The organism is Lysinibacillus sp. NPDC094177, from assembly GCF_050279145.1.
In the GTDB taxonomy this organism is placed as follows: Bacteria; Bacillota; Bacilli; order Bacillales_A; family Planococcaceae; genus Lysinibacillus.
The window spans coordinates 217,977-275,647 of record NZ_JBNNTW010000001.1; the positions used below are offsets into that span (position 1 = coordinate 217,977).

At 37.1% G+C, this 57,671-nt stretch carries 52 protein-coding genes, 1 pseudogene and 1 riboswitch (2 of these 54 cut by a window edge); of the genes and pseudogenes, 10 read left to right on the plus strand and 43 right to left on the minus strand.

The features are described 5' to 3' along the window. From ACQKNC_RS01040 to ACQKNC_RS01050, 3 genes are all read right to left on the minus strand, one after another. A protein-coding gene (locus ACQKNC_RS01040; RefSeq protein ID WP_427423497.1) for a LysE family transporter crosses the window boundary here: on the minus strand, positions 1-112 show its 5' portion. The gene continues 521 nt to the left of window position 1, outside the view; only the first 112 of its 633 coding nucleotides appear in the window; the start codon lies at positions 110-112; the stop codon falls past the left edge of the window. Between the two features lie 1,182 nt (positions 113-1,294). Next, positions 1,295-1,858 (minus strand): lytic transglycosylase, encoded by a 564-nt coding sequence (locus ACQKNC_RS01045; protein ID WP_427423050.1) that lies wholly within the window; start codon positions 1,856-1,858, stop codon positions 1,295-1,297. A 77-nt stretch (positions 1,859-1,935) separates the two neighbouring features. Next, complete coding sequence (locus tag ACQKNC_RS01050; protein ID WP_427423051.1) at positions 1,936-2,544, minus strand: polysaccharide deacetylase family protein; 609 nt, start codon at positions 2,542-2,544, stop codon at positions 1,936-1,938. 223 nt (positions 2,545-2,767) lie between these two features. Between ACQKNC_RS01050 and ACQKNC_RS01055 the strand changes: the two genes are divergently transcribed. From ACQKNC_RS01055 to ACQKNC_RS01070, 4 genes are read left to right on the plus strand one after another with little or no spacing between them, the layout of a single operon-like run. Further along, positions 2,768-3,754, plus strand: a complete 987-nt coding sequence (locus ACQKNC_RS01055) for a polysaccharide deacetylase family protein (RefSeq protein ID WP_427423052.1) — start codon at positions 2,768-2,770, stop codon at positions 3,752-3,754. Positions 3,755-3,801: 47 nt separating this feature from the next. Beyond that, positions 3,802-5,769, plus strand: a complete 1,968-nt coding sequence (locus ACQKNC_RS01060; RefSeq protein WP_427423053.1) for a polysaccharide deacetylase family protein — start codon at positions 3,802-3,804, stop codon at positions 5,767-5,769. A 22-nt stretch (positions 5,770-5,791) separates the two neighbouring features. Next, positions 5,792-6,979 (plus strand): glycosyltransferase family protein, encoded by a 1,188-nt coding sequence (locus ACQKNC_RS01065; RefSeq protein WP_427423054.1) that lies wholly within the window; start codon positions 5,792-5,794, stop codon positions 6,977-6,979. A 42-nt stretch (positions 6,980-7,021) separates the two neighbouring features. After that, a complete protein-coding gene (locus tag ACQKNC_RS01070; RefSeq protein WP_427423055.1) occupies positions 7,022-8,212 on the plus strand; it encodes a glycosyltransferase family protein in 1,191 nt (396 codons plus the stop codon). Positions 8,213-8,519: 307 nt separating this feature from the next. On the opposite strand, the gene ACQKNC_RS01075 is transcribed toward ACQKNC_RS01070, so the two are convergent. Beyond that, positions 8,520-9,260, minus strand: a complete 741-nt coding sequence (locus tag ACQKNC_RS01075; RefSeq protein ID WP_427423056.1) for a tetratricopeptide repeat protein — start codon at positions 9,258-9,260, stop codon at positions 8,520-8,522. Positions 9,261-9,803: 543 nt separating this feature from the next. Here ACQKNC_RS01075 and ACQKNC_RS01080 point away from each other — a divergent pair. The 3 genes from ACQKNC_RS01080 (at position 9,804) to nspC (ending at position 12,622) form a co-directional block, all read left to right on the plus strand. Then, positions 9,804-10,010 (plus strand): hypothetical protein, encoded by a 207-nt coding sequence (locus tag ACQKNC_RS01080; protein ID WP_427423057.1) that lies wholly within the window; start codon positions 9,804-9,806, stop codon positions 10,008-10,010. 246 nt (positions 10,011-10,256) lie between these two features. Next, positions 10,257-11,486: a saccharopine dehydrogenase family protein gene (locus ACQKNC_RS01085; protein WP_427423058.1), complete on the plus strand. Its 1,230-nt coding sequence runs from the start codon at positions 10,257-10,259 to the stop codon at positions 11,484-11,486. Next, on the plus strand, positions 11,483-12,622 hold the full coding sequence (nspC, locus tag ACQKNC_RS01090; protein WP_427423059.1) for a carboxynorspermidine decarboxylase: 1,140 nt from the start codon (positions 11,483-11,485) through the stop codon (positions 12,620-12,622). Before ACQKNC_RS01085 ends, nspC begins: the two co-directional genes overlap by 4 nt. Before the next feature lie 44 nt (positions 12,623-12,666). On the opposite strand, the gene ACQKNC_RS01095 is transcribed toward nspC, so the two are convergent. The 7 genes from ACQKNC_RS01095 to mce form a co-directional block, all read right to left on the minus strand. Beyond that, positions 12,667-13,554: an amidase gene (locus tag ACQKNC_RS01095; protein WP_427423060.1), complete on the minus strand. Its 888-nt coding sequence runs from the start codon at positions 13,552-13,554 to the stop codon at positions 12,667-12,669. A gap of 43 nt (positions 13,555-13,597) precedes the next feature. Beyond that, a riboswitch (cyclic di-GMP riboswitch) is annotated at positions 13,598-13,686 on the minus strand. A gap of 237 nt (positions 13,687-13,923) precedes the next feature. Continuing rightward, positions 13,924-14,130, minus strand: coding sequence for a DUF6366 family protein (locus ACQKNC_RS01100; RefSeq protein WP_049664249.1), 207 nt, complete (start codon positions 14,128-14,130; stop codon positions 13,924-13,926). A gap of 221 nt (positions 14,131-14,351) precedes the next feature. Further along, positions 14,352-14,840 carry a chemotaxis protein CheW gene (locus ACQKNC_RS01105; protein WP_427423061.1) on the minus strand — a complete coding sequence of 163 codons (489 nt, stop codon included), beginning with the start codon at positions 14,838-14,840 and terminating at the stop codon, positions 14,352-14,354. A gap of 25 nt (positions 14,841-14,865) precedes the next feature. After that, positions 14,866-15,981, minus strand: coding sequence for a M20/M25/M40 family metallo-hydrolase (locus tag ACQKNC_RS01110; protein WP_427423062.1), 1,116 nt, complete (start codon positions 15,979-15,981; stop codon positions 14,866-14,868). A gap of 582 nt (positions 15,982-16,563) precedes the next feature. Next, the gene (locus ACQKNC_RS01115) at positions 16,564-17,529 is read right to left on the minus strand and encodes a hypothetical protein (RefSeq protein ID WP_427423063.1); all 966 of its coding nucleotides are present in this window, start codon (positions 17,527-17,529) and stop codon (positions 16,564-16,566) included. Positions 17,530-17,680: 151 nt separating this feature from the next. After that, positions 17,681-19,228 (minus strand): acyl-CoA carboxylase subunit beta, encoded by a 1,548-nt coding sequence (locus tag ACQKNC_RS01120; protein ID WP_427423064.1) that lies wholly within the window; start codon positions 19,226-19,228, stop codon positions 17,681-17,683. A gap of 5 nt (positions 19,229-19,233) precedes the next feature. Continuing rightward, positions 19,234-19,647, minus strand: coding sequence for a methylmalonyl-CoA epimerase (mce, locus tag ACQKNC_RS01125; RefSeq protein WP_249073668.1), 414 nt, complete (start codon positions 19,645-19,647; stop codon positions 19,234-19,236). A 125-nt stretch (positions 19,648-19,772) separates the two neighbouring features. Between mce and prli42 the strand changes: the two genes are divergently transcribed. Further along, a complete protein-coding gene (gene prli42 / locus ACQKNC_RS01130) occupies positions 19,773-19,868 on the plus strand; it encodes a stressosome-associated protein Prli42 (protein WP_283164667.1) in 96 nt (31 codons plus the stop codon). 20 nt (positions 19,869-19,888) lie between these two features. Here prli42 and ACQKNC_RS01135 read toward each other — a convergent pair whose 3' ends face one another. From ACQKNC_RS01135 to ACQKNC_RS01180, 10 genes are all read right to left on the minus strand, one after another. Beyond that, positions 19,889-20,866 carry an aromatic acid exporter family protein gene (locus ACQKNC_RS01135; protein ID WP_427423065.1) on the minus strand — a complete coding sequence of 326 codons (978 nt, stop codon included), beginning with the start codon at positions 20,864-20,866 and terminating at the stop codon, positions 19,889-19,891. A 225-nt stretch (positions 20,867-21,091) separates the two neighbouring features. Further along, positions 21,092-21,532 carry a BrxA/BrxB family bacilliredoxin gene (locus ACQKNC_RS01140; protein ID WP_285397113.1) on the minus strand — a complete coding sequence of 147 codons (441 nt, stop codon included), beginning with the start codon at positions 21,530-21,532 and terminating at the stop codon, positions 21,092-21,094. A 299-nt stretch (positions 21,533-21,831) separates the two neighbouring features. Then, the gene (gene meaB / locus ACQKNC_RS01145; RefSeq protein ID WP_427423066.1) at positions 21,832-22,929 is read right to left on the minus strand and encodes a methylmalonyl Co-A mutase-associated GTPase MeaB; all 1,098 of its coding nucleotides are present in this window, start codon (positions 22,927-22,929) and stop codon (positions 21,832-21,834) included. Continuing rightward, on the minus strand, positions 22,929-25,082 hold the full coding sequence (gene scpA, locus ACQKNC_RS01150) for a methylmalonyl-CoA mutase (RefSeq protein WP_427423067.1): 2,154 nt from the start codon (positions 25,080-25,082) through the stop codon (positions 22,929-22,931). Before scpA ends, meaB begins: the two co-directional genes overlap by 1 nt. Further along, positions 25,079-26,782: a methylmalonyl-CoA mutase family protein gene (locus ACQKNC_RS01155; RefSeq protein ID WP_427423068.1), complete on the minus strand. Its 1,704-nt coding sequence runs from the start codon at positions 26,780-26,782 to the stop codon at positions 25,079-25,081. The genes scpA and ACQKNC_RS01155 overlap by 4 nt, the downstream gene beginning before the upstream one ends. A 120-nt stretch (positions 26,783-26,902) precedes the next feature. Beyond that, the gene (locus ACQKNC_RS01160) at positions 26,903-28,243 is read right to left on the minus strand and encodes a dihydrolipoamide acetyltransferase family protein (RefSeq protein ID WP_427423498.1); all 1,341 of its coding nucleotides are present in this window, start codon (positions 28,241-28,243) and stop codon (positions 26,903-26,905) included. A gap of 53 nt (positions 28,244-28,296) precedes the next feature. After that, complete coding sequence (locus tag ACQKNC_RS01165) at positions 28,297-29,280, minus strand: alpha-ketoacid dehydrogenase subunit beta (protein WP_427423069.1); 984 nt, start codon at positions 29,278-29,280, stop codon at positions 28,297-28,299. Further along, positions 29,280-30,296 carry a thiamine pyrophosphate-dependent dehydrogenase E1 component subunit alpha gene (locus ACQKNC_RS01170; protein WP_427423070.1) on the minus strand — a complete coding sequence of 339 codons (1,017 nt, stop codon included), beginning with the start codon at positions 30,294-30,296 and terminating at the stop codon, positions 29,280-29,282. The genes ACQKNC_RS01165 and ACQKNC_RS01170 overlap by 1 nt, the downstream gene beginning before the upstream one ends. A gap of 286 nt (positions 30,297-30,582) precedes the next feature. Further along, positions 30,583-32,010, minus strand: coding sequence for a dihydrolipoyl dehydrogenase (gene lpdA, locus ACQKNC_RS01175; RefSeq protein WP_427423071.1), 1,428 nt, complete (start codon positions 32,008-32,010; stop codon positions 30,583-30,585). 166 nt (positions 32,011-32,176) lie between these two features. Then, complete coding sequence (locus ACQKNC_RS01180) at positions 32,177-33,271, minus strand: Leu/Phe/Val dehydrogenase (protein WP_427423499.1); 1,095 nt, start codon at positions 33,269-33,271, stop codon at positions 32,177-32,179. A gap of 299 nt (positions 33,272-33,570) precedes the next feature. Between ACQKNC_RS01180 and ACQKNC_RS01185 the strand changes: the two genes are divergently transcribed. After that, positions 33,571-33,807 (plus strand): DUF2627 domain-containing protein, encoded by a 237-nt coding sequence (locus tag ACQKNC_RS01185; RefSeq protein WP_427423072.1) that lies wholly within the window; start codon positions 33,571-33,573, stop codon positions 33,805-33,807. Positions 33,808-33,876: 69 nt separating this feature from the next. Here ACQKNC_RS01185 and ACQKNC_RS01190 read toward each other — a convergent pair whose 3' ends face one another. The 20 genes and pseudogenes from ACQKNC_RS01190 to nusB all read right to left on the minus strand — a co-directional run bounded on the left by ACQKNC_RS01190 (position 33,877) and on the right by nusB (position 54,615). Next, positions 33,877-34,602 (minus strand): glycerophosphodiester phosphodiesterase, encoded by a 726-nt coding sequence (locus ACQKNC_RS01190; protein WP_427423073.1) that lies wholly within the window; start codon positions 34,600-34,602, stop codon positions 33,877-33,879. Then, a complete protein-coding gene (locus ACQKNC_RS01195) occupies positions 34,595-36,166 on the minus strand; it encodes a DUF342 domain-containing protein (RefSeq protein ID WP_427423074.1) in 1,572 nt (523 codons plus the stop codon). Before ACQKNC_RS01195 ends, ACQKNC_RS01190 begins: the two co-directional genes overlap by 8 nt. Positions 36,167-36,546: 380 nt before the next feature. Further along, a complete protein-coding gene (locus tag ACQKNC_RS01200; protein ID WP_427423075.1) occupies positions 36,547-36,741 on the minus strand; it encodes a hypothetical protein in 195 nt (64 codons plus the stop codon). A gap of 78 nt (positions 36,742-36,819) precedes the next feature. After that, positions 36,820-37,197: a PH domain-containing protein gene (locus ACQKNC_RS01205; RefSeq protein ID WP_427423076.1), complete on the minus strand. Its 378-nt coding sequence runs from the start codon at positions 37,195-37,197 to the stop codon at positions 36,820-36,822. Positions 37,198-37,545: 348 nt separating this feature from the next. After that, positions 37,546-37,938, minus strand: a complete 393-nt coding sequence (locus ACQKNC_RS01210; RefSeq protein ID WP_427423077.1) for a hypothetical protein — start codon at positions 37,936-37,938, stop codon at positions 37,546-37,548. Positions 37,939-38,751: 813 nt separating this feature from the next. Beyond that, positions 38,752-38,955, minus strand: a pseudogene (locus ACQKNC_RS01215) (sporulation initiation factor Spo0A C-terminal domain-containing protein); the annotation flags it as partial. A gap of 319 nt (positions 38,956-39,274) precedes the next feature. After that, on the minus strand, positions 39,275-40,789 hold the full coding sequence (locus tag ACQKNC_RS01220; protein WP_427423078.1) for an SH3 domain-containing protein: 1,515 nt from the start codon (positions 40,787-40,789) through the stop codon (positions 39,275-39,277). 157 nt (positions 40,790-40,946) lie between these two features. After that, positions 40,947-41,750 (minus strand): tyrosine-type recombinase/integrase, encoded by an 804-nt coding sequence (locus ACQKNC_RS01225; protein WP_427423079.1) that lies wholly within the window; start codon positions 41,748-41,750, stop codon positions 40,947-40,949. A gap of 160 nt (positions 41,751-41,910) precedes the next feature. Further along, positions 41,911-42,702 (minus strand): sporulation transcription factor Spo0A, encoded by a 792-nt coding sequence (gene spo0A / locus ACQKNC_RS01230; protein WP_427423080.1) that lies wholly within the window; start codon positions 42,700-42,702, stop codon positions 41,911-41,913. A 336-nt stretch (positions 42,703-43,038) separates the two neighbouring features. After that, positions 43,039-43,986 (minus strand): SpoIVB peptidase S55 domain-containing protein, encoded by a 948-nt coding sequence (locus ACQKNC_RS01235; RefSeq protein ID WP_427423081.1) that lies wholly within the window; start codon positions 43,984-43,986, stop codon positions 43,039-43,041. A gap of 120 nt (positions 43,987-44,106) precedes the next feature. Further along, positions 44,107-45,798 carry a DNA repair protein RecN gene (recN, locus tag ACQKNC_RS01240; RefSeq protein ID WP_427423082.1) on the minus strand — a complete coding sequence of 564 codons (1,692 nt, stop codon included), beginning with the start codon at positions 45,796-45,798 and terminating at the stop codon, positions 44,107-44,109. Positions 45,799-45,833: 35 nt separating this feature from the next. Further along, entirely contained in the window at positions 45,834-46,283 is a 450-nt protein-coding gene (ahrC, locus tag ACQKNC_RS01245; RefSeq protein WP_053483721.1) for a transcriptional regulator AhrC/ArgR, read from the minus strand. 100 nt (positions 46,284-46,383) lie between these two features. Beyond that, positions 46,384-47,202: a TlyA family RNA methyltransferase gene (locus ACQKNC_RS01250; RefSeq protein ID WP_427423083.1), complete on the minus strand. Its 819-nt coding sequence runs from the start codon at positions 47,200-47,202 to the stop codon at positions 46,384-46,386. Continuing rightward, positions 47,202-49,103, minus strand: a complete 1,902-nt coding sequence (gene dxs, locus ACQKNC_RS01255; RefSeq protein ID WP_427423084.1) for a 1-deoxy-D-xylulose-5-phosphate synthase — start codon at positions 49,101-49,103, stop codon at positions 47,202-47,204. Before dxs ends, ACQKNC_RS01250 begins: the two co-directional genes overlap by 1 nt. Positions 49,104-49,267: 164 nt before the next feature. Beyond that, entirely contained in the window at positions 49,268-50,149 is an 882-nt protein-coding gene (locus ACQKNC_RS01260; RefSeq protein WP_427423085.1) for a polyprenyl synthetase family protein, read from the minus strand. A 3-nt stretch (positions 50,150-50,152) separates the two neighbouring features. Beyond that, a complete protein-coding gene (gene xseB, locus ACQKNC_RS01265) occupies positions 50,153-50,386 on the minus strand; it encodes an exodeoxyribonuclease VII small subunit (protein WP_053597070.1) in 234 nt (77 codons plus the stop codon). Positions 50,387-50,388: 2 nt separating this feature from the next. Next, the gene (gene xseA, locus ACQKNC_RS01270) at positions 50,389-51,741 is read right to left on the minus strand and encodes an exodeoxyribonuclease VII large subunit (protein WP_427423086.1); all 1,353 of its coding nucleotides are present in this window, start codon (positions 51,739-51,741) and stop codon (positions 50,389-50,391) included. Between the two features lie 616 nt (positions 51,742-52,357). Then, entirely contained in the window at positions 52,358-53,173 is an 816-nt protein-coding gene (locus tag ACQKNC_RS01275; RefSeq protein ID WP_427423087.1) for an undecaprenyl-diphosphate phosphatase, read from the minus strand. A 161-nt stretch (positions 53,174-53,334) separates the two neighbouring features. Further along, entirely contained in the window at positions 53,335-54,201 is an 867-nt protein-coding gene (gene folD, locus ACQKNC_RS01280) for a bifunctional methylenetetrahydrofolate dehydrogenase/methenyltetrahydrofolate cyclohydrolase FolD (RefSeq protein WP_427423088.1), read from the minus strand. Between the two features lie 33 nt (positions 54,202-54,234). Then, positions 54,235-54,615, minus strand: a complete 381-nt coding sequence (gene nusB / locus ACQKNC_RS01285; RefSeq protein ID WP_376074097.1) for a transcription antitermination factor NusB — start codon at positions 54,613-54,615, stop codon at positions 54,235-54,237. Positions 54,616-55,259: 644 nt separating this feature from the next. Between nusB and ACQKNC_RS01290 the strand changes: the two genes are divergently transcribed. Continuing rightward, positions 55,260-56,429, plus strand: a complete 1,170-nt coding sequence (locus ACQKNC_RS01290; protein WP_427423089.1) for an MFS transporter — start codon at positions 55,260-55,262, stop codon at positions 56,427-56,429. 83 nt (positions 56,430-56,512) lie between these two features. Here the strand turns inward: ACQKNC_RS01290 and ACQKNC_RS01295 are convergent, their stop codons facing one another. Together ACQKNC_RS01295 and ACQKNC_RS01300 are read right to left on the minus strand one after the other, a co-directional pair. Beyond that, positions 56,513-56,923, minus strand: coding sequence for an Asp23/Gls24 family envelope stress response protein (locus tag ACQKNC_RS01295; RefSeq protein ID WP_053483712.1), 411 nt, complete (start codon positions 56,921-56,923; stop codon positions 56,513-56,515). A 377-nt stretch (positions 56,924-57,300) separates the two neighbouring features. Further along, a protein-coding gene (locus ACQKNC_RS01300) for a hypothetical protein (protein WP_427423090.1) crosses the window boundary here: on the minus strand, positions 57,301-57,671 show its end. 565 nt of this gene lie beyond the right edge of the window; 371 of the gene's 936 nt are visible here — the last part of the coding sequence; its start codon lies beyond the right edge, outside the window — the gene reads right to left on this strand; its stop codon occupies positions 57,301-57,303.

The window sequence follows — 57,671 nt, forward strand, 5'->3', positions numbered from 1 at the left end:
AACCATGCATAAACCCATTCTTTAGTCCTTGTTTAGTCATTTCTACTGTAATAGCTCCAACAGGCATGGCAATCGCAAGACCTACCAATACATACGCTACATATAAACTCAAATAAACACTTCTTTCATAATCAATTTCGCCTTGGCGTAATTGTAGCTGACGCTTTGCTTTCGCTACAGAAAACATTTGCCGCTGTCGCGCAGATAAACAATGCGTCCGGATTTTGAATTGTGCCCAGGCCTGCACGATGCAGGTCAGTTAGCCGTTTTCGCAGGATGCGAAGGTTTTAGGCTAACATCCTTTATTCATTCATTTCAAAATCCGTGACATCCGCCGGAGGCTTTATCTTCATTCAGTAGGCGTTGGAACACCCACTTAAAAGGAACCCCCTCCGCATTCATTTCTTCAAATTTAGAGGGGGGAGTCTTCAACTGAATGAAGATAAGATAAGTTTCATACGTCCGTTTATAATTGTATTATAGCATAAAAATACACAAAAGGTCATTTTTACTAATAAATATTCATTTTGTTATATGCTAACACTTTATTTATTTGTATGAAATTATTGGGAAACCTATTCTTATTGCTATTTAAGTTTTTTTGATGCTTATCTGAGCATTTTTGTCTACTAAAAAGATTTCATGTGAAAATTTTTCTTTTTCACTAACAGCCTTCACATAAGATGTTTCTTGAGTAATTTTTAGAGTGAAAGTGCTGTTTATATCTCAAAAGATTTTGGGACTGGGCGAAGTACAGTTTATAAGGTATTGCGTTAATCTTTTTTTCCTATTCTATGAAGAACCGTACCATAAATAAGTGCATTTTTTTGTTAAATCCTGTTTCCCTCCCTCAAAAAATAAATTTTGCTTTATTAATCATACTTTCATGTCAATTTTCCAGGAACATAAGAGAAATAGGTGTCTCGATTGCTAAATTAGTCCAATCAAAGTAGCAAAAAATAAATATATAATAAAACAGTTTTATTTGATAAAGTGGAGGTGCAACTTTGGAGACTATTGATTTAATTCCTTGTGCTGGAAGAGGAAAAATCTATCCTTGCTTTTTTCAAAAGAGTTATTCCCTAATGTTCATTCATTTACTTATAACTCCGTTATCATATATACAATTAATGCAATGAAAAAAGAATGAAAGAAACCATTTCGACCCTTCAATTAAACCCCATTTTTCAAATAATCAAGCAAAAAGAAAAAGGCTTTATCAAAAGAACTATTTTACTGGCCTTTTGATAAAGCTTCAGTTGCTTAAAAATACAACGGTGATCTGCCGTAATATTTATCGTTTTTCTAACTTTTTTACATAAGAAAATACCTTTTGGACATACTCACGAGTTTCATCAATTGGCGGAATACCAGAATGTTTTATCACTTTATCTGGTCCTGCATTATATGCCGCAACAACTAATTCCCAATCCTTAAACTGATCAAAAAGCTCTTTCAGAAATCGTGCAGCACCTTCAATCGATTGAATGGGGTCACAAGGATTGACAGATAACCAATTGGCGGTTTGTGGCAATAATTGCATTAATCCAATCGCCCCCTTTTTTGATACTTTATTTGGGTCACCACTGCTTTCAGCTAACATAATACCAAATAATATAGGAAAAGGAATTTCATGTTTTATCGAATAATTTCTAATAGGTGTTACCCAATTTAAAATCCGTTCATCTTCTATTATTTCTGGAGAGAGAATTATATCATCTATTTTGGGGATTTCTTGCACTTTTAGTACTTGATCTATAAAAATGGTATCAGAAAAAAGTTGGTTGAACTCTTTCAGCTGACTGATTGTGACTCCAAATCTTTCTGATATGCCCCATAAAGTATCTCCTTTTTTCACAACGTAATGTTTATATTTTCGATTAGCATCATTCTGAATAGTCTCTCACCTCTCAAGTAAAAAATAATAATCTCACTTTAAAACATTAGCATTTCATTTATCGTTACAATTTTATAGTTCATATCCAAAGCTTTTTCAATCATATATGGAAGGGCCTTAAGGGACGATTCGGTTGGATGCATCAAAATGATGGAGCCATTCTTAATGTTAGGGACAATTTTATCATAAATCTCATTTGGGTTATCAATTTTCCAATCAATCGTATCCAGTGACCATAAGACAGTAACCATCTCAAGGCGTGTGGCTATTTCAAGGACTCTCGAATCGAAATATCCATATGGTGGAGTAAAGTATTTAGGCTTAATCCCTAATAGCTCATTGATTATTTCATTGGTTTTAGTAATCTCCATATGAATTTCATCTACTGATAATGTTTTCATATCCTTGTGAGAATATGAGTGATTCCCAATCTCATGATTTGAATCTTTAATCATAAGTGCCAATTCAGGATTCTGTTCAACCCACCTTCCTTCGAGAAAAAAAGTAAGGTTAATATCCCTTTTCTTTAGTAGTTCTAATAATTTTATTAGATACTCATTTCCCCAAGCTACATTTACGATAAAAGTAATGATTGGAATGATTTCGTTCCCATGATAGATAGGCATCAAGGATTTATTATTATTCATATAGTTTTCTCCTTGCTATTGTGATTCTTTAATGTATGTAAAAACAAATAAAAACAATGTTTATATATCATACAATTACTCAAACAAATTTCTAATTATGAAACCTATTTACATAGCGCTGGGCCAACATCTTATACAGCTTTCTAAATTAGACATACGATATTTTTGAGGCACTTTTTATATCAATTTTAAAAATTCGACTAACAGTTGGTGAAAAAGAAGAATGAACGTACAGAAAATCGATATTTATGTTGATGGCCATCCGATCCAAAGCAATTACTGTGAAAGTAAAGGATATATGATGGTTCCAGCCTTATTCTTTAAGCATACGAATGCCTTAGTAGACTATGACGGGGAAAAACGGTCAATAGAACTAGAAAAAAATGATATAAAAATAACCTTCTTTAAAGATCAATTTGTGGTCTTAATAGAAAAAGAAAATCAACTAATAAAAGAAACTTTGAAGGTTTCGCCAATTGAGATTAATGAAGTAATCTTCATACCGTTTCAATATGTTACTCAAATACTTAAAATGTCCATTTTGGAATGTTCAACGGGAGGAACAATCAATTTAAGGACCAATAATTCAGTAAAAAGTAATGAAACAGTTTTTTATAAAGGCCAGAAAAATAAAAAAATGGCTGCTCTAACCTTTGATGATGGGCCGGATGATATTTATACACCTCAAATTTTAGATATCCTTAAAGGAAAAAGAGTCAAAGCAACCTTCTTTGTGGTTGGTCAACAAGTTAGGTGGGAACCCGAAGTCTTTAAAAGAATTCTTCGAGAAGGTCATGAAATCGGTAATCATAGCTGGAGCCATCCAAACTTTATTGAGCTAACAACATCGGAGCTGAAAAATGAAATTAAATCCACCGAAACAGAAATTCGTTCACATACAGGAATATCTACAACACTTCTTCGTCCCCCATATGGTTTTATTACGCATTCGGACATTCAAATAATTAATGAATTAGGTTATAAGATCATCATGTGGTCAGTAGATACACTTGATTGGTCTGGTTTAACAAATGAGGAGATTATGTCGATTGTAAATAGGGATTTAACAGAAGGGGCCATTATATTACAGCATTCCTTTAAAAATACAACTGGCAGGCTCGATGGAACTGTAAAGGCTTTGCCTGAAATTATTGATAAGTTAATAAGAGAAGGTTATGAAATTGTCACGATACCAAAGTTACTAGAATAATATTTTAATTGTTTTTTTCCAACTAAAGTGGAGCAAGGAGTGTACTAATGCGCATTTTATTCTTAGAAAGCCACTCAATGTGGATTCATGGATTACCAAATGGATTTATGGATGCGGGGCATGAAGTGAAAATTTCCGGTCCATTGGACGATCTGGATATTCCTAATCTTATTTCAGAATTCCGACCAGATTTAATCATTACAATGGGATGGGGTCCTGAAAACTCAACGACAGCAAAGCAAAAAAAAATATATGAAAGCACGATAAATGCTAATATTCCTCATGTATATTGGGCAACAGAAGATCCAACATCCACGGAAATATTTACAGTTCCTTATATTAGCAGAGCCCATCCGGATTTTGTATTCACGATTTGCCGGGATATGGTCGATTATTACAGAAGTTTAGGAATCCCTTCGGAGCATTTAGATTTTGGATATCACCCTAAAGTTCATTCTCCGGTAGAATTTGATCCCCAATATTATTCACCAGTTGCTATTGTTGCAAATGGATATCCAAGAAAACTTTCTTATTTTCCAAATCATTTTCGTCACCAATCTATGGAAAATTTAATTAAACCGTTGATTGAAAATAATATTCAAATAAATTTTTACGGGAATCATTGGGATAATATGGGTCCTCTTTTGGGGGTAGAAATCCCAAAAGAATGGATCCGTGGCTATATAGATTACACAATTGCAAATAAAATTTATAGTTCTTCTGATATCATCATTGGCTTGCAAAATCTGCCTACACAACTGACACAGCGAACATATGAAGTACTGGGATCAGGAGGATTTTTGTTGACAAACAGCACCCCTGAAGTCCTGCGGCTCTTTAAATCTGGAAGTGAATTAATAACATCATCATCACCTGAAGAAACAATTGAATTAGTAAATTATTTCCTTCAACACCCTAAAGAAAGGGAGAAAATCCAGAAGTATGGCATTGAAACGGTAAACAAACACTCTTATAAAGCAAGAGCTCAATATATGCTAGAAGTTTTAGAGAAAAGTGGAATCTTTGACAAAAGGAAAAGTACCTACAGTTTAAGAATTGAAAGAAAAGTCTTCCAACAGGGTAATTTTGAAATCTATAACGTTAAAAATGGGGATACTTTTTATCATATTTCAAAAGAGTTTGGGATAACCATTGATCAGCTAAAGCATTTAAATGAATTAACCTCAGATATAATCGATACCGGTCTCCCTTTGAAAATAAGATTAGCAGAAAATAAAGTGAATAAATACGATTATTATACAATTTGTCATGGAGAATCGTTGGGAAAGATCTCAAAGGAGTTTGGTATTTCAGTCGAAGAACTTAAAAAAGAAAATGAATTAGCATCAGATTTTATATATGCCGGCCAACTCTTAAAGATTGATAAGAAGTATATCAAATCAAAAAAGTTACCCTCTGTTCTCCTTTCTAAAGGTTTAAAAGATGACAAAATGGTTTCCTTAACATTTGATGCTGGCGATAGTGCAGAAAATACTGAAGCTATTTTAGATGTTTTAAAAAAACATAATATTCAAACAACCATGTTTTTAACCGGGGCCTGGGTAGAAAAATTTCCTCATTTGGCGAAAAGAATGGTATCAGATGGACACGAGATTGCAAATCATTCATATAGTCATCCAGATCTAACGAAGTATTCCAAAAATGAAATCCTAGCAGAATTAACACGCACATCTTCGTGTATTGAAAAAGTTCTTGGGATAAAGGGCAGCCCTTTATTCCGCCCACCATTTGGTTATTGGAATAAAACCCTTCTAGAAGCTGCAGGTCAAACTGATATTCCTTTTACAATTTATTGGAGCATAGATACTCTTGACTGGCAAGAACCAACTGCAGATACGATTTTTAGTCGTATTTTTTCAAAGCTTACAGGTAATGACATTGTACTTGCACATTTAAATGGAAAACCTACAGCAGCTGCAATGGACCTCGTCATACCAGAACTGAAAAAACAGGGATATCAGTTAGTAAAAGTAAGTGAAATGCTATGGAACTAAGTTTTTACGGGAAGTGGATATTATGCGTATATTGTTTCTAGAAAGTGATCCGATGTGGATTTACGGACTTCCAAACGGTTTTTGTGATGCTGGGCATACCGTCATGATTTCGGGTCCTCTGACTGAGGACAGCATGACGGATATGATATCAAACTTTCACCCGGACTTAATTTTCACGATGGGACACACAGCAGAACATACAGAAGAAAAACAAAAGATGATTCGAGAATGTGTTACATCCACAAATATTCCACATGTCTATTGGTCTACAGAAGATCCAGGGTATACATTCACCTTTTCACTGCCTCTAATTCAGACCATTGAACCCGACTTTGTGTTCACCATTTGTCCTTCCAGAGTGGATTTCTATCGAGAGAAAAACATTCCTTCGGCACACTTGGATTTTGGATATCATTCAAGTGTTCATTCCCCTGCGGAAGTTGATGAAAAGCATAAGGCTCAGATTGCAATTGTTGCGAACGGTTATCCAATGCTATATACAAAAAGGCCTGACCACTACCGTTTTAAAGCGCTTAGGTCACTTCTAAGTCCATTTCTAGAGGAAAATATTAGAATTGATTTCTGGGGTCGCTACTGGGATCAAATGGAGCATATCCTTGGAAAGAAGATTCCCAATGAATGGATTCATGGGTTTCTTCCTTATACCGAGGCAAATAAAGTGTATAGTTCAGCAGAAATTATTTTAGGTATACAAAATCATGATACGCAATTAACACAGCGCACGTATGAAGTGCTGGGGTCAGGTGGTTTTTTGCTTACAAATGATACATCTGAAATTAGGAGATTATTTTCCACAGGTAAAGATCTTATCGTAAGTAATTCCTCTAAAGAAACGATTGAACTTGTAAAATACTATTTAAGTCATCCTGAAGAACGTAATAAAGTAAAGAAAGCAGGTATGGAAACCGTAAAAAAATACTCTTATGAGCAGCGGGCTAATTATATTATTGAAACACTCATCGGTGCTGGTATTCTTTCGAAAAGTGCGAAAAGCTCTGGAGAAGGAAAATTGGTTCATTATATGGATACATTACGGGAAAACTACGAAATTTATATCATTGAGCCAAATGATACTTTATGGAGTATATCAAGAAAGTTTGGAGTAAGCATTGAAGAAATTAAGCATTTAAATTGCCTTAAATCAGATACAATTGAGGTTAATCATTTTTTAAAGATAAAAAAGAAATAATTAAATTGTAATCTCTTTTTAGATAATAATAGAGGTGAAACAATGCGTATTCTCTTTTTAGAAAGCGGAGAAATTTGGACTAATAGTTTAGCAAGAGGGTTTCAAGCGGATGGGCATGATATTCTTATTTCAGGGTCTATAAATAATGAAGATCTATCCAAGATGATTGAAGATTTTAATCCTGATTTTGCTATTACTATCGGTTGGGGCAGTGAACATACAAAAGAAAAGCAAAAGATAATTCGAAAACAAATGGTATCACACAAAATTCCGTTGGTTTATTGGGCTGTCGAAGACCCAGCATATACAGATGTTTGGTCGATTCCTTTAGTAAATAATATTAAACCTGACTTTATTTTTACATTATGCCCCGATACTGTAGAAACCTATAAACAATTAGGAATACCTTCTGACCATTTAGATTTCGGTTACGAAGAAACGATACACCATCCAACTAATGTTCATCCTGAATATGAATCTGATATTGCTATAGTAGCAAATGCATACCCAGATATTTTACACAAATATCCAGAACATTACCGCCATAGTTCTTTGGATATTTTAATTAAACCACTTCTTATGGAGAATATTCGTATTGACTTTTGGGGGAACAATTGGGACAAAATGGGTGATTATTTTGGCTTTGAAATACCCAATGAATGGATTCATGGTTTTCTAAATTATAATGATGCTAATAAAGTGTACAGTTCCGCGAAAATTTTATTAGGTTTACAAAATTATCCTGATTTACTGACACAGCGGACCTATGAAATTTTAGGATCCGGCGGCTTTCTAATAACAGTAGATACACCTGGAGTAAGAAAAAATTTTATACCTGGAAAAGATTTGGTTGTCTCTTTATCGCCAGAAGAAACCGTACAGAAAATTAAATACTTCCTTAATCATTCCCAAAAAAGATCACAAGTTCAGATACAAGGACGAAAAACTGTTCAAGACCACTCATATAAAACCAGAGCAACGCAAATGATAAAAACATTAATTGACAATAACATTCTAAAAAATAGTTATTATCCTACCAAAGAAAAAGGTGAAATTTTATATTATAGGCCACTGGATGATTACGAAACCTATAAGGTTAATAAGGGAGATACTTTGTATAGAATATCCAGTGAATGGAGTGTTTCAATTAAGGATTTAATATCTCTAAATGGGTTAACATCTGATTTGATTTTTGAGGATCAGATACTAAAAATAAGGAAAAGGATTGTTTAAATCGCATTTAGAAGTAATAGAGGTAAGATCAAAAACTATTAAGACGTTGTTATAACAACGTTAATAGAATGTCGTATTTGTCCGTAAACTAGCAAAAAGTAGGTACAAGAAAAATCTTTTACCTACTTTTTTTTGTTGCAATTTCCACAACTTCTGCACCCACATGTACATCTGGTTTCGACCTTTCCACGGAGCAGATTCTTCTAATTGTTTCTCAATATAGTAAATCCATCTAACAGGCCTGAATTTTACCTATACATTAGTAAATCTATCTTTAAGTAACTTTTAGGACAGCTTCCCATTCCTCTTATAGCATTTGTTTTTTCCATTGTGACAGTACATCAGTGGATTTCGCAATGTCCACTTTTAATGCGACCTGTTTAGTAGAGCAACGTTTCTTAGCCTTTTCCCAGGCCTCTTCTAGAGCAGGTAAATAGCTTAAATTTTTTGTAGCTGCGACAAGCTGTAAAAAAATATTCCCCTGAATATAGTACCAGCGAGGGTTCATGTTATCTAACTGAATAGCTTCTTCAATAAGACGTAATGCTAAATACGGACTGCCTTCATTTCGACTCAAAAACTGTGCAAAGGCTCCCCAGTAAAGGGCTTTATTCGGCTGTAGTTTTATCGCTTCCGCAAATTGCACAAGTGCTTTGTCATGCTCCTTAGCAAGAACAAAGTATTCAGCCATAGTATAGTAAGCATTCGCTTGTGCCTCGACCGATCCAGCTAATAATTCATCTACTACTTTACCGAATTGCTGATCATCCTCACTCCCTATATATGCAGCTATTACATCACGCTCTGGATAGGAGCCATCTGTCCGTTCAACACTTTGCTTCACTTTTTCAGCAGTAGGAACTGGCATATTTGCATAACCGTTCGCTTCCAACAATGCGACGTGCTGTTGAATTGTTGGAAATGATTCTTGTTCTGTAAACGCACTATTAGCTAGAAGTGCTTTGGCTAATTGATAGCTTTCTTTCACACGACCATTTAAAAATAATTCATTTATCTGTTGGACTTGCTCATCAAACTGTTTGATCACTATTTAAATCCTCACCTTCACCAAAAGAAAAGTATTATAGGTATTTTACCATCTTTAGAGAGAAAAAGAGCATTTATCATGCTAAACAATCTAAATAGCTATAATTTTTCTATAATTCTTTTATTTTAACAGTACCCTATGTCCTCCAATTGTATAGCACTAGCGTAATAGGAATTCACTAAACTAGAATCTTATTATTAAAACGATGATCAAAATGATTCATCACCACAAGGATAACATTTGTGAAGCCTATACTATGTAAATAAGTTGATTATCGTTCCGATTGGGCTACTCCTTGGGGATTAGCGTCACAGATGAGACCATGGAGCGAGCAATTATAGGAACGAAGGCTAAGAGCATTACATCCTGTGATAACGCCTTCGTGAACAACATCGTGTTTGCCCAGTCGGAACAGAATTCAACCCTACGTTATGGGGATGAGCCTCAAAATTAAAAAACGTTGGATAAATTTCTGAATTATGAGATAATTGAAGCATGTTTTCATTTTTTGAGGGCATGTAAACTAAATTAGGAGGGCTTGCTATGAATAGACGATTTCATTTTGTATCGCTTATTATTGGAAATTTGTTAACACTAGGAGTTATTTTCATTTATGCTATGCAAAGTCAAGTGGATGTGGCCCTCAGCACATATGCCCTTGTAATGGGGTTTTTAAGCACATTACTACTTATCTTTTTTTATTTATGGGGGGATGAAAAACAACAAATTTCTAATCGTTTTTCTAAATAACTCGGTAGCAAAACCATAATTTTTTGAACAAAAAAATAATTTTCCCCTTTTCTGCTAAATGTAGTTAAGGGATTTTTTTTCACGAAAAGCTTCCTTTTTCGCGGTATTCCCCTCTGAATTTGACTTATTGTTGTAGAAAAATAAATTTTTTTGTAGAAAATTTAAAAACAATGATTGAGTAGTAAATCAATTTTCTGTATAATCAGCTTGTTTGACAATACTATTTATGAACCTGGGGGTAGACAATTGGGTAAAGCATTGATTATCGGAGCTGGCGGAGTAGCCAGTGTTGTGGTACACAAGTGTGTTCAAAATTCGGACGTATTTGAGGAGATTTGTATCGCAAGTAGAACTGTTTCAAAATGTGACGCTCTAAAAGAAAAACTAGATGGCGGAAAAACAAAGATTCATACTGCACAGGTAGACGCAGACAATACTGAAGAGGTTATTGAGCTTATTAAAGCCTTTGGACCTGATGTTGTTATTAATGTAGCACTACCTTATCAAGACTTAACGATTATGGATGCTTGCTTAGCGACGGGTGTACACTATGTGGATACTGCAAACTACGAGCCACCTGAAACGGCAAAATTTGAATATAAATGGCAATGGGCTTATAAAGAGAAGTTCGAAAAAGCTGGCTTAACTGCACTACTTGGTAGCGGTTTTGATCCAGGCGTAACTGGCGTTTTCACAGCTCATGCTCAAAAACATGAATTTGATGAAATCCACTACATTGATATTGTGGATGCAAATGCTGGAGATCACGGTTATCATTTCGCAACAAACTTCAACCCAGAAATCAACATTCGTGAAATTACTGCGAATGGTCGTTACTGGAAAGAAGGCGAGTGGATAGAAACTGCACCACTTGAGAAAAAAGAAGTGTATAACTTACCAGAAATTGGGCCAAAAGATATTTACCTGTTATACCATGAAGAGTTAGAATCTCTTGCTAAAAACATTAAAGGCTTAAAGCAAATTCGTTTCTGGATGACATTCTCAGAAAAATACTTAACACACTTAAAAGTATTAGAAAATGTTGGTATGACTTCTATCGAGCCTATCGAGTTTGAAGGACAAATGATTCAACCAATCCACTTCCTTAAAGCTGTACTACCTGATCCAGCATCACTTGGACCACGTACAAAAGGGAAAACAAATATCGGTTGTATCGTTCGCGGTCTAAAAGATGGCAAAGAAAAAACTTATTATGTGTACAACGTATGTGACCACGAAGAATGTTATAACGAGGTTGGTTCACAGGCGATTTCTTACACAACTGGTGTGCCAGCAATGATTGGTGCGATGCTTGTGATGAACGGTGAATGGCGTAAACCAGGCGTTTGGAACGTCGAAGATTTCAATCCAGATCCATTCATGGATGCGTTAAATAAATGGGGTCTACCATGGCAAGAAAGCCACAATCCAGAATTACTTGACCTTGATTTAGAAACGAAGGAATTAAGCCGATGAAACCAATTGATTTTTCAAAAGTTCCATCCCCTTCTTACGTAGTGGATGAGCGATTATTAACAAAAAATCTAGAGCTTTTAAAATCGATTCAAGATCGAACAGGCTGCCGTATTTTACTTGCCTTAAAAGGATTTTCAATGCATTCAACATTCCCATTAGTGGGTGAATATTTAGCAGGGATTACGTCCAGCTCATTATTTGAAGCACGATTAGGTTATGAAAAAATGGGCAAAGAAGTGCATGTCTATGCACCAGCTTACGTAGAGCATGAAATGGACGAGCTTCTTGGCTATGTTGATCATATTGTGTTTAATTCATTTAACCAATGGAATCAATATAAGGACAAAGTAAAATCTGCTGGTAAAACAATTGAATGTGGTATTCGTATCAATCCTGAGTACTCTGAAATTGAAACGGCCCTTTACGACCCTTGCTACACGAATTCTCGTCTTGGCACAACTTTAGCCAATTTCGACAAGTCACAGCTTGAAGGTATTGATGGTTTACACTTCCATGCAATGTGTGAGCAAAACTCAGATACTTTAGAGCGTATTATACAAGTTGTCGAAGAAAAATTTGGTGATGTCTTACATCAAATGAAATGGTTAAACTTTGGTGGAGGTCATCATATTACTCGTGACGATTATGATGTAGAAAAGCTTGTGAATGTCATTAATTACATTCAAGACAAGTATAACCTTCTCGTATATTTAGAGCCAGGTGAAGCTGTTGCCCTTAATACAGGTTATTTAGTAGCAACTGTTCTTGATGTGCAGAAAAACGGTATGGACCTAGCAATTTTAGATACATCGGCGACTTGCCATATGCCAGACGTTCTAGAAATGCCATACCGTCCAATGATTATCGGTTCAGGTCAACCAAATGAGCTAGCTTACACATATCGTCTAGGCGGACTTACATGTCTTGCTGGTGATGTGATAGGTGATTATTCATTTGAACAACCTTTACAACCAGGCGATCGTCTAGTATTCACAGATATGGCGCATTACTCAATGGTAAAAAATCATATGTTTAATGGTGTTAATCTTCCATCAATCGTTTCTTATAACGATGAGGAAGGCATTAAAGTCATTCGTGAATTTAAATTTGAAGACTATAGCGGTCGACTTTCGTAAAAACAAAGAAAATCCTCTCCAACTTATTGTTGGAGAGGATTTTTTTACGGCTGCATATTCATCCAACTATCAACATGATGAATGGCAAAACCATTATAGCTTGTTTTATTGGCATAATACTTATGAACTTGTGCTAACTGTTTATTCATGTAAGCTTCTCCATTATCATAGAAGGTAATATTTCTCCCTTCATCAGAGGCTCCGGTTTCTACACCAATAATAATTGATTTATTTACTTTATTTGCATAGTTTATTTCATGTTCAACAATTTTTATTATGTCTTTAGCGGTATCTCGATAGGCCATTATCGAAACACTTTCCACTTGGTCAATTACCCAATCCGCTAATAAACCTTGCCCAAATGGGTTATTGTATGTAATTTCGTCAAACCAAAATGGCATATCGACTTCTAATGGCAATTGTAATTGATCGGTATCCCCTTTCGCTCTAGTAAGAAGCGTTTGATAGGATTCAATCGTATTTACTTGGTTTGAGCTCCAACCACTATTTAAGTAGGGCTCTACATCGAGATGAACTCCAGAAAATTGCTCTGTTGCTGATGCATTTTCATTATATGTATGTAACCAGTCAAACAGCTGATCCTGCATTTTATAGCCATCTGTTGAAACCCAGTTTGCAGAACCATCTAACGCATATACTTTTATACCTTTTGCTGATGCTTTATCGATAAAACTTTTGTAATAGTTACTTGCTATATCACTATTAATTTGTAAATATAATTTATTTACCTGCTTACTTTCTAAAAATGAGAGTACTCCTGATTCATCTTCGACAATCTTTGTCGTATCCCACAACCAAGTAGCCCTATCTTGCACGGCCTTTGCGTCTACCTTTCCCATTGTTAATCCTAGTGTACTTACAATTGTTACTATAAAAACAATGATTGCTTTTGATAGTGAATGACTTACCATATATTACATCTCCATTCTATTCGCCGAGGCTCATAGAACAGAACCTGGCAACCTGACAATCATGCACTAAAATAGTGTTTAGACTCATGGCTTTGCGTCCTTCCCTTTCGGTGAAGTTTGCCTTTTACAGTAGTTTTCTTGCTTTACATAATACGACGTTGGAATGAAAATGTCTGTAGGTAAAACGCATAATTTTATTAACAACTTTCAAATAAGTTAATAAGAACACAGGTTATTTTTACTATATCAGCATAAAAACGTAGTAGTGATGATCAAGGTGAACATATTGGATGAATGATATGGAAGATGTATGTGTAGCAATTGAGAAAAAAGGAATGCAAAATTAGATAAAGATTCCTTTTGATATCTTTAACTGAAAAATAATTTATATGTAATGTATCCTATAAATAACACTAAAACTAACACTACCGTCTCTTTCCAGCCCATACCATTTAAATTTCCGCTAGTTCCCCTATTTATTCCATCGTTTAAAGAACCTGTAGCATTGTTTTTTAATTCAGTTTGTTTTAAACGCTCTCTTTTTTCTTCTGGTGTTTCCTTTTTCTTTGAATCCATATGACAAAACCTCCCCTAAATTAATGTTTACTTTTTATACTATAGAAAGACATATCCATTTTTATGCTTATTTGTAATGTGGCTTATTGGACGCCTCCAGGAAAGTGCGCCCAGTCGAAATGGAAAAGAGGTTAAAAAGAAAGACAGAATCACAAATTTGTAATTCTGCCTAAAACATCAACTATGAAGTGTTGTATTGGATTTATTAATCCTATAAAAACTCATGCCTCTACGTTTTCTTTTTCATTTTCAAGCATTTTGTGTAAATAATTTATTATTTCACGTATACCTTCTAATGAATTCACAAGTATTTTCGGGTCAACGTATGTGATCATACGATTTTCAAGATTAGCCACAGCTGTAAAGTATCGTGTTTTTGAATAATTGACAAGTCCCATTTGCTTTAATACCGACTCATCAAAATCAAGAATTTCACGAGCTTCCGTTACAAGTAATCCATAATTTACAACGTCCGTATTCAACACAATAACCCGTGCTGTTGCAGCATTAGAAGAACGATTATAAAGAATACGCTCAAAATCAAGCACAGGTACGAGCTCGCCACGAATTCTTGTAAAGCCTAGAAGATAATTAGGCAAATGAGGAATCGGTGTTACATGCTCTAGCTTTTCAATCGAAATCGCTTGTTCCACAGGCACTGCATATTCCTCTGTACCACAAGCAAAAACTACTGCCTTTACACTTTCCATGCGTTCACTTCCTTCGATTCTGTTGTTATTTTTTCGCAGACTCTTTAACGATTTCAACAAGTAAATCTGCTAATTTTTCTAATTCTTCTACTGGGATTTTTTCATTTGTTGTATGAATGTCCTCGTACCCAACCGACAGATTTACTGTTGGGATGCCAAAGCCTGCAATAACATTAGCATCGGAACCTCCGCCTGAAATGCCAAGCTTTGGTGTGCGGTCGATGTTGTGTGCAGCTGCCATTGCCACTTGAACAACTTTATCATTTTCTGTTACACGGAATCCAGGGTACATTAGCTTCACTTCTACTTCAGCTCGTGCCCCTAATGAAGCAGAAACTTGTTCAAACGTCTCTTGCATATGCTTAGTTTGTGCATCTAGCTTCGTTTTGTCGATAGAACGTGCTTCTGCTAGTATTGTTACTTCATCACATACAATATTTGTTGCCTGACCACCCTCAAAGCGACCGATATTTGCTGTAGTTTCTTCATCCAAACGACCAAGTTTCATTTGTGCGATACATTTGGAAGCAACTGTAATCGCTGATATTCCTTTTTCTGGAGCAACACCAGCGTGCGCTGTTTTCCCAATTATTTTAGCGAAAATTTTTGCTTGGAATGGAGCAGCAGTTACAATACCGCCTACTTTGCCATCGCTGTCTACAGCAAAGCCATATTTTGCTTTAATTTTAGCTGGATCTAACTCTTTAGCTCCAACGAGTCCACTTTCCTCGCCAGCCGTAATAATAAATTCAATATCCCCATGTTCAATATTTTGCTCTTTTAAGCGTTTAGCCATTTCAAATAATGCAGCTAGACCAGCTTTGTCATCAGCACCTAAAATAGTTGTACCATCTGAAACGATATAGCCATCTTCACGAAGCGATGGTTTAATCCCCTTACCTGGGACAACTGTATCCATATGAGAAGTAAAATAAATTGGTTCGACATCTAATGAACCCTTTAACGTAGCAAGTATATTACCTGCTCCATGTCCGTTACGAGTATGTGCATCATCTTGTTCAACTGTAAATCCAAGTGCTGTTAATTTGTTGATTAAAATCGGTGCAATCATTTGTTCATGTTTTGTTTCTGAATCGATTTGTACGAGTTCAAAAAACTCTTCTACTAAACGACTTGTCATGTTGTAGGACTCCCTTAGTTTACGTGGTTTTCCACGTTATAGTATATGTATTATTTTAGCACAACGTCTAGAGAGTTGAAATAATTCGCTTACAGGAACTACGCTATTTTATGAACGAATATCAATTACACCTTGGAATAATTTTCTTGACGTTTCGTTTTAATAAAGAGAAAAAAATCACGCTATACAAAAATGAATGCATGTATGATAAGTCAGCTTAATGCACTTTCGCAGAAAAAACATCTTGTGCTGACACTTCTCTTACATACAGACAAACCAGAAGATAAATTCTGAGTGAAATGATTGATCGGAGTGGAGACTGGGCGACTCTTGGGGATTAGCGATAGAGGAACGAAGGCTAAAAGCATCACATCCTGTGATAACGCCTTCATGACCTACATCGTGTAGGCCCAAGCGGCTCATCGGACGCCCCTAGGAAGCTCTGCTCTGCGCGAAAGTGAAGCGTCAGCGATAAAAGCGCCTAGTCGGAACGGAAATCACCCCCCGTTTTGCTGAAGAGCTGTACTTTTTTATTGTGAAACGAAGTAAAAACCTGTGAAAGAAGTAGATTCTTTTCACAGGTTACTTTATATATACGTTTGTATAAATCTCTTCTTTTTCTTTTAGAAGAGTCTGCAAATAATCATCTGCCTTGTTATGTTTATCCTGTAGACGCCAAATCGTATTATGTACATCATCTTGTACACGAGAAACCTGCTCTCTTGCAGTGGATATTTTAGAATGGACAGACCAAGCTGAAAAAATATCATCAAAGAAATAGTCTGCAAATCTTACAAATCCATCAGTTTCAATTGCTAATGATTTCGTTGACATATCATGTACATCCAGTAATTCGTTATAGAAGCGTTGTAACGCAATTTGAGAATTATGAAGATAATTTTCGGACTTATCAAGTGCATCATGCTTTAAATGTGTAGCAATGAGTCCCCCACCAAAAAATGTATCCCACGTTGAGTATCCATTTGCGGAATGCAAGGACTCAGCTGCTTGTCCAAGCTTAGTAAGTGCTGCTTCACCAGCCTCCTCTGCTTCCTTTATCTCTGTAATTAATTGTTTGGTTAACATTTCTTCATGCGCTAATTGTTCAAGCCTTTTTGCCTGTTTAGGCTCTTGTATTTGTAAGTAGCCTTTCTTTTTAGCATTTAATTGACTTAAAGCTTCTTGTAATTTTTGTTCATTAATTTGAGTAAGTTTAGTGTTTATTTTCCCTAAATCATTTGATAAATCAATTTCTATCTTTTTTGCTTCATTTATTTTTAATTCAAGAATGGCTGCTTTATCAATTTTTTCTGCACGTAGCTCATCTTGTTGCCCTGTCCACGTACGAATCATATTCATAAATGAAAAACCTTCTAACTTATCGAGTTTCAAACGGATTTGATTGAGTGCTGTAGAATGTTTGTAAATTTCCTGTTGTGCATGCTCGAGTTGCTTTTCAATTAAGACCTTTTGTTCACTTAACCTACTAACGGTTCGTAATTGTGCATGAATCATTTCTTGTTCTTTTTGTAATTGTTCCCATTCCATTCATCTCAACTCCTCTTACATATATGTACGGATGAAATGAAGATATGTTTCAATTAACTGCTATTTCTCATCAATCTTTTATTATCTAAAGTTAGTTTAAGTCAAAAAGAAAAGCCTAGTAATCCAATTGGATACTAGGCTTGTACGAGTCTTATAGAGGAATGTTTCCGTGCTTTTTCTCTGGACGTGTTTCATGTTTGTTCGATAACATATCTAGCCCTTGAATTAGCTTAATACGTGTATCACGTGGATCGATAACATCATCTACCATACCTCGAGATGCCGCCACATATGGGTTTGCGAATTTTTCTTTATATTCTTCAATTTTCGCTGCACGTGTTGCTTCTGGATCTTCCGATTTTGCAATTTCACGCGCGAAGATAATGTTAGCTGCACCTGCCGCACCCATAACAGCAATTTCTGCGTTAGGCCAAGCAAATACTAAGTCAGCGCCAATTGATTTAGAGTTAAGGGCAACATATGCACCACCGTATGCTTTACGCAGAATCACTGTAATTTTTGGTACAGTTGCTTCTGAGTATGCATAAAGGATTTTCGCTCCGTGACGGATGATACCTCCATGCTCTTGTTTAACGCCTGGGAAGAAACCAGAAACGTCTTCAAATGTGATGATTGGTATATTGTAAGCGTCACATGTACGAATGAAACGAGCAGCCTTATCTGAAGAATCAATATCTAACCCACCAGCTAATACTTTTGGTTGGTTACATACAAGACCAACTGATTCACCAGCAATACGCGCAAAACCAACTACTACGTTTTTCGCAAATTCTGAATGAACTTCCATAAATGAGCCTTCGTCCACTATTTGCTCGACTACTTTACGTACATCATAAGGACGAGTTGTTTCGATTGGTACAGCATCCACGATTTCTGGACGATAGTCATCACCCTCTGGACGTGCCTGACGCGGAGCTTTTTCTTTATTATTTTGTGGTAAGTAGCTTAATAGCTTCTTAATTTGATCAATAGCATCTTCTTCAGATGGTGCACGGAAGTGTGCGTTACCACTTATAGCGTTGTTTACTTTAGAACCACCTAAATCTTCAGCTGAGATCTTTTCACCTGTTACCGTTTCGATAACTTTAGGTCCTGTAATAAACATTTGAGATGTTTTGTCAACCATTAGAATGAAGTCTGTAATTGCTGGAGAATATACAGCTCCACCAGCACATGGTCCCATAATAACTGAGATTTGCGGAATTACCCCAGAGTAGATTGCATTACGATAGAAAATATGGCCATAACCATCTAGTGAAAGTACACCTTCTTGAATACGAGCACCACCTGAATCATTAATACCGATAAATGGTGTACCATTTTTTGCAGCTAGATCCATTACTGTTGCCATTTTTTTTGCGTGCATTTCACCAAGAGCTCCACCAAATACTGTGAAATCTTGAGAGAATAAGTATACTGGACGTCCGTTGATTTTACCGAAACCTGTAACTACACCATCACCAGGACCTTCCATCTTGTCCATGCCGAAGTCTACTGTACGGTGTGTAATGAATGGGTTGATCTCGAAAAATGTACCTTCGTCAAGTAATAATTCAATACGCTCACGGGCCGTTAATTTCCCTTTATCATGTTGCTTCTCGATGCGCTCATAGCCGCCACCAAGCTCAATTACTGTCTTACGGTCATACAAGTCATTAATTTTGTCGAACATATCCATACTGATCACTTTTCCCCTTTTCCACTTTTATCGCATAATTCATATAACACACCGAAAGATGATTTCGGGTGCATGAAAGCAACCTCTGCACCACCAGCACCTGGTCCTGGCTCTTCAGATAAAAGACGTACGCCTTTTTCTCTCAGCTCAGCCATACGCTCACGGATCCCTGTTACACCGAATGCTACATGGTGAATACCCTCTCCACGTTTTTCGATATATCCGTGAATAGTACTTTTCTCACTCATCGGTTCTAATAACTCAATTTTTACATTACCCGCATCAATGAATGCAACACGAACCTGTTGAGATTCTACTTCTTCCACTTTTAGCAATTTTAAGCCTAAAGTTTCTGTATAATATGTAATGCGTTCATCAAGATCGCGGACTGCAATCCCAATATGATCTACTCTCTCCATGGTGACATCTCCTTCTGTTATGGTACATAATCTATTTTACAGACTTTTTCGTCAAAACTCTACTACTTGAGAAATTTTTCAGATTTGATAAACTATTTATAAGAAAAGAAGGAGCGAACGAGCATATGAGTAATAAAAAATTTCAAAAAATCGTAGTTTATACTATGGTCGCAATCATGATAATTTCATCTCTAGCATTCGGCCTATCAATGCTAGTATAATGAAAAGCAAGGCGTCCGCATTACTGCGGGCGCTCTTTCTTTACCTTCAACCCCTTGAAAGACTGCTTAATTTCTAAATAACGATCCATTTCCTCAATAAATTGATAGAGTGCCGCTTGTGCTAAAAATTGCTCATGATTTTTGGGTAAGGGTAACTGGGCGAAATCTCGCTTTACTTGCTCTAACTTCTCTCTAAAATGACTGGCCGTATTTCCTGAATGAACATGCTCACCAAGGTCTTGTAAAAAGTCAGCGACAATAACCGCCTCTTGTACTATAACAGGAAGTGCCGTTATTTTAGGAAGAACCCTATCGATAATTTCTAGCTGCTGTTCACGCATATCAAAATACATGTAGTAGTCATTTTTTCGTCTCGTAAAATGATTTTCAACATCTTTAAACGCTAGGGATTTTGCACTATTCAATGCTTTAATCGCTTCAATAATTTCCTGCCCATCCCACAATGTATCGCCTTCTCTTAAATAGTTGGCAATTTCTAAAAAAATCTTACTGTAGAGTTCCTCAATTTTCACTCGATAGTAATTTAGTTCCTTTTGAATATCTGGCATATACATATTTATAGCTATTCCCGTACAATAACCAATTGCCATTAATGCGAATTCATTATAAACAAGTGCCAATGAAAAGCTTTTAGCTGCATAAATATGCATGATAATAACGGCACTAGAGACAAAGCCATCCGCTACCTTTAATGACACAATTGTTGGTATAAAAATGATCAACATACCTGCTAATGTAAGCGGATTATAGGAAAATAGCTCAAAGCTCAAAAATGCATAAAACATTGCGATAATACTTGCGACAAATCGTGTATAAGCAGCATGAAGAGATTTTTTCTTCGTTGGCTGTACACATAATATTGTTAGAATACCAGCAGATGCATAAGAAGCTAATTCAAAGTATTGGGCAATGGCAATAGCGATTGCTGCACCAAATGCCGTTTTTAATGTACGATAGCCGATTGAAAACTTCTTCAAGTCGACTGCCTCCTATCTTTTAGTACTCTACTTAGTTTATTCATTTCAAAGAAAACTATCAGCTATTCGTTTAGCCAATATTACAAAAATTCTAAATGCAATTCTACTGGACTCAGTGGAAAAACGATGCTAATTCTGAGAACAATTTAGTAGTAGTTCTCCGCAGACATTTTATAGCCTGCGGAGTTTTCTGCTAAAAGAATAGCTTTTCTTTATTTGAATAAATTAAAGTTCGTCGCAGTATTCCTCAAAGTTTGCTTGTAAGTTTGTTACTACTGACATCGGGTCATGTCCCTCAATTTCATAGCGTCCAACTTCTGCCACTACTTGACCATCCTTTAATAACACAAATGATGGGGAGGATGGTAAATGATCTTCACCGAAGTGGTATCGAGCAGCTGCAGTTGCTTCTTTATCTTGACCAGCAAATACTGTTACAAGATGATCTGGACGTTTATCGTAATGTACGCATTGTGCTGCTGCTGGACGTGCGATACCTCCTGCACAGCCACATACTGAGTTTACCATGACTAATGTTGTACCTGGACGAGCAAACGCCTCTTCAACAGCTTCTGGCGTGCGAAGCTGTTCATAACCAGCAGCCTCAATTTCTGCACGTGCTGTTTTTAAAATTTCTTGCATAAATAAATCGTAATCCATATTCATATAGCGATAGCTCCTTTCAAGTTCGCGTCATCTTCAATTATGCCTTGGCGTAATTGCGTCCAGAATCGGCTTTGTGCTTAGGCCTGCAGGATGCAGGTCAGTTAGCCGTTATCGCATGGATGCGATGTTTTTAGGCTAACATCCTTTATTTTCCGATTCCGTGACATCCGCCGGAGGCTTTAACTTCTTTCAGCTGAAAGAAGTTAAACTTAATAACTTAAGATATTCGACGCTAATACATCTCCTATCATAGCAGTTAGTGACGACTTTGTGCACCTACTTGCTCACAGAAAAGGTGATTATTTCTGTGATTGATCATCGCTAAATAAACGATCTACACCTTGTGTGACTGTCAACTGTCCATTTAAAATTTGACGTTCTAAAAGTTGCACCTGAGCTTTACGATCTGGATTACCATAAAACATATCGATTAAATGGTCCGTAATCATCGATTGGAACCAATCTTTTGTCTGATTTTGGCGTCTTATTGACCAATAATTATTTGCCTCAACGATTTGTCTGAATTTCCCTATTGTACTCCAAACTTTGTCGAGACCGCGGTTTTCCCACGAACTTACCGGCATTGCCGTGGACATCCAACCTGGAGTTGCAGGCTGTAAGAAATGTAAGATTTGCTTGTATTCAGATACCGTTTTTTTAGCCAGACGAACATTATCACCATCAGCCTTATGAACAACGATAGCATCCGCTAACTCCATAATGCCCTTTTTCATGCCTTGTAGCTCATCTCCGGCACCAGTTAAAACTAACAGCAAGAAGAAATCAACCATACCACGGACATACGTTTCACTTTGTCCAACACCGACTGTTTCTATTAAAATGACATCATAGCCAGCCGCTTCACAAACAAGCATCGTTTCACGTGTCTTTTTATGAACACCCCCTAGGGTACCAGCTGATGGAGAGGGGCGAACAAATGCATTAGGTTTCTTCACGAGCTCTTCCATTCGAGTTTTATCGCCTAATATACTTCCTCCCGATAAAGAGGAGCTTGGATCAATCGCAAGGACTGCCACTTTTTTCCCCATCTCACAAAGCATCGTTCCGAAAGCCTCAATGAACGAACTCTTTCCCGCACCAGGAACGCCTGTGATCCCAATACGGACACTATTTCCTGTATGTGGTAGAAGTTCTTGTAAGAGTTCTTGTGCTTGCACTTTATGTGTTGCATTTGAACTTTCAATGAGTGTAATAGCTTTTGACAAGTGTGTACGAGAGCTTGCACGTACTTCTCGTGCGAGCTCCTGTATGTTTAAACTGTCTGCTTTTTTCTTTCGGAATTTTTTCGGTGTACCATATTGCATTCCGTCGTGAGTCGCCTCTACTCCGTCCATAACAAATAGCGCACTTTCAGGCATTCCTTTGTTTTTGTCCATTATTCAGACACTTCCTCATAGCCTAAACGTTTGTAAATCTCTTCAATAATCTTTTGTGCCGATACAGGAATAACTGTACCAGGTCCAAAAATCGCTACTGCGCCAGCGTCATAAAGGAATTCATAATCTTGTGCTGGAATTACACCACCAACAATAATAATGATATCTTCGCGGCCTAGTTTTTCTAGCTCTGCTACTAGTTCAGGAACGAGAGTTTTATGACCAGCTGCTAATGAAGATACGCCAATCACATGAACATCGTTTTCCACAGCCATTTGAGCTGCCTCAGCCGGTGTCATAAATAACGGAGAAATATCTACGTCAAATCCTAAGTCAGCATAACCCGTTGCCACAACCTTCGCACCACGGTCATGTCCATCTTGTCCCATTTTCGCTACTAAAATACGTGGACGACGACCTTCATTTTCGAGGAACTCCTCTGTCATTTGTTTCACTTCAGTAATTTGCTCTTCATCTGAGAAGTTTGCTGAGTAAACGCCAGAGATTGAACGAATTACTGCCTTATGGCGACCTGAAACAACTTCGATTGCATCAGAAATTTCACCTAAAGAAGCACGAGCACGCGCTGCATCGACAGCTATTGCTAATAAGTTTTCTTCACCATTTTGCGCCGCTTTCGTTAATCGAGCTAGATGTTTTTGTACTTCTGCTTCATCACGAGCTGCCTTCATTGCTTCTAAACGCTCAATTTGTTTTTGACGAACTAGTGTATTATCAATGTCAAGAATGTCGATAGGTTCTTCTTTTTCTAAACGATATTTGTTTACACCAACGATTGTTTCTGTTTTAGAATCGATTTTCGCTTGACGTTTTGCCGCAGCTTCCTCGACTTTCATTTTCGGAAGACCTGTTTCAATTGCTTTCGCCATACCGCCAAGTTCTTCGATTTCTTCAATTAATGCCCATGCAGATTTTGTAATTTCGTCTGTTAATTTTTCCACATAGTACGAACCGCCCCATGGATCAATTACTTTTGTCATTGCTGTTTCTTCTTGTAGGAACAGCTGTGTATTACGTGCAATACGTGCAGAGAAATCAGTTGGTAGAGCAATCGCTTCATCAAGTGCATTTGTATGCAGAGATTGCGTATGCCCCATTGAAGACGCATTAGCTTCGATTAATGTACGTGCCACATTGTTAAATGGATCTTGCTCTGTTAAAGACCAACCAGATGTTTGTGAGTGTGTACGGAGTGCTAATGTCTTAGGATTTTTCGGATTAAACGTTGACATCATTTGCGCCCAAATTCGGCGCGCAGCACGCATTTTGGCAACTTCCATATAATAGTTCATACCAATTGCCCAGAAGAATGATAAACGCGGTGCAAAGGCATCAATATCGATTCCCGCTTTAAGCCCTGTACGAACATATTCAAGACCATCCGCTAATGTATAAGCAAGCTCAATGTCATTTGTTGCTCCTGCTTCTTGAATATGGTAACCAGAAATCGAAATTGAGTTAAATTTCGGCATATATTTCGCCGTATATTCAAAAATATCTGCAATAATCTTCATCGACATTGCTGGTGGATAAATATATGTGTTACGAACCATGTATTCTTTTAAAATATCGTTTTGAATCGTACCCGCTAATTGGTCTGGTGTAACTCCTTGCTCTTCAGCAGCAACGATATAGAATGCAAGAACTGGTAATACAGCACCATTCATTGTCATAGAAACTGACATTTGATCCAAAGGAATTTGGTCGAATAAAATCTTCATATCTTCCACAGAGTCAATCGCTACTCCGGCTTTACCAACATCCCCTGTTACACGAGGGTGATCTGAGTCATAACCACGGTGAGTTGCTAAGTCAAAGGCAACTGAAAGACCTTTTTGACCCATCGCTAGATTACGTTTGTAGAATGCATTTGATTCTTCAGCTGTTGAGAAACCAGCATATTGTCGAACAGTCCAAGGACGAGCTACATACATAGTAGGGTATGGACCGCGTGTATTTGGCGCAATACCTGCTACATCATTTAAATGTTTAGCTTCTTTAATATCTTCTTTTGTATATATATCTTTAATTTCGATACCTTCATTTGTCATGAATTTTTCTTCTGACGCTTGAGGTGCTGCCGCTGCTAAAACTTTTTCGATTTCAACTGCACTAAAATTTGGCTTGCTCATCGTTGGACCTCCTTCATGCTAGCGAACACTGAATTTAATTTTTCAATGATGTTCTGTCCTGCGAAAATAAAGCCGTTTAAGCCATTTGCTAACCAAGCTTCTTCTTCGACATTAAATTTACCTGCAACGTCAACAATTACGTTAGCTGGTTTACCTGCTAAAATTGCTGGTACTAATTCTTTCGTATCTTCATCATTACCTGCAATTACCACATATGTTGCATCTGTAGCGTTTAACCAAGCTAATGCTTCGTCAGCTGTTGCAACTGGCTCACTTTTTTCTGGTACTAGACCGACAGTGTTTAAGAAGCCTGACACGAAATCGGCACGTGGTTTTGAGCTTTTTAGTGTTCCTAATGCTAAAACTCCTGTTTTCACATTTGCTGCTGTCATTTCCGCACGTAATTGCTCAAAAGGTTTAGCAATTCGCTTAATCTCTGCAAACGCTGGATTTGTTGCGTTTTCAAGCACATCTTCAGGATTTGCATAAATATTTGTACCAATTAATGACTGCTTACGCGTTTGTACCGCTTTGATACGAGCTTGATAGGATTTTTCTAGTTCCTCAGCAAGTTTTCCTGATGCAGTGTAAGCGTCAATGCCTCCAGCTGCTTCAATTTCTAAGAATAATGACCACGCTTCTTTAACAAAATCTGCTGTTAATGACTCAATAAAATAAGAGCCACCAGCTGGGTCTATAACTTTTAAAACATTTGTTTCTTCTTTTAAGATTAAAGATACATTTCGTGCAATACGGACCGATTGATCTGTTGGCTTCGATAATGCATCATGAGGGTGAACTGTAAAGACATCCGCACCGCCAATTAAGCCAGAAAGCGCTTCATTCGCTGAACGTAATAAGTTTACATAAACATCCAGCTTCGAAAAGCTTCTTAACGATGTTTCGGCAATAGTTGGAACCTTTACGCAATTAGATACTCCATAAGCAGATGAGAACGCTTTCCAAAGTACTTTAAAAGCACGGAGTTTTGCAATCTCTGTAAAGAACTGTGTATCAACTGCAAAGGATACATAAAATTTCTTCGCGAACGCTTCAAAGCTTTCTTCTTGATTTGCGTATTTTGCCGCTAATGCAAGTGCATATGCTAATTCTTGCACAGCGTTAGCTCCTTCATTATGATAAACTGTTGTGTCCGCACCGACTGAGCGCACGCTCGGGAAATCATTTAAAGTGATTGGGTTTTTCGATACGATGAAACCTTTTACAGTTTCTCGCTGATTAACTGCTATTTTGTCGAACACTGCTAATAATGGGTCATTTGAATTTTCAACCGTAATTTTAAATGAATATTCAGAGAAATAAGTCGCTAATTGTACCAATACTTCTTCAGTCCATTCAAAATTTACACGGCTATCAATTGTTACTACTTCATTGCCTCGAGCTAAACTATCATCAAGCTGTGCAAAAAATGCCTCGCTTGTATCAGCATAGATTTGTTGTGCCACTCGAAATGCTTGATTATTTTGTAGGGAACGGATTGTGGCAACTTGTTTATCAAGTTCTTCACCAAGTTTTGCTACTAAACTTTCTTGAGTGTAAAGTGGTTCTAATGTAACACCTTCACTTGTTTTCGTTAAAAGAGACTCGAATGGTTTCCCTTTTAAAGCCTTGATTGCTGCATCTTGCCATTCTGAATAGGACGGCTTTTCAAATTCAATATTTTTCATGTTGTTTGACATGCGGACGCTTAATCAGCTTCCCCCCTTAGTAGTTTCTACTTGTTATTCTACATGACAAATTGCGACTGGAAAAGCAAAAAAAAATCGGAAACCGTTATACAACAGGTTTCCGACGAGTCATCAGTAGACTGACGTTGAAGATTTATTTGTATTTTCGAGTATTTCTTTTACTCTATTTAGGAATTTACCACAAACAAGTCCATCAAGAACACGATGATCTAAAGATAAACATAAATTCACAATATCTCGTGCAGCGAACATTCCGCCAGGTAAAATAACCGGTTTTTTTACAATACTTTCCACTTGCAAGATTGCTGCTTGTGGATAATTAATGATGCCCATCGACTGAACAGAGCCGAATGCACCTGTATTATTTACCGTAAATGTACCACCTTGTATATCATCCATCGTCAGTTTTCCAGCACGAACTTTCACTGCAAGCTCATGAATTTCTTTAGCAATTCCTTTAATCGATTTTTCGTCAGCGTGTTTTATAACAGGAACAAATAATGCATCATCTGTCGCCACTGCAATGGAAATATTGATGTCATGCTTTTGAATAATTTTGTCCTCTGCCCACATGGCGTTCATCATCGGGAATTCTTTGAGAGCTTGAGCAACCGCCTTTACGAAGAACGCAAAATACGTAATATTGAAACCTTCTTTTTGCTTAAACTCTGTCTTAATGCTATCACGATATGCTACTAAATCTGTAACATCCACTTCCATCATCATCCATGCATGTGGCACTTCATGAACGCTGCGTACCATATTATTGGCGATAGCACGGCGCACCTTCGTTACTGGAATTTCAATATCGCCTGCTTGAATTGATTGTACAGGTGTAGCTGGTTTAGTATTCTCCTGTGATGCAGGTGCTGCAACAGGTGTTGACTGAAGAACAGTTTCGACTGCAGGCGGCGTTTCAACTAGAGCAGTTGGCACATTTCCTGCTTCAATCAACTTCATTAGGTCTTTTCTTGTAATCCGTCCCCCTTCACCAGTTCCTGTGACTTGATCAAGTGCAATATCATACTCTTGTGCAAGTCGAAGAACAGCTGGTGAATAACGCACTTTATCCTGTCGAACTGTTTTTTGCGATGTTATCGTCGCTGTAGTTGGCTGCTGAGGCTGCTGTTTCTTTTGTACGCCAGCATTTAAAATCGCCGTACTTACTGCTGATTTTTTCGGTGGAGGTGGAGGAGGTAACTCACTGTCACCTGCTATTTCAACGGAGCATACAATTGCACCAACCGGTAACGTTTGCCCTTCCTCTGCAAGTAGCTCTGTAATGACTCCCTCAAAAGAAGAAGGGATTTCTGCATTTACTTTATCTGTTACAACTTCTGCTAGTGGATCATATTTCTTTACCGTATCACCTGGCTTGACAAGCCATTTTTCAATTGTACCTTCTGTTACACTTTCGCCGAGCTGTGGCATTGTAATATTTTGAATAGCCATCATCTATTCCCCCCATCAATTATGCCTAGGTGTATTTGTATTTATCGCACTGCTTAAAATGCAGCAAGTTCTCGCATCGCACGTTCTACTTTTTCAGGGTTAATCATAAAATACTTTTCCATTGTTGGTGCATAGGGCATTGCTGGAACATCTGGTCCTGCCAGGCGCTGAATTGGTGCATCGAGGTCAAATAAGCAATGCTCTGCAATAATTGCTGCAACCTCACTCATAATGCTGCCCTCTTTATTATCCTCGGTAACTAATAAAACTTTACCTGTTTTACTTGCTGCTTCAATGATTGCTTCTTTATCAAGCGGATAGACAGTGCGTAGGTCAAGAATATGCGCTGAAATACCATCTGCTGCTAGACGTTCTGCTGCTTGTAAAGCAAAATGGACAGCTAAACCATACGTAATAACAGTAACGTCTTCCCCTTCCCGCTTCACATCAGCCTTACCAATCGGCAATGTGTAATCGTCTACTGGAACTTCACCTTTAATGAGTCGGTAAGCACGCTTATGCTCAAAGAACAGTACTGGATCCTCATCACGAATTGCTGCTTTTAACAAGCCTTTTGCATCATACGGTGTTGATGGTATTACAATTTTCAATCCCGGTGTTCCTGCAAAAAGCGCTTCTACGGATTGCGAATGATAGAGCGCTCCGTGAATACCTCCGCCAAATGGTGCTCTTATAACCATCGGGCATGACCAGTCATTATTTGAACGATAGCGGATTTTTGCTGCCTCAGAAACGATTTGGTTAACGGCAGGCATGATGAAATCAGCGAATTGCATCTCGGCAATTGGACGCATCCCATACATCGCAGCACCAATACCAACACCCGCAATAGCACTCTCTGCAAGAGGTGTGTCAAGTACCCGATGTTCACCAAATTGCTCGTAAAGACCTGCTGTTGCTTTGAAAACCCCGCCTTTGCGACCAACGTCCTCTCCTAAAATGAAAACACGCTCATCACGTTCCATCTCTTCCTTCATCGCTAATGTAATTGCATCAATATAAGACATCACTGCCATTACACGTCACCTCCGTCCACTGGTGAATATACGTATTTCAAAGCGTGCTCTGGTGTTGCATACGGAGCAGCTTCTGCATAGTCTGTTGCTTCATTTACCTCTGCCATAACACGCTCTTCTATTTCAGCACGTAGCTGTTCTGACATAACACCAGCATCCATTAGATACTTTTCAAATAACAGAACGGGATCCTTTGCTTTTCCTTCTGCTATATCCTCAGCAGTGCGATATTGACGATCATCGTCATCTGAAGAATGAGCCGTTAAGCGATAAGTCACTGTTTCGATTAAACTTGGACCTTCACCACTACGTGCGCGATCAGCCGCTTCTTTTACAACCTTATACACTTGTAACGGACATTTTCCATCAACAGTAACACCTGGCATACCGTAGCCAATACCGCGATCTGATACTTTCGCACAGCCTAATTGACGTTCAACTGGCACAGAAATTGCGTATTGATTATTTTCTACCATTATAATTACTGGAAGCTTATGCACCCCTGCAAAATTCGCACCTTCATGGAAATCGCCTTGGTTTGATGAGCCTTCACCGAGTGTAACAAAAGTAATAAAATCTTCTTTTTGTAGACGGCCTGCTAGAGCTACTCCCACCGCGTGCGGAACTTGTGTAGTAACTGGCGAAGAGCCTGTTAAAATACGATTCTTCTTTTGTCCAAAATGACCTGGCATTTGTCGTCCACCCGAGTTTGGATCCTCTGCTTTAGCAAATGCGGATAACATCAATTCTCTTGGTGTCATGCCAAAATGTAAAACAACACCCATATCACGATAGTAAGGTGCAATATAATCTCTATTATTATCTAGAGCAAAGGCTGCCCCTACTTGTGCTGCCTCCTGTCCCTGACAAGAAATAACAAATGGAATTTTACCCGAACGGTTTAATAACCACATACGTTCATCTAGTCTTCTTGCCATTAACATCGTTTCGAACATCGCAAGTACATCTTCATTTGATAGTCCTAAATCCTCATGCTTGATTTGAACATCTTGCATACGAACACCCCTTCCTGACGTTTCACTTTCGCTACATAAAACACTTTTAGCTGACGCTTAGCTTTCGGTACATAAAACATTTGTACCTGACGCTCCGCTTTCGGTACCAAAACATTTACTGAATGATAACTAAAGGATTTTATGGCTCTTCACTAAAATATGTACTTGACTGCACATTTCACAGCGGAAGGACACTTACAACTTGGTGCCTTCCTCTTCATGTACTTTTATACCAATCTAATCAAGAACAGATTTTAGTAATGATCCTCGACTTTAGTTATGAATCTTAAAAATGAATGGCGCGATTATCCACCGCTAACGCTGATTCCACTAGCACCTCATTCAGTGACGGATGTGGATGAATGGCCTGACTAATTTCCCAAGGCGTTGCATCCAATAATTTAGCAAGGGATGCTTCTCCAATTAAATCTGTCACATGAGGTCCTACCATATGAATACCCAAAATATCATTCGTTTCTTCATCAGCAACAATTTTTACAAAGCCATCTGTCTCTCCATTAACTAGCGCTTTTCCAATTGCCTTAAATGGAAACTTACCTACCTTTAATGAATAACCTTGCTCTTGTGCAGCCTTTTCTGTTAAGCCAATACTTGCGACCTCTGGGTAAGAATAAACGCATTTGGGTACATTTAGAACATCAAGTGTCTCTGTTTTACTCGTTGCAATATGCTCAATAGCAGATATTCCTTCGTGTGAAGCAACATGAGCTAATTGTAAGCCACCGATAACATCTCCTATTGCATACATATGTGACTCCTTTGTTTGATAAGAATCATTGACTTTGATAAACCCATTTTCAACTTCTATTTCTGTATTTTCTAATCCAATACCTTGTGTATTTGCTTCACGTCCAACACAAAGCAATAATTTATCAGCCTCAAATAATTCATCGTTATCATTAACTTTCGCAGAAATGAAAACGTTATCATTTTCAATTTTAAATGTTCCCGTATCTAAACGAGCGTTTGTCACAATTCGGACGCCTCTTTTTTCAAGCTGCTTTGTTACTTCTTTTACAATATCCGTATCCTCTGCAGGTAAAATGGATGGCCCATATTCAATGACCGTTACGTAAACCCCAAAATCACAAAGCATTGAAGCCCATTCAATTCCTATAACTCCTCCGCCAACAATTAACAATGACTTTGGCAGTTCTTCCATTTCTAGTGCATGATCAGAGTTCATCACATATTTACCATCAACCGTTAGTCCCGCCATTCCTCTAGGCTTTGATCCTGTTGCAATGACCACATTTGTTGGAACTAGCATTTCATTTTCATCGCCATTATTCATTTCAACTGAAATAGTGCCAGGCATTGGTGAGAAAATGGACGGCCCTAAAATACGACCCGTTCCCTGATAAACGTCTATTTTACCCTTTTTCATCAGTGTATTCACACCTTGACTCAATTGCTCAACAACCGATTGCTTCCTTGCCTGTACTTTGTCGAATTGTAATGTAACACCTTCAATATCAACACCATATTCAGCAGCATTTTTATTTGCCATACGATACACTTCTGCACTTCGAAGTAAGGCCTTACTTGGTATACAGCCTTTATGCAAGCATGTTCCACCTAGGCGCTCACGTTCGACAATAGCTGTTTTTAAACCTAACTGTGCAGCTCGTATTGCTGCAACATAGCCACCTGTACCACCGCCTAAAATGACAACATCATAGTTTTGAGCCATATGAATTCCCCCTTATGCGAAAAATGCTAAAGCATTTTGTTTACCACATTCACTTTGGTTCCTTAAGATAAATGATTTGCTCTTGCAGTTTAAATTCATTTAATCTAATTTACTATAAAGTTAGAAGAAGTCGACAATGCGACTTCTTTAAACGAATAAACGGTTTTTAACGACCGTGTAAAATATTTTTTTCATTTTTTAAGAATTGGCTACGAGACTTTGATACTCGAGCGATACGTTCTTCTGCTAAACGATTAGCTGCTACATATGTCGGTATACTATCACGTTTAGAAATCTCGAAGATTTTTTCGATACTATCATAAATGCCATCGACACGCTTCATTGCACGTTCACGGTTATATCCATATAATTCATCAGCTACATTTATTACTCCACCCGCATTTATCACATAATCAGGAGTATAAACTATACCTAATTCATGTAAATAATCGCCATGACGAGAATCTTGTAGTTGGTTATTAGCAGAACCAGCGATAACCTTTGCTTTTAGTTGCGGAATCGTTTCATCATTTAAAATCGCTCCTAATGCACAAGGTGAGAAAATATCAACTTCCTGTGAATAGATTTCCTCTGGTGCCACAGCAGTTGCACCAAAATCATTCACAACTCGATCAATTGCCGTTTGATTAATATCTGTAACAACAAGTTTTGCACCTTCATTATGTAAATACTCGCAAAGCTTGTAGGCTACATTTCCTAGACCTTGTACAGAAATAGTACGCCCCTCTAATGAATCAGATCCAAATGCTTCTTTTGCTGCTGCTTTCATACCACGATATACTCCGTAAGCAGTTACTGGAGATGGGTTTCCTGATGATCCAAAAGCAGGAGAAATTCCCGTTACATAATTTGTTTCTTCATGAATTAAATCCATATCTGTCACTGTTGTACCAACGTCTTCTGCCGTAATATAGCGACCATTAAGCCCTTGGATGAAACGTCCTAGTGCACGGAACATTTCTTCATTTTTATCTTTAAATGGGTCACCGATAATAACCGTTTTTCCACCGCCAAGGTTTAAACCAGCTGCAGCATTTTTATAGGTCATCCCTCTTGCTAAACGCAATGCATCCTCTATAGCATTTTCTTCTGATGCATATGTCCACATACGTGACCCACCTAGTGCTGGTCCAAGTGTTGTGTCATGGATAGCGATAATCGCTTTTAACCCTGATGCTTCATCTTGGCAAAATACCAATTGTTCATAATCATACTTTTCCATATACTTGAAGATTTCCATGAAAACTCGCCCCTTTGCTTTGGAAAGTGCATCCCCAAATGCCCATCCCAATTCATGTTCAAAATTGTTTGACAATGGATAATATTGCTCCATTTAATTTTACAATACTGACAATTTCACAATTTAGCAACTATTATTACACTTTCTTGTTTAAGTAAGAATTTTCAAAACATTCAGTTACAATTGTATTATGTTTTACTTGTTATTACTGGGTTTGTCAGTTATATAGTTTTATAAGCTTCCTTGACATTCCTATATCCACAGGTACAATTAAACTTAGGAATAAGGGAGGGACATGCATGGCTCGATTTGCTGCATTTATGGTAATGCTTATTCCAGGTCTTATGGCTGCAGGTGGCATTAAATTTATGCGTGATACATTATTTGGTAAGCTTATCTCACCTTTCCCATTTTTATGGCTACAATTCGTCGTTGGCATTATTCTCTTTGTTATAGGCTTTGGCTTTTTCGCAGGATTCTTACTTCACCGCGATCGAAAAAATGGAAAAGTGGCTCCGCGCTTCCAAAAAAAATAAAAATAGCTATCCTTTTAAGTCTCTACAGACTTATTGGATAGCTATTTTTATCTTCATTCATCAGAATGATTAACGTTGCTGTTTCGCAATTACTTTATCAGGATAATCAGTAATCCAACCAATTACAGAAGGATGCGGATTTGTTAAAAATGTTTCATTCCCATCAATTGCATAAAAACGACATGCTTTATCACTCGCTACGCAGGCCTCTAAATATCTTGGTTTATAATACCTTTTATGCATATGAACACTGTCAATAGCTTTGTAATCACTAAGCAAATCCCATTTTAATTTTTTAGTTACGATAAGTGCTGTTTCATAGTCTGGCTTATATTGTTTCACAATCTCTAGTAGCTCATAGTGAAACGATGAAAAATGACTGCCTACAGGCAGAGTAAGCCCATGAAGCATTTGAATAAGTGCGCTTTTATTATCGAGGATCGTTGATTTTAATTCGATATTAAGAGGTAGCTGTTGCGAAATTGCCCATGCTAAAACGATATCAAACGTCGAAATTCTATACGCTGAAAATAATCGCCTCCATGGCTTCCCAAGTTTAAAGCTTACTAGCTCCTCTATCGTACATTCATTCACAAGCTTATTAATACCAACTAATCTTGACAGTTGTAGATCATGATACACAACCGGAATGCCCTCTTTTGACAGCTGGATATCTAATTCAATCCCATCTGCCCTTAGCTCTAATGCCTTTTCAAAAGCCTTGAGGGTATTTTCAAGTGCATACGCTGAAGCCCCACGATGTGCAAATACGGGAATGAAAGATTCATTAGACATTTAACTCACCAAATTCGATAAGAAATTTACCATTTGTCATCTTACTTAATAAGGATGATTTTTTGCCAATTTGAATATAGGTACCAGGATGAGCTTCCTTCGTCACAACAATTTCTTCTTTTCCAGCATGACGCATTTCATCCATTATTAGCTTAATCTCACGATCAATTGTCACTGCATCCGCTTTCAATTTTGTTAAGCTTTGTTTCGTTTCCTCGAATGTAACTATCTGTTCCTTAGACATTTTGTTAAGGAGTGGCAGTAAGCTTTTAATTTTTGTCTCGTGCTCCGAGATTTCTGATTGTAGTTGCTTTAGATGCGCTGCCTTCTCTTGCATAATGGAGTAGTTTTCCTGTTTATTGACACTTTCAATAATTAAGTCAGTTCGACGCTCTAAACGATTTCCTGAGATGGAAGTGACGATCGTATTCTTGGCTACTGCACGGCCCCCAATAATTTTCCCTTTTCGTTCATCTACAAAGATAGAATGTGCAGAGAGCTGTGACCCCAATGCATAAAACCCTATATGAATACTGTCAGCTGCAACTAGATTTGCCTCATTGACATGCTTAACGAAAATATTGCCGCCTGCCTCAACAAGAGTTGAACCTAGACCAAATATTCCTCCACGAATATAGACGTCGCCTTCAATTGATTTAATAAGTTTGGCACCGCTTACACCTTCAGCACCCTCGATGGAAATATCTCCAGTGGCAATGACTGTATAGCCTGATGTAACAGTTCCTCTAATGCTTAAAGAGCCATTAAATTCGAGATTCCCTGTTTCAACCCCAACGTCCCCATTTATTGGCAAATGTCTATTAACACCGATCATACCTTTAACATCATCTAATACACCAGCTATTTTTGAACGGATGACAATTTTCCCATCCTCTTCCACTTCATAAGCTGATTTTTTATCGTATTTTATAGGAAAATCACGACCTGGTACAGCAGCCATAATTTCGCCTGATACAGTTTCCCCTGGTTTACCTAATGTCGCAGGGATTTTCTCGCCAAGCCACGAACCTTCGGAAATTTCAGAAATAAAATTCATGTCATAATAATCAGCTTTTCCATCTTCGCGAATTACTGGCTTTCTCTCTGGTTTAGGTAAGTATGTAATTTGTGCATCTGTTCCTGCTACAGGTGGTGTTCCTTGTGCAATTAAAAATGCTTTTCCTGGTTCAATCTTAGAAATATCAAAATCTAATATTCCATGTACAATTCCTTCGTTTTCGATTGTTTCCAGAATTTGATGAGTCAATTTCTCTTTATTCTTTAGGATATAATCATGTGTTTCATAGACAAATATCGAGGCGGACATTTTATCTCGTGCAATTTCTGCTTCAACATTTGGAAGCCAACGTCCAATTTCAACAGGGCTTGTGCTTTCTGTTGCTAAGACATTTTTTAATATTGAAAAATTAGACAATTTAAGTCGAGGATGACTTCGTAAAATACTATCAAATTCTTTTAACGGAAAACCAGCAATGTAAGTAAATATAAAAATCTTTCCATCTTCTTCCGTTATTTCGAATTTATCATTTCGAACTAGAATCAAGCTACCTCCTCCTTCCCTCTAACTGTAAGTATATACAATCTATTTACATTTGTTTAGAGACAATTGTCACTACTGAGAAAGAATTTACACGTACTTTCTAAGTAATACATTCATCCACCCTTTTCACTTTCACGTCAAAATTAGTCGATTTTTACTATAAAAAGGCACCGTTTTACTCAATCTTAAAAATCCACCGTCTAAATTTTATAAATTTAACTGTTAATAATCAGGTAATTTACCAAATCTTTAACCAACTTTAATAATAGATAATGTTTATGTCATAATATTTATAAACATGTATTAGGCCTTCAATACTAAATTAAAATAAATATGCTTTATAACATTTTTATCAGATAAGTATAAAAGCGGTTGAATTATGGCTATAAGTCCTTCCCAAAAATAGTTTCAATACGAATATGAACACCTAATTGATCGATATTTAGTAGCTGCTCCCGCGTCATATAGTAAATGCTTACACTTCTATTAATCCCAAGTCGCACCTCAAATAAATTATCTTCAATCTGCATTATTTCTAACGAGTTATTTTCGTCAAGTTGAAAGTTTACGCTTTTCATATGTTATCACCCAATTAAATTATATACGTTCAAACAAAAATAAACGATCAACAGTATTGTTGACCGCTAAAATTATGACTATCCTAATACATATTCCGCTAATACACTTTGAACTTTATATATGTTTGTTGATTTATTAAAGTTTTTCTGTATCGGTAATTCACTTCCTGAAACCCAAATTTTTAACTCTGCGTCTAGATCAAACGTTCCCGCAGTTTCAACAGAAAAATGAAGAATATTCTTATATGGAATTGAATGATATTGTGTTTTCTTTCCCGTTACTCCTTGTTTATCGATTAAGATAAGTCTTTTATCTGTAAAAATAAAAGTGTCTCTTATAATTTTATATGCATTCTTAATTGTTTCATTAGGCGTTAATAAACCTTTAACTTCTTCCTGTAATTTTTCTAGATTTACTTCACTTGCATTACCGATTATCCCATCAAATAACCCCATCTTAATTCCCCCCTCCAAATGTCCATCCTCAATTTAAAATATGAGATTATTTTTCCATAAATTCAAACGTCACCGTTAAACTCGTTTAAAACTACATAAAAGCTGCAACGTTAATAATGAGTAGGCTTTAGGAACAATCCAACATATAACGGTATTTTCGATTCTTAGATACGCCCCCGAAACGGCTATCGCTAACTGTCTAAAAAGGCGTTAAATAGATTTCGTAAAAACTTTTATTTCATTTTATATACTACAATCACCTTCAATGAAAATAAAAAATACACAGAACAGCACTTTACTAAGTGAAACTCTGTGTATTCTATGTAAATTTACTTATTGCTATTGGAGTTAGTGTGCACCAAAAAGTGTTCCCATATCATCTAAAATAATTTTCGCATCATTATTCAAAAGTGGAAGAACATCTGATCTCTGCAGTAATTCAAAGGAGTTTTTTAACGTTCTTTTTAGCATTGAAATATCAAAATTCGAACAATATTCATTGATTTTATTAATCGTCAATAAATCTGTTCGTGTTAATTGATTCTTAGTTTCCACCTGATTTTCGTTATCTGCTATTACATGCTTAATGAGAACTCGCCCATTTGTATTTAGTAACCGATAATATTTTGATTCGGATAATTTCTTAAGATTAGTTTCAATTAATATTCTTGCTTTAACAAAATCTAAATCATCACATGCTTTGTTTATTTTCGTAATAATTGTTGTCGTATTACCTGTCATTCTAAACCTCCGTTTTACAATTTATATCCAAAAGGCTGTCATGTAGGAGAATGGTTACTAGGATTAGTGTCCTATTTTCTCCTACAGAATTTTATCGACTAATATACTAATCACCTCTGAATATTACTATATATTTTTTCCTATTGCAACATATATCTTTTGTTTCACATAAAGAAAAAAACGAATGACTTTATCGCCATCCGCTGTTTCAGATCTTACATATTTTTTTGCTTTCTAAACCTTTTAAGACAACCGTATATTGCCAATTTTCAACGCTCCACATCCGCTAATACCTCTAGTTCTTTTGACACAAAATTACAGTTTCGCATTTTACTCAAAAAGGACGAGCAATTTCTTCTAATTAATACCTGAGCTTATTATAGTAATCTTTCATTATATATGCTTCACTATTATTAATCCTTCTAAGGATTGCTGCGAATAAGTAGTGGAATAAAATGCATAATTCGCTATTGTCGTTTTTCTCACTGCTTGCCAAAATCACCTCGTCGTTCTGGATAGTTTACAGGCGTTTTATCGGTACTTACCTCGAACTTGCTTCTTTTCTTCGATTGAACGAATATAGGCTCGTACATGCTTTGACTTGATGCTTTTGACGTCATCTATTTCGAAGTTACCCAAAAGATCTAACATACTAAAAAAGGATTAATAGACATAAAAAATACGCCCCCTCAAACAGTCGGCGTAAACTGTCTAAAAAGGCGTTATAAAATAAGCAGTATAATTGCTACAAATATAAGTTCATCGATTATTCTCCGCTAAGCCTGTCGTCTACAAACGCAGTTACATCAGCAATTAACTAGCCATCATATCAATGCGAAACTTGTCCGCAATCATGGCGATGAATTCGCTATTTGTCGGCTTCGATTTTAAATGATGTACTGTATACCCAAACATCGACGAAATCGATTCATAATTGCCACGATTCCATGCGACTTCAATGGCATGACGAATCGCACGTTCAACTCGAGATGGCGTTGTATTGAATTTAGGGGGAATTATCTTGGAATGATATTGTTAAGGTTTTGGAAAAACTAAAATAGGTACTATTCTCAACTTTTCAACAATCCAAACAACACCCTATCACAAATGAATCTAAGGACTTGCGTTTATAATTAATCTTCATATATGCAAGTCTTTTTTTATGCTTCCTCAATCATTCCCCAGTAGCTTAACACAAGACTTTGTAGCTCCCATCAAGCGATCTGTGTCAATGAATTTAGTTATGAAAGGTTCGAGGAGTGTCAAGAAAGGATTTATTAAACATAAAAAAGAAAAGATGACTTTTATAGTCACCTTTTCACTTGGAAGTAGCAATTTAGTTATTGAATATTTGTTCGTACCGGTGGAAGAATGCCACTGTGTGCGCTCTTGCTAGAGAATCATTTGGTTTAAACTCTTCATTTGTTTTAGTAGTTGTTAAACCATTATCACGAAGGAATTTAATAGCTTCTGACTGAGATACAGTCTTACCATAATGCATTGAAGCTAAGATACGAGCGAAGTTACCCCGTGTGATATCCTTACCTGCAATGGCTTGTTTGGATGCTGTGTTTGCACCTAGGACTGGTAGAGAATATTTTGTAGCCAGTTGGTAGTTTACGTCTCCATACCATGAAGTATTAGCTTTCGTTGAAGCTAGTTCTGATGGTTTGAAGTAACGTAATAGGATAGATAACATTTGGTTTTCCGTTAAGTTATTGTACGGTTTAAGTAAGTTTTCGTACTTACCTGTTGAAGGGTTTTTCACGTTTGTGTATCCACTGATGATACCGATGTTGACTGCCCACTTAAAATCCTCAGCCCAGTATTGGTTTGCATTGTAATCAGCAAACTTTGATACATCAACGTTTCCCGTTGTTGGCGGTGTTACTGGAGGTGTTGGCGTTGGTGTTGAAGCTGAGTAGTTTAAATAACTTGATGCTACATACCCCTCTGTCCCGTCACTTCTTTTCACAGGATACCAAACAAAATGGTTTTTCTTCGTTGATACTTCTTCATATACAAAAGGACCCGTAATGGTAACAATTTCGCCTTCACGTAAAGTACCCATAGAAGGACTATCCGTAGTAGGTCTTGTCCTTAATGTTACATTAGTTGGTGCACTAACTTTTTGATTTGTTTCAAAAAAATACTTTGATTTATTTAATGGTAAATCAAAATCATAGTTCATCGCTGAAAATTTAATATTTTCCCTGCTGCTAGAGTCATATTGAAAATGTTCGCGTGAAAAAGGCAGCTCCGTTAAGTCTATTAATTCCGATTTCTCAATAATTTGGAGAATTCTTTCTTGATAGGCATTTGCATTTCTTTCACCAGTTGCTTGGACAATTGGACTATTTACTGGCTTAGTACCGTTATAAGCCATGATAGCGAAGTACCAATGTTCCAGTACATCTCTTTCCCCACCGTTGATGCTAGGTAAATCCTTCCGCTTAAACATAGCATCTAGAGTCTCTACACCAGCTTGAATATTATAGACAATATCGCTTTTTAGTCTATCTTGATTGTAGCCGGCTTGATTTGTAATTTGCATAACGCCAATTCCCTTATCAGCTGTCACAATCGCTTCACCATTCTTATCGAAATGACGCCAATTTCCACTTTCACCTTCCGCTATTGCCTTCACAATTTCAGGAGGAACATCATAAATCAGTGCTGTTTCGGTTAACAAACAGTTCATCGTGGAAAAATCAGGATTTACTTTTGATGCCGAATCATACTCACATGTATTTGCAATATTATTAGCTAATACATTTTTATCTATGTTTATAGATAGAGTGAGGGCACCAATGGCAATAACACTAATCAATGGTTTCAATATCTTTTTCATATGTGATTATTACACTTCCTTTCATATTTTTTAAAGTTAAAAGATTCAGATATATGTTATCATAAACCCAATATTTGAGATAGGGGTAATAGTCAATGTTTCTTCCATTTAACAGTATTGTGTGATAAATGACAGATTTAACATATATTATTTAATTTTAATTCAGTGAAAAGGTTGTAAATAGTGATTGTTGGATTTTTACTTTTTTTGTGAAATAGGTAAGCTTCCTAAAGTCCATTGAAACAAGCCCAAGCCAAAATCTGTCAACTCTTACAGGCTCGTTAAATGGCTCTGTAAGCTTGCTACGATTGTTGTTGTAAGCTGACTCAATTAAGATTGCACTAAAATATACAAAGCGCTGTTTCTTATTTTTTGTATTGCGGAGAAGCAACGCATTGGCTCGTAAATCAATATCAGACGGGACAATGTCTAATAGCTCACCTATCCGAGAACCCGTATCAAAAATCAAACGTGCTACTATCCAATCTCTGTACTGGTCAAACTTTGTCACATCAAACGATTTAAAGAATTGCTTTAGCTGGTTATCCTCTAGCATGACTTTCATTTTCCGTACAGGCTTCACATGCTTAACATTTTTCATTGGATTAGTACGAATCACCTGCTCTTGAGACAAGTAAGAAAAAAACACCTTGAAATTTCGAATAAAGTTCGAAATTGTACTATTCGATATTTTCTTACCAAAATCTTCTCTAGCCTTTGGATTGTTATTTGCTTTGTCATTGACCGTCATTTCATATTTGCCACGTTCTGTTAAACTTCGCATATAACTTCTCAAATGCTCTGCCTTTACATTCGTAGGTGAATCAATTTCAAATTCATCAGACATCCATTTTGCGTATAGCTTTAAGGTTTGTTCATAGGACTTCATTGTTTTTTCAGCTAGCCCTTTTGCCACACAATCAAGCATAAAACAGTCTATTTCAATATCGAAAACAGTCATAAAAAAAAAACACCTCCATGAACGGGAATTCCCCATAAATGAATGTGTTTCATAGTCTAATTCAATTAATTAACATTAGTTATATGAACTAAGTAGTTAGTCGGTATAAATTCAATGAATTCTCTCTAAATAAGTCCTGTAATCCCTTGTGGCTCCAGCCTTAACTAGCCATCATATCAATGCGAATCTTGTCTGCAATCATGGCGATGAATTCGCTATTTGTTGGTTTCGACTTTAAATGATGGACCGTATAACCAAACATCGACGAAATCGATTCATAATTGCCACGATTCCATGCAACTTCTATGGCATGACGAATCGCACGTTCAACTCGTGATGGTGTTGTATTAAACTTTTTAGCGATTTCTGGATATAAAATTTTCGTCACAGAGCCTAATAACTCGATATCTTCGAACACCATCTGAATAGCTTCTCGTAAATAAGAGTAACCTTTAATATGTGCAGGGACGCCGATTTCTTTAATAATGGCTGTGATCGTACTGTCTAATTGATGTTGATTTAATTTTTGAGGTGCTGCTGGTTGTAAAACACTTGTCTTTTTAGGAAGTGTTGCCTTCTGTCCAGCACAATGTAAGATCTTTTGAACCAATTGATCGAATTCAAATGGCTTTAGCATGAAATAGGATGCACCTAAATCTACAGCCTGCTTCATCACATCTTCTTGACCAAAAGCAGTTAACATTATAACTTGAGTTGATGACATTCGTTCATTTTGATACATTGACTCTAAAACAGCTAACCCATCAAGATGTGGCATTATAATATCTAGCAGTAAAATATCTGGTGTGTATTCCTCTAGCATTTGTAAACAAACTTTCCCATTTGATGCAGTTGCAATTATTTCAATTTCAGGATGCCCTTGAAAATACTGCTCCATCGTTTTTAATAACTCACGATTATCATCTGCAATCGCTACTTTAACCTTTGTCATTCCAATTCCTCCTTCTGAACTTGCTTTGAATCCCCAAAGCGTTACCTACCCCTAATGCATTTTTTTGCACACTGTGGAATTTTCGACATTTTTGTTTTAAAAACCTTTTCAATTTCCAAAAATGAGTATGTAGTCCGATACTTTCTTTTTATATCGACAAGTTATGATAAATATCTGCATAGCGTCGAATGCTTATACCATTTATTTTAGTGAAAAAATTGAGATAAAACTACAGTTTTTCTTAAGTATCGCTAATCGCTTCATAAATAAACGAAATACTTGATGAACAACATATTTTCATGAAAGAATGGAGCTACCTTTTGGCAGCTCCTTCTTCTATGATGATTTTTTTAACATTTCCGCTACTGTAATTGCTGCTCCTTTTTTGGGCTCCTCCACAAACATATGTGTAACCGCACCTACAAAACGACCGTCTTGAATGATAGGACTGCCACTCATCCCCTGCAAAATCCCACCTGTTTTTTCAATGAGTTTTTTGTCAGTTACTATAAATTCAAGGCGTTCATTTTCGACCTTTATAATTTCAATTGAAAAAGTTTCCACCTTGCTGCCCTCGATCGCAGTATAGATAACAGCTTTCCCTGTTTTTATATCCTTTTCATGCATAATTTCAATTGCTTTAGGCAAACTTTGTTGATAACCGTCTTCCCAACGGCCGAAAATCCCATAAACTGTATTTTTATCTATACTCCCTAATCGATCTTGATGTTTTTCAATGGAGGAAATTTTATAGCCAGGTTGGCCAGGTATGCTTTTACGAATTTGTTGAATCGAAGCTAAAAAAATGGAGCCAGCATGGAAAATAGGGGCTTCTTGTAAGGTTGAATCAACAATTTGGTGGCCTAATGCTCCGTAATTTTTTGTCTCTGGATCAATGAATGTCAATGTTCCTACTCCATCTGTTTCATCTTTTAAAAAGGAAATAACATGTGCTGCTTCTTGTTCCTGTAACTCAAGTGTCACTTCTTTTCCTTCATTTTTTATCGTCCATTTCTGTTGTCCTTGCCGAGCAACAGCTTGTTTGGCATCTGCAAGCGTTTTTACAGTAATATCATTTATTTTTTCAATAACAGCGCCTCCTTTCATCCATTGATTGGAAGCTAATAGCACATCATGCGCTACAAATACATGCGATAACTGAAGTTGAATTCCAATGGCTTCACCCATCGGAATAAGCTTTTTCGCGGCAAAAGCCTTTACCGGCATAAATAATAAAACAATGAGCATAGGCAAAATGACAAATTGACGCCAACGACGATACATACGACACCTCCTTTTTATTTTTGTCTTTTTACTATGTGTTGTTGTGGCATTCTTATAAGCGGTAAATATTTGTGCAAAAAGAAAAAACCCAGAAACATCGAACTGTTTCTGGATTCTTTGCTATCTCATTTGTTTTTTTCGCTCATTAGCCATTTTTAGAAGCTCTGTTGCATGCTGCAATGTTAAATCTGTAATTTCCGCTCCAGACATCATGCGACTGACTTCTTCAATACGAGCATCTGTATCTATTTCAAGCAATGACGTAAAAGTTCGATCATGCTCGACTTCTTTTTTTATAAAATAATGATGATCGGCCATCGCAGCCACTTGTGGTAAATGCGAAATACATAAAACTTGAGAGTTAATGGATACCGCTGCTATTTTTTCTGCGATTGCTTGAGCCACACGACCACTTACACCTGTATCTACCTCATCAAAAATAATTGATGTTACGCCGTTAGAAGAAGAGAAAATCGTTTTAAGCGCAAGCATCATACGCGATAATTCTCCACCAGAAGCAATTTTCGGTAAAGATTTCGGTGGCTCACCCACATTCGTAGAAATATAAAAAATTACTTGGTCTTTACCATTCGCATCAAAGTAAGGCAATTCATCAAAATTTACAATAAATTTAGCTTTTTCCATATGTAATTCACGTAGTTCGGCCATAATAGCCTCACTTAAATCATGAGCAGCTGCTTTTCGTACAGTATTTAGTTCTGCAGCAAGTTCGTGAAGGACTGCTTCCATTTCCAGTACTTTTCGTTCTTTTACTTGCAAAATTTCGTCTCGATTTAAAAGTTCATTTAGCTCAGTTTTAATTTTATCGTAATACGCTAAAATTTCTTCAACTGTTGAGCCATATTTGCGCTTCAAATTTTGTAATAATGCTAAACGTTGCTCAACCTCATTTAAACGAGCTGGATCAAATTCTAATTCGTCCAAGACATTTTTAACCTGGTAAGCAGCATCCTGTAACGCATAAAATGCAGTGGTGACAGAATCTGATGCCTCTTTAAATTGCTCGTCAACAGTCGCAGCATCCTCTAAGGCACCCATTGCATTGCCAATCCAATCAAGGCCTTTTGATTCACCTTGAATAGCTTCATATGCTGCACTGGATCGTTCGAAAATCTTATTGAAATTCATAAGACGGCGGCGTTCATCAAGAAGCTCATCTTCCTCGCCAAGCTTTAAATTAGCATCTTCCAGCTCTTTCATTTGGAATTGATACAAATCGATACGTTGCGCCATTAACTGTTCATCTATAGAAATTGAAGCTAATTCTTTTTTTAGTGAACGATATTCGTCATATTGGGAACTGTACAAATCTTGAATTGGTGTAAGTTGTTCCTCTGCGAAATGATCAAGTAGATTGATATGCTGTTTCTCATCCATAAGTTCTTGATTTTCATGCTGTCCATGAATATCGATAAGGCTAGACCCAATATCACGTAGTACAGATAATGGCACAAGTTTACCGTTTACTCGACAAACACTTTTTCCAGAATCATTTAAATCACGGCGCAAAATAATGGTATCTTCTTCAATTTCAATACCTGCCTCTTCAAGTTTCTTATGAACAGGATGCCCAAAACTTGAAATTTGAAATAAACCGCCTAATTCAGCTTTTTTAGCTCCATGACGAATAAATTCGGAATTCCCTCGGCCACCAGCAAGTAAATGCACTGCATCGATAATAATTGATTTCCCTGCACCTGTTTCACCTGTTAAAACAGTTAAACCATCTGAAAAACTCACTGTTAAATCCTCAATGATGGCAAAGTTTCGAATACTAAGCTCTCTTAACACAAAATGTCACCTCTGTATCAAATTACCCTGCTATTTTATAGCATATCTAATAAGCGATTTTTTGTATTTTCACGCTCATCTTCGTTACGACAAATAATTAAAATAGTATCGTCTCCGGAAATAGTACCTAAAATTTCTGGCCAATCTAAATGGTCAAGTAGTGACGCAATAGCATTGGCGTTACCTGGAAGAGCCTTCATTACTAAAAAGTGTGATGCACCGTCAATACTGACAAAAGCATCAGCTAACGCACGGTGTAATTTTTGTATAGGATTGAAACGTTGGTCTGCGGGCAAGCTATATTTATAGCGGCCATCCTGTAAAGGTACTTTGACAAGATGAAGTTCTTTAATATCTCGTGATACGGTTGCTTGTGTCACATTATAGCCTGCATCTTTTAAAAAATCGACTAAATCATCTTGTGTTTCAATTTCATGATTGGCAATAATATCCCGAATTCTTATATGCCTTTGTCCTTTGTTCATATCGGTCACCTCTTATAAATAGTTGGATATTTGTATATTTACACTACCATTTTAAACATAAAAGCACAAGAAAAAACACGGCTCTATAGACGAGCACGTGTTATTTTAGTGCACTATGGGCTTCTTCAACGAGTGCATTAAAAGCTGTATATGCAGGAATTTCTTCATTACCAATAGGATTCACTAAATGGAATAAAAATTCAATATTTCCCTCGCCTCCTGTAATTGGAGAAAAAGAAGCATCCTTAACAACAAAACCAACCTCTGTTGCCATTGCAGCTGTTTTTTCTAAAACTTCTAAATGTACTTTTTTATCTCGAACAATGCCTTTTTTACCGACATTTTCTTTCCCAGCTTCAAACTGAGGTTTCACCAATGCCATTACATTGCCACCAGGCATTAATAATGTTTTTAAGACAGGTAAAATAAGCGATAATGAAATAAAGCTGACATCAATCGTTGCAAATTCTGGTAAGCCCTCTGTTAAATCTACCGCTGTCGTATAACGGAAATTTGTTTTTTCCATTACGGTTACACGTTCATCAGAACGGATTTTCCATGCTAGTTGGTTAGAACCAACATCCAGTGCATAGCAATGTCTTGCACCATTCTGTAATGCACAATCAGTAAATCCTCCTGTAGAGGAGCCAATATCGAGCATTAGCTTCCCCTCTACAGACATATCAAAAATTTGTAGCGCTTTTTCAAGCTTCAAGCCGCCACGACTAACATATTTTAAATCAGAGCCTTTTACTTGTAGTGGTGCATCTATAGCGATTTTTTCCCCCGCCTTATCAATACGAGTTTCATTAGAAAATACAAGCCCTGCCATAATAGAGCGCTTTGCTTTTTCTCGTGTTTCACATAGCCCACGCTCTACTAGTAAAATGTCTACACGTTCTTTCGGATGTTTTGTCATTATTTATTCAAACCTACTTGCTGTTTTTGTTGAAGTAACACATGCATACGTGCCACTGTATCCTCAGCCGACATATGGATTTCATCGAGAAGCTGATCTACATTTCCATGCTCAATAAAATGATCAGGGATACCCATACGATCGATTATTGCAGTTAAATAGCCATGGTCATGGGCAAATTCTAATACTCCGCTACCAAAACCACCTTGTAGAACTGCCTCTTCAATTGTCAATATTGGTTTACGGCTTGATAATATACGGTGAAGCATTTCTTCATCCATTGGTTTAATGAAACGAGCATTAACTACTTCTATCTCTACACCTTGCTGTGCTAAAATAGTCGCTGCTTCCATTGCCATAGGGATCGTCGTACCAAAGGTTAAAATCGTTGCATCCTTACCTTCACGTAACACTTCCCAGCTTCCAATTGGTAACGTCATAAGCTCATCATCTAACGGAACGCCTATACCATTACCTCGTGGATAACGTAACGCAATTGGACCGCCATCATAGTCAATGGCTGTTTTCACCATATGCTGACCTTCATTTTCATCTTTTGGCATCATAATTGTCATATTTGGTATATGACGAAGGAATGCAATATCAAATACGCCTTGATGCGTTTCACCGTCTGCACCAACTAAGCCTGCACGGTCAATGCCAATAAAGACATTTAGGTTTGGACGTGCGATATCATGTAATACTTGGTCATATGCACGTTGAAGGAATGTTGAGTAAATGGCTAAAAACGGCTTCATTTTTTGTGTTGCTAGACCTGCTGCCATCGTTGCAGCATGTTGTTCAGCGATCCCCACATCGAAGAAACGTTCTGGGAAATCCTTTTGGATACCTTGTAACTTCGAGCCAACTGGCATTGCAGGAGTAATTGTGACCACTCGTTTATCCTCATGGGCAATTTTGCGAACTGTCTCAGCAATCAAACTACTCCAAGCTGGGCCTTTCGTCTCTGACTTAACAAAGGCACCGTTTTCAATTTTATAAGGTCCTGTCCCGTGCCAATTACCAATTGTATCATCTTCAGCAGGTTTATAACCTTTGCCTTTTTTCGTAATGACATGAACGAGCACTGGGCCTTTTACTTTTTTAGCTTGTGATAATGTTGTTTCAAGAGCGTCGAAATCATGTCCATCAATCGGACCTAGATATTTAAATCCTAGCTCCTCAAAGAACACACCTGATACCACTAAATATTTTAAGCTATCCTTTAGGCGCTCAGCAGTTGAAGCAAGCTTACCACCTAATACTGGAATCTTATTAATGAGCGATTCCAATTCTTCTTTTGCTTTTGAATATTCCTTGGCTGTACGAAGACGTCCTAGTACATTGTGTAACGCTCCGACGTTTGGAGCGATTGACATTTCATTATCGTTTAAAATGACAATCATATTTGTTTTAGCATGGCCGATATGGTTTAATGCCTCCAGCGCCATACCGCCAGTTAAAGCTCCGTCTCCAATAATTGGTATCACGAAGTTCTTTTCTTTTTTGATATCACGTGCTGCTGCCATACCCATGGCTCCTGACAAAGATGTCGAGCTGTGACCTGTCTCCCACTCATCATGTTCACTCTCCACGCGCTTTGGAAAACCACAAAGCCCATTGAACTGACGTAATGTGTCAAATTGACTCGCACGACCTGTCAAAATTTTGTGCACGTAAGCTTGGTGGCCAACATCCCATAAAAACTTATCTTGTGGACTGTCAAACATTTTATGGAGCATAATCGTTAGCTCCACAACACCTAGGTTCGGTCCGATATGACCACCTGTGACAGAACATTTTTCGATTAAGAAGGTACGAATTTCTTTTGCAAGTCGCTCAAGACCCTTCTTATCTAAGCTTTTTAAAAAGGCTGGACTAGTTATCTTATTTAAATCCACCTTTCTCACACACCTTTTCAATAAATTATTCACCGTAATCGTGTTTCCACTATTATAACAGTGTTATTAATATGCTAAAAGTACGAACACTTTATTGTTTGCACATCGGCAAACGCCCTCACCTATTCTAGCATATTCTGTGCCTTTAACGCCTTGTTTTTCTCCTAGTTTTTACGATGAACAATATAGGCTGCAAACTCACGCAATAAGCTGGTATCTACTTGCAATTTATCTAGTGCGTTAATGGCATGCTGATAATGCTCAGCAAGCTTTTCTTTTGCCCCATCTAAAGATAACAGAGCTGGATATGTGCTTTTATCACTTGCTACATCTTTACCTGCAGTTTTACCTAGTTCTTCTGTTGTTCCTACAATATCTAAAATATCGTCTTGAATTTGGAATGCTAGGCCGATATGATGCGCATATTCCTTTAAAGTTGCACGTTCTTCTTGCGTTACATCAGCTAACACTGCTCCTGCTTCAATACTAAATCGTAATAATGCGCCCGTTTTATTAACATGGACATGCTCAAGCTCAGCTAAGTTTAACTGACGCTTTTCACCTTCCATATCGAGTACTTGACCCCCGACCATACCTTCAGCACCAGCTGCTTCACTTAACAAATTGACAAGTTCAATACGTTTTTCCGCTGAAACATCCATGCGTGCTAAAATGCCAAACGCGAGTGTATTCAATGCATCGCCTGCAAGTGTCGCTAATGCCTCACCATAAACTTTATGATTTGTTGGCTTACCTCTACGGAAATCATCATTATCCATACTTGGTAAGTCATCATGAATTAACGAATACGTATGGATCATTTCAATGACTGATCCTACAGTTAAACCATATTTTAAATTTTTATTGTATAGTTCAAGAACGGCCAATACGAAAAGAGGACGAATACGTTTACCTCCAGCTTTTAATGAATAAAGCATTGATTCTTTTAAATTGGCTGGTGCATCAATTTTCTCGACAAGTGCAAACATTTCAGCCTCAACTTGTGGTATGTTGCTTTCAATAAAATGTTTTAATTGCTCATTCATTCCTTAGTTCTCTCCCTTTAGTGGATCAAATGCTGTAGTCTCACCCGTCTCTTGGACAATAGAAATTAACTGCTCCTCAGCATGTTGCAGCTTGCTATGGCAAAATTGTGAAAGTTCCATTCCTTGTTTATATAAATCAATCGCATTTTCTAGCGGCACATCACCTTGCTCTAGCTGACGGACAATTTCCTCTAGAGCCGTCATTGCTTCTGCGAAAGTTTGTTGTTTTTCTGCCACAATTATTCCCCCTCATTTTTAGGCAAGATCTTGACCACATCAGCAATAACCTTTCCATCATGGAAGGAAAGTGTTAACTGATCATGCGGCTTTACATCAGCTGCTGATTTTAACATTTGATTATCTCTATGAGCTACCGTAAAGCCCCTTGTTAAAATGGCAAGCGGATTCAATGCTTCTAAAGTTCTGACATTTGCCTCAAATTGCTGTTTTTGCTTCATCACATAATGCGTTGCAGCACGAGTTAATTGTTGGACGTGTGTTTCTAGCTCTCGTTGATGGAAAGCTAATGCCTTTTTCGGCGAGTGCTGCTCTACCGCACTATGTAATTGTTGAAATTGCGCTCTTTTCTTCATCAAATCAACTTGCATTGCTTTTTGTAAACCTATCTCAAGTTGTGCAAGCTTCTCAGTAAATGGTCGATATAGGCGTTCTGGCATTGACAACGGATAAGATTGTTGGAGCTTATTTAGACGCTGCCGTTCTGCCATAAGTTGCGCTCTTACGATTTGATGGAGCTGCGATTTTTGTGTAAGCACCCGCTGAAATAAATCCTGTTGATCAGGTACAGCCATTTCAGCAGCTGCTGTTGGTGTCGGCGCGCGCAAATCAGCTACATAATCCGCTATCGTCGTATCGGTTTCATGACCTACTGCACTAATAATAGGGATGCGGCTTTCAAAAATCGCTCGTGCGACAACTTCCTCATTAAATGCCCATAAATCCTCAATCGATCCACCGCCTCGTCCAACAATCAGTACATCGCAACTCGCATCGATATTTGCTCGCTCAATATTGTGAACAATGTTTGGTGCTGCTTGTGCTCCTTGCACAAGGGTTGGATAAATAAAAATTTCAGCAAGTGGATAGCGTCTCTTTAATGTTGTACAGATATCCCGAATGGCTGCACCTGTCGTCGACGTTAAAACACCAATTTTTTCTGGAAACCTCGGAATCGGTTGTTTCCACTCAGGTTTAAAAAGCCCTTCTTTTTGTAACTGCTCTTTCAGCTGGTTAAAGGCAACAAACAAACTACCAATTCCATCTGGTTGCATTTCCTGTACATATAATTGATATGTACCGTAGCCTTCGTAAACGTTTACATCTCCACGGATAAATACTTGCATACCTTCCTTAGGTTCAAACGCTAATTTTGTAGCTGCTGTTTTAAACATGGTGGCCGCAATCCGTGCTCCATCATCCTTTAATGTAAAGTAAATATGACCTGATTGATGAATCTTGACATTGGATAGCTCTCCCTTTACATAGACTTCACGTAAATGCGGATCAGCATCAAATTTTCGTTTAATATATTTTGTTAATGCTTTTACAGTTAAATAAGAAGCAGATGACATTTTTCCGGCTCCTTTACTAAAATCAAGTTTTTCACAAAACTACACCTATCATAACATTTTTTATTGCAAATGACGTGCCAAAATGCAGTTTCGGTAGAAAAAACGACTGTCTTTCATATTATTGAAAACCTTACTATAACATTTCTATAGTATTGTTACCTGAATAAAGCTTCTTTAAAATGATACTGCTTATGCAAATTAATTGTTTAAAATTTTCGATAATTAATCGAAAATAAAATAAAGAATCACAAAGCTATGAGATTTTCATGTTATTTTTAACTAGGGGATATATTAAATAAAGTATGGCTTTCAATGCAAAGCGAGGGGTTGATTTCCGTTCCGATTGGGCGCTTTGTTGCTGCCGCTACGTTAGCACTATGCTTTCGCACAGAGCAAAGCTTCCTGGGGGCGTCCGATGAGCCGCTTCACTCGCTTTGCTCGCTCCAGGGTCTCATCTGTGACGCTAATCCCCAAGGAGTCGCCCAGTCTCCACTCCAATCAACCATATCTCTTAATATTTATCTTTAGGTCGTCACTCTAATTTAGAACTTCTACCATTTCGTTTTTCAACAACAAGTAAACCTCACAACTAATTATAGTTATGAGGCTTTTTAAATTAATAAAATATTAATAAGAGAGTACCTACAAGAAAGCAATAATATGTAAAGTAGCTAAGCTTGCCACTTTTCATGATTCCCATAAACCAACGCATTGCAAAATAAGTCATAAATAAGGTCACAATAAATGTCGACGTGTAAGGAATTACCAATGCATTTTTATTTGGCTCATTTAAAAAATCTGAAATTCCTAGGACAACCCCACCAAGACTTACAGGAATATAAAGCATGAAGGAAAATCGCAAAGCAGTTTCCTGCTTCATACCAACTGCAATGGCTGAAATAATGGTCGCTCCTGAACGGCTAATGCCAGGTGTTAAAGCTACAGCTTGACCAAGACCCACGATAATGGCATCTTTTGCAGTCAAATCCGCATCCTTTTTCGTACCACGCATATTACGGATTAGCCATAGGGCAATACCTGTCACAAATAGCATAAGTGCTATCGTAGTCATACTAACATTATCCGCAATAACATCCCTTAATAAAACACCTAAAACTACTGCTGGGATAGAACCAATCACAATGAAAACGGCAAAACGGAAATCAGCTTTATAACGATTCTTTCCTGTTTTGAGATACAGGAAAAAGTTTGTAATGAGTCGGACAATATCCTCACGATAAATATAGATAATAGCTAGTAAAGAAGCTGTGTTCGTTAAAATAGCAAAAGTAAAACCTTGCTCACCAAGACCAAGAATTTCGCTAGCAATCATAACATGTCCGCTCGATGATACAGGAATTGGCTCAGTAAATCCTTGTACAAGACCGATAATGATATGTTTGATTATAAGTATTAAATCTATGTTTTCCATAAAAACCTCCCTATTAATATGTATGACCCAAACGTTACATTAGACGTTGAAGGCAATGGGAAAATTTATAAAGAATACCTATAAAGTAAAATAATGCAAAAAAAGCTACCTCAATAAAAATATTGAGGTAGCTTTTTTGCAAACTAAAGAGTCATTCAAAATTATAACTTAACTGTATGTGCAAGCTTATTTTCTGCTGCTTGAACTGTATTGAATAGTAACATAGTAATTGTCATTGGTCCCACACCGCCTGGTACAGGTGTAATATGAGACGCAATACCATCGACCTCACTAAAGTTTACGTCACCGCAAAGCTTGTTGTTTTCATCACGATTAATTCCAACATCTATAACAACTGCGCCTTCTTTAACGTGCTCCTTCGTAATAAAGTTTGCACGTCCAACTGCCGCAATTAATATATCTGCTTGTTTAGTGAATGAAGGTAAATTTGGTGTTTTGGAATGCGTGTATGTAACGGTTGCATCTTTTTGTAGTAGAAGTTGTCCCATTGGTTTCCCAACGATATGACTACGTCCGACGATGACCGCATGCTTTCCTGCTATTTCAATTCCTGAATATTCAAGAAGCTTCATTACGCCAAACGGTGTACAAGGCAAAAATGTTTCTTGGCCAAGCATCATTTTCCCAACACTTACTGGTGAGAAGCCATCAACGTCTTTTTCCACAGCAATTGTGGCAATAACAGTATCCTCATCAATATGTTTTGGGAGTGGTAATTGTACTAAAATACCATGAATATCTTCACGATTATTTAATAATTCAATTTGTGCTAACAATGCTTCCTGTGTAGTTTCTTCTGGTAGTTTAATTAGCTCAGAAAACATACCAATGGCTTCACAAGATTTTTGCTTATTTCTCACATATGTAGCTGAGGCTTGGTTGTCTCCTACTAAAACAACCGCTAAGCCTGGTGTTAATCCTTGCTCTTTTAAACGCGTTACTCGCTCTGCTACTGAATTACGAATTTCTTGACCAATTTCTTTACCATTAATAATTGCACTTGACATAGACCTTAGTTACTCCTTCCAATTCAACACATGTTATTGTTCTGTAAATTTAGAAAGTACGCCATTAACAAATTTCGACGAACCATCGTCGCCAAATGTTTTGCATAACTCGATTGCTTCATTAAGTACTACTCTTTTTGGTGTTTCTGGCATGTATAATATCTCGTATACAGCTAGACGTAAAACCGTTCTTTCAATTTTGGGTAAACGGGCAAGTGACCACTTTTCAAGATGCTGCTCTAAAGTAGCATCGATTTCCTCTAAATGTTCAACTGTTCCAGTAACAATCTTTTCGTAGAAAACATTTGTTGGTTGGCCTTTAATATGACCCATTGCTTCTTCTACTGTAAGATCGGTATTGTCTAGCTGAAACAAAACTTGCAACGCTTTTTCGCGTGCTTCATGTCGTTTCATGTAAAGCTCTCCTTCTTAAGTGGCATTAAGGTTTATAATAGCATAAATTCGCACGAGAAACACGAATTCAAGCAAGTTTCAATAATCTGATACCTTTTTCAAGCAACTTTTTGCTTATTGTAACACCCTTCAATCAACTTTATGAAATGAAATGTAGAAAAATAAAAACCCTTCATTATTGGTTAAATAACAAGAATGTTATAATATAGGAAATTAAATTTCATCTTTTGAGGTGTTTATTATGCATTATGAAGTTAATGCACGAGCTGTAAAAGAACATTCAATTTATATGAAGGTGAGGAACAATATAAGCAATTCAAAGAACGTAAATCCCGCCTATTTTACTGGAAGAATTGAAATATAAAATTCGTTTCAATGTGATACGAAACTACAAAGTGATACGAAACTACAAAAACATATTGATTCGGAGCATGCAAAGAAATCTATTGTTCACTTTCTCTCCTACCTTAACAATTGTTGTGCCATCTTGTATAACTACGAACTATTACTTCCAAACTTATAAAACACTGAAAAAATTAAAACAAATCTTTTGACCCTATAGTTACTATAGGGTTTATTGTAATACATGGAAATATTTTAGTAGATTTAGATTTATGTATCGTTAAAGACTGAAGGAGAACAAAATGAATAAGAAACAAATTTTAACTTTAAGTATTTTATTATCGAATTTATTCATTGCCTTTTTAGGTATTGGTTTAGTTATACCTGTGCTACCAACAATCATGAATGAGCTGAAAATTTCAGGCTCTGTCGTTGGTTATATGGTGGCGGCATTTGCTATTACACAGCTAATTGTCTCACCGATTGCCGGTAAAATGACGGATAATATCGGCCGAAAAATTATGATTATTGTGGGTCTTTTTGTATTCGGGCTTTCAGAGCTATTATTCGGGCTTGGACGCACAGTTGAAATACTCTTTATCTCACGTATGCTAGGTGGTGTAAGTGCTGCCTTCATCATGCCGGCGGTTACTGCATATATCGCTGATATTACAACATTGTCACAACGCCCAAAGGCACTGGGCTATATGAGTGCAGCGATTAGTACTGGTTTTATTATCGGACCTGGTATCGGTGGATTTTTGGCAGAATTCGGAACACGTATACCATTTTACGCTGCTGGTATCCTTGGATTCGTAGCAGCTATCTTGTCATTTATTTTGTTAAAAGAACCGACACGCGCTTCAAATAATGAAGAGTCTTCACCATCAATTGTAGGCAGTGTGAAGCGTATTTTTAGCCCACTATACCTTATTCCATTCGTCCTTATTTTCGTACTATCATTTGGTTTAGCTGCATTTGAATCGTTATTTAGCCTATTCGTGGATCATAAATTCGCATTTACGCCTTCAGATATCGCGATCATTATTACGGGAAGTGGAGTAGTCGGTGCCCTTGCACAGCTAGTGTTATTTGATGGGCTAACAAAGAAAATGGGCGAAATTAATCTTATCCGCTATTCACTCATCCTATCTGCTGTTTTAACATTTGCTATGACAATTGTTAGCCATTATTTCGCAATATTATTTGTTACATTCTTTATTTTCGTTGGCTTCGATTTAATACGTCCTGCTGTTACCTCTTATTTATCAAAAATTGCTGGTAATGAACAAGGGTTCGTCGGAGGCATGAACTCCATGTTTACAAGTCTTGGTAATATATTTGGTCCTATTTTAGGTGGGGTATTGTTCGATATAAATTTGAACTATCCATATTACTTTGCGACAATTGTTTTAACAATCGGCGTAATACTTGCATTGTTCTGGAGAAAGCCAAAACATATTGAAATATAATAAAGTAGCGATACTATTCACTGCTGATCAATTTCCGTTAACAACGTTAAAAAGAAGGATTGCCCTATCGGCAACCCTTCTTTTTATTCTTGTACAGCTACTTCTTCTTTTTCAAAGTGAATACCTGTAATGTGAACATTCACTTCAGCTGTTTCAAGTGCTGTCATATTAAAAATCGCTTGGCGAATTTGAGTTTGTACTTCCTTCGCCACTTTTGGGATTGTATAACCGTATTTTACAGAGCAAAATACATCAATGGCAATCTCACCAGTTTCAGTAACACCCGATTTAATGCCCTTATTGTGAACTTTTTTACCGAAGCGTTCTACTACGCCTGTAGCAATATTACCACGAGTTGCAGCGACCCCTTCTACCTCGTTCACTGCGATCCCAGCAACAACCTCGATTACTTCCGCTGCTACTTCAATTTTCCCAAGTTCTTCTTTTCCAGAAGGCGTTGGTTGTACGAAAGATTGTCCTACTTTCTCTGCCATACAAATATCATCCTTTCCCTTACACATCACAAACAAATGCTTTACTTACGCTTATTATACTATAAAAAGGAAAGTTTGGCTTCGTAAAGTAGCTTTAATTTATTCGGGACAGGTTTATGTCGATAAATTAATAAAGTTGGTCGATAAAATTAAAAAGTTGGTATATAAATCCGAAATTTTATTCGATAAATTAACGAAACTTATCGATAAAATCAAATTCTCTCTCGATTAACATAAAAAGCGGAGAAATCTTTATAGATTTCCCCGCTATATTCAATTACTTACTTGTCCCTAAAACATCATTCTCTTCTAGGAACTTCGTATTGAATTGTGCTAAAGACGTCATTGTTATGTTGTTCCATACATATATCTAAAGTTTACATATTTTCAACAAAGGCTAGTAGCATTGCCTCCTCATCAAGAAACCATTTTTTCTTTAATTGCGGAGAATGATAAGGATTATCGCTATGGAAATATGGTTGTGAAATAATGCTTTTAGCAACTGGAGCCATATAAATTTTATTGAGGATTTCTAGTGGCGCCGGATATTCAAAGTATAATTTTAATATAGGTTGTGGATTTTCAATTCTCCATTTTGCAAATCCTTGAGAAAAGTTCTTATGTTCCGGCATTTTTATCTGTTGAAATATTTCCGCTGGCAATAAGTTTTGTGCCAAACAATAAAGACCATGTGCAGGCACACATAGTTGTTTCATTGCTTTACTGAAATCTGCACGCATGTATCCTG

Coding starts and splice junctions, on each gene's coding strand:
- ACQKNC_RS01235 (WP_427423081.1), bottom strand. CDS start 43,986: ATGTATCGTCGTTGGCGTCAATTTGTCATTTTGCCTATGCTCATTGTT.
- ACQKNC_RS01070 (WP_427423055.1), top strand. CDS start 7,022: ATGCGTATTCTCTTTTTAGAAAGCGGAGAAATTTGGACTAATAGTTTA.
- ACQKNC_RS01275 (WP_427423087.1), bottom strand. CDS start 53,173: ATGGAAAACATAGATTTAATACTTATAATCAAACATATCATTATCGGT.
- mce (WP_249073668.1), bottom strand. CDS start 19,647: ATGGAGAGAGTAGATCATATTGGGATTGCAGTCCGCGATCTTGATGAA.
- meaB (WP_427423066.1), bottom strand. CDS start 22,929: ATGGACAAAAACAAAGGAATGCCTGAAAGTGCGCTATTTGTTATGGAC.
- ACQKNC_RS01060 (WP_427423053.1), top strand. CDS start 3,802: ATGCGCATTTTATTCTTAGAAAGCCACTCAATGTGGATTCATGGATTA.
- ACQKNC_RS01155 (WP_427423068.1), bottom strand. CDS start 26,782: ATGTCAAACAACATGAAAAATATTGAATTTGAAAAGCCGTCCTATTCA.
- ACQKNC_RS01205 (WP_427423076.1), bottom strand. CDS start 37,197: ATGGGGTTATTTGATGGGATAATCGGTAATGCAAGTGAAGTAAATCTA.
- ahrC (WP_053483721.1), bottom strand. CDS start 46,283: ATGAACAAAGGACAAAGGCATATAAGAATTCGGGATATTATTGCCAAT.
- ACQKNC_RS01180 (WP_427423499.1), bottom strand. CDS start 33,271: ATGGAAATCTTCAAGTATATGGAAAAGTATGATTATGAACAATTGGTA.
- folD (WP_427423088.1), bottom strand. CDS start 54,201: ATGTCAAGTGCAATTATTAATGGTAAAGAAATTGGTCAAGAAATTCGT.
- lpdA (WP_427423071.1), bottom strand. CDS start 32,010: ATGGCTCAAAACTATGATGTTGTCATTTTAGGCGGTGGTACAGGTGGC.
- ACQKNC_RS01220 (WP_427423078.1), bottom strand. CDS start 40,789: ATGAAAAAGATATTGAAACCATTGATTAGTGTTATTGCCATTGGTGCC.
- ACQKNC_RS01170 (WP_427423070.1), bottom strand. CDS start 30,296: ATGCAAGATGTTCAAATCAAGCATGAGGATTTAGGACTATCAAATGAA.
- ACQKNC_RS01050 (WP_427423051.1), bottom strand. CDS start 2,544: ATGAATAATAATAAATCCTTGATGCCTATCTATCATGGGAACGAAATC.
- ACQKNC_RS01140 (WP_285397113.1), bottom strand. CDS start 21,532: ATGAATATGGATTACGATTTATTTATGCAAGAAATTTTAAAAACAGCA.
- scpA (WP_427423067.1), bottom strand. CDS start 25,082: ATGAGCAAGCCAAATTTTAGTGCAGTTGAAATCGAAAAAGTTTTAGCA.
- ACQKNC_RS01100 (WP_049664249.1), bottom strand. CDS start 14,130: ATGGATTCAAAGAAAAAGGAAACACCAGAAGAAAAAAGAGAGCGTTTA.
- ACQKNC_RS01260 (WP_427423085.1), bottom strand. CDS start 50,149: ATGAATGAGCAATTAAAACATTTTATTGAAAGCAACATACCACAAGTT.
- ACQKNC_RS01200 (WP_427423075.1), bottom strand. CDS start 36,741: ATGAAAAGCGTAAACTTTCAACTTGACGAAAATAACTCGTTAGAAATA.
- ACQKNC_RS01115 (WP_427423063.1), bottom strand. CDS start 17,529: ATGGAATGGGAACAATTACAAAAAGAACAAGAAATGATTCATGCACAA.
- nusB (WP_376074097.1), bottom strand. CDS start 54,615: ATGAAACGACATGAAGCACGCGAAAAAGCGTTGCAAGTTTTGTTTCAG.
- ACQKNC_RS01190 (WP_427423073.1), bottom strand. CDS start 34,602: ATGTCTAATGAATCTTTCATTCCCGTATTTGCACATCGTGGGGCTTCA.
- ACQKNC_RS01295 (WP_053483712.1), bottom strand. CDS start 56,923: ATGGCAGAGAAAGTAGGACAATCTTTCGTACAACCAACGCCTTCTGGA.
- ACQKNC_RS01165 (WP_427423069.1), bottom strand. CDS start 29,280: ATGGCAGTGATGTCTTATATTGATGCAATTACATTAGCGATGAAGGAA.
- ACQKNC_RS01210 (WP_427423077.1), bottom strand. CDS start 37,938: ATGACAGGTAATACGACAACAATTATTACGAAAATAAACAAAGCATGT.
- ACQKNC_RS01095 (WP_427423060.1), bottom strand. CDS start 13,554: ATGGTAAGTCATTCACTATCAAAAGCAATCATTGTTTTTATAGTAACA.
- ACQKNC_RS01110 (WP_427423062.1), bottom strand. CDS start 15,981: ATGACAAGTCGTTTAGTAGAAGAGTTTTTTGAACTCGTACAAATCGAT.
- ACQKNC_RS01160 (WP_427423498.1), bottom strand. CDS start 28,243: ATGGCTATTCAAAATATTACAATGCCACAGCTCGGCGAAAGTGTAACA.
- nspC (WP_427423059.1), top strand. CDS start 11,483: ATGAAACCAATTGATTTTTCAAAAGTTCCATCCCCTTCTTACGTAGTG.
- ACQKNC_RS01290 (WP_427423089.1), top strand. CDS start 55,260: ATGAATAAGAAACAAATTTTAACTTTAAGTATTTTATTATCGAATTTA.
- xseA (WP_427423086.1), bottom strand. CDS start 51,741: ATGTCATCTGCTTCTTATTTAACTGTAAAAGCATTAACAAAATATATT.
- ACQKNC_RS01250 (WP_427423083.1), bottom strand. CDS start 47,202: ATGACAAAACATCCGAAAGAACGTGTAGACATTTTACTAGTAGAGCGT.
- ACQKNC_RS01065 (WP_427423054.1), top strand. CDS start 5,792: ATGCGTATATTGTTTCTAGAAAGTGATCCGATGTGGATTTACGGACTT.
- ACQKNC_RS01080 (WP_427423057.1), top strand. CDS start 9,804: ATGAATAGACGATTTCATTTTGTATCGCTTATTATTGGAAATTTGTTA.
- prli42 (WP_283164667.1), top strand. CDS start 19,773: ATGAGTAATAAAAAATTTCAAAAAATCGTAGTTTATACTATGGTCGCA.
- spo0A (WP_427423080.1), bottom strand. CDS start 42,702: ATGACAAAGGTTAAAGTAGCGATTGCAGATGATAATCGTGAGTTATTA.
- ACQKNC_RS01185 (WP_427423072.1), top strand. CDS start 33,571: ATGGCTCGATTTGCTGCATTTATGGTAATGCTTATTCCAGGTCTTATG.
- ACQKNC_RS01120 (WP_427423064.1), bottom strand. CDS start 19,228: ATGGATATGTTCGACAAAATTAATGACTTGTATGACCGTAAGACAGTA.
- ACQKNC_RS01225 (WP_427423079.1), bottom strand. CDS start 41,750: ATGACTGTTTTCGATATTGAAATAGACTGTTTTATGCTTGATTGTGTG.
- ACQKNC_RS01105 (WP_427423061.1), bottom strand. CDS start 14,840: ATGGAAAGTGTAAAGGCAGTAGTTTTTGCTTGTGGTACAGAGGAATAT.
- ACQKNC_RS01055 (WP_427423052.1), top strand. CDS start 2,768: ATGAACGTACAGAAAATCGATATTTATGTTGATGGCCATCCGATCCAA.